The sequence below is a fragment of the Nostoc sp. CMAA1605 genome (assembly GCF_021596505.1).
Lineage (GTDB): Bacteria > Cyanobacteriota > Cyanobacteriia > Cyanobacteriales > Nostocaceae > Trichormus.
Genome location: NZ_PJIZ01000040.1, coordinates 1 through 44919 on the forward strand (window position 1 = coordinate 1; position 44919 = coordinate 44919).

Annotated in this window: 40 protein-coding genes and 2 pseudogenes; 16 read left to right on the forward strand and 26 right to left on the reverse strand. The window is 41.0% G+C overall.

Annotated features, from left to right (window positions below):
* Window positions 1–55 precede the first annotated feature (55 nt).
* On the reverse strand, window positions 56–1189 hold the full coding sequence (locus CV014_RS15190; protein ID WP_236142798.1) for an ABC transporter ATP-binding protein: 1134 nt from the start codon (window positions 1187–1189) through the stop codon (window positions 56–58).
* A 332-nt stretch (window positions 1190–1521) separates the two neighbouring features.
* Here CV014_RS15190 and mrdA point away from each other — a divergent pair, with 332 nt between their 5' ends.
* Window positions 1522–3339: a penicillin-binding protein 2 gene (gene mrdA / locus CV014_RS15195; RefSeq protein WP_236142799.1), complete on the forward strand. Its 1818-nt coding sequence runs from the start codon at window positions 1522–1524 to the stop codon at window positions 3337–3339.
* Window positions 3340–3409: 70 nt separating this feature from the next.
* Here the strand turns inward: mrdA and CV014_RS15200 are convergent, their stop codons facing one another.
* Window positions 3410–4216 (reverse strand): M15 family metallopeptidase, encoded by an 807-nt coding sequence (locus tag CV014_RS15200; protein WP_236142800.1) that lies wholly within the window; start codon window positions 4214–4216, stop codon window positions 3410–3412.
* 156 nt (window positions 4217–4372) lie between these two features.
* Window positions 4373–4944 (reverse strand): annotated as a pseudogene (locus CV014_RS15205) (DUF2808 domain-containing protein).
* Window positions 4945–5153: 209 nt separating this feature from the next.
* On the opposite strand from CV014_RS15205, the gene CV014_RS15210 reads away from it, so the two are divergent.
* Window positions 5154–5642 carry a hypothetical protein gene (locus tag CV014_RS15210; RefSeq protein ID WP_236142801.1) on the forward strand — a complete coding sequence of 163 codons (489 nt, stop codon included), beginning with the start codon at window positions 5154–5156 and terminating at the stop codon, window positions 5640–5642.
* A 61-nt stretch (window positions 5643–5703) separates the two neighbouring features.
* Window positions 5704–6330 carry a hypothetical protein gene (locus tag CV014_RS15215; RefSeq protein WP_236142802.1) on the forward strand — a complete coding sequence of 209 codons (627 nt, stop codon included), beginning with the start codon at window positions 5704–5706 and terminating at the stop codon, window positions 6328–6330.
* A gap of 330 nt (window positions 6331–6660) precedes the next feature.
* On the opposite strand, the gene CV014_RS15220 is transcribed toward CV014_RS15215, so the two are convergent.
* The 4 genes from CV014_RS15220 to CV014_RS15235 form a co-directional block, all read right to left on the reverse strand.
* Window positions 6661–7500, reverse strand: a complete 840-nt coding sequence (locus CV014_RS15220) for a tetratricopeptide repeat protein (RefSeq protein WP_236142803.1) — start codon at window positions 7498–7500, stop codon at window positions 6661–6663.
* 478 nt (window positions 7501–7978) lie between these two features.
* Window positions 7979–8896, reverse strand: a complete 918-nt coding sequence (locus tag CV014_RS15225; protein WP_236142804.1) for a ribonuclease D — start codon at window positions 8894–8896, stop codon at window positions 7979–7981.
* A gap of 217 nt (window positions 8897–9113) precedes the next feature.
* On the reverse strand, window positions 9114–9677 hold the full coding sequence (locus CV014_RS15230; protein ID WP_236142805.1) for a Uma2 family endonuclease: 564 nt from the start codon (window positions 9675–9677) through the stop codon (window positions 9114–9116).
* A gap of 45 nt (window positions 9678–9722) precedes the next feature.
* Window positions 9723–10424 (reverse strand): serine/threonine protein kinase, encoded by a 702-nt coding sequence (locus CV014_RS15235; protein ID WP_236142806.1) that lies wholly within the window; start codon window positions 10422–10424, stop codon window positions 9723–9725.
* A 122-nt stretch (window positions 10425–10546) separates the two neighbouring features.
* Here CV014_RS15235 and CV014_RS30415 point away from each other — a divergent pair, with 122 nt between their 5' ends.
* Window positions 10547–11053, forward strand: coding sequence for a methylated-DNA--[protein]-cysteine S-methyltransferase (locus CV014_RS30415; protein ID WP_236142807.1), 507 nt, complete (start codon window positions 10547–10549; stop codon window positions 11051–11053).
* Here the strand turns inward: CV014_RS30415 and CV014_RS15245 are convergent.
* Window positions 11044–11901: an acyl-CoA desaturase gene (locus CV014_RS15245; RefSeq protein ID WP_236142808.1), complete on the reverse strand. Its 858-nt coding sequence runs from the start codon at window positions 11899–11901 to the stop codon at window positions 11044–11046. The two genes, CV014_RS30415 and CV014_RS15245, sit on opposite strands and share 10 nt — an antisense overlap.
* 273 nt (window positions 11902–12174) lie before the next feature.
* Here CV014_RS15245 and CV014_RS15250 point away from each other — a divergent pair, with 273 nt between their 5' ends.
* Together CV014_RS15250 and CV014_RS15255 are read left to right on the forward strand one after the other, a co-directional pair.
* Window positions 12175–13392, forward strand: coding sequence for a TetR family transcriptional regulator (locus CV014_RS15250; RefSeq protein WP_236142809.1), 1218 nt, complete (start codon window positions 12175–12177; stop codon window positions 13390–13392).
* Window positions 13393–13936: 544 nt separating this feature from the next.
* Entirely contained in the window at window positions 13937–14368 is a 432-nt protein-coding gene (locus CV014_RS15255; RefSeq protein WP_236142810.1) for an NUDIX hydrolase, read from the forward strand.
* A gap of 21 nt (window positions 14369–14389) precedes the next feature.
* Here CV014_RS15255 and CV014_RS15260 read toward each other — a convergent pair whose 3' ends face one another.
* The 4 genes and pseudogenes from CV014_RS15260 to CV014_RS15275 all read right to left on the reverse strand — a co-directional run bounded on the left by CV014_RS15260 (window position 14390) and on the right by CV014_RS15275 (window position 22002).
* Window positions 14390–15859 carry a GAF domain-containing sensor histidine kinase gene (locus tag CV014_RS15260; RefSeq protein WP_329608393.1) on the reverse strand — a complete coding sequence of 490 codons (1470 nt, stop codon included), beginning with the start codon at window positions 15857–15859 and terminating at the stop codon, window positions 14390–14392.
* An 11-nt stretch (window positions 15860–15870) separates the two neighbouring features.
* Entirely contained in the window at window positions 15871–17499 is a 1629-nt protein-coding gene (locus CV014_RS30645; protein ID WP_442946916.1) for a hypothetical protein, read from the reverse strand.
* A gap of 81 nt (window positions 17500–17580) precedes the next feature.
* Window positions 17581–20246, reverse strand: a pseudogene (locus tag CV014_RS15270) (ATP-binding protein); the annotation flags it as partial.
* A 157-nt stretch (window positions 20247–20403) separates the two neighbouring features.
* On the reverse strand, window positions 20404–22002 hold the full coding sequence (locus CV014_RS15275) for an alkaline phosphatase D family protein (RefSeq protein ID WP_236142814.1): 1599 nt from the start codon (window positions 22000–22002) through the stop codon (window positions 20404–20406).
* A gap of 332 nt (window positions 22003–22334) precedes the next feature.
* Between CV014_RS15275 and CV014_RS15280 the strand changes: the two genes are divergently transcribed.
* The gene (locus CV014_RS15280) at window positions 22335–22874 is read left to right on the forward strand and encodes a PEP-CTERM sorting domain-containing protein (protein WP_236142815.1); all 540 of its coding nucleotides are present in this window, start codon (window positions 22335–22337) and stop codon (window positions 22872–22874) included.
* Between the two features lie 110 nt (window positions 22875–22984).
* On the opposite strand, the gene CV014_RS15285 is transcribed toward CV014_RS15280, so the two are convergent.
* The 4 genes from CV014_RS15285 to CV014_RS15300 all read right to left on the reverse strand — a co-directional run bounded on the left by CV014_RS15285 (window position 22985) and on the right by CV014_RS15300 (window position 26024).
* A complete protein-coding gene (locus tag CV014_RS15285; protein WP_236142816.1) occupies window positions 22985–23707 on the reverse strand; it encodes an FkbM family methyltransferase in 723 nt (240 codons plus the stop codon).
* Between the two features lie 66 nt (window positions 23708–23773).
* Window positions 23774–24874, reverse strand: a complete 1101-nt coding sequence (locus CV014_RS15290; protein WP_236142817.1) for an AI-2E family transporter — start codon at window positions 24872–24874, stop codon at window positions 23774–23776.
* A gap of 321 nt (window positions 24875–25195) precedes the next feature.
* Complete coding sequence (locus CV014_RS15295) at window positions 25196–25621, reverse strand: NUDIX hydrolase (RefSeq protein WP_236142818.1); 426 nt, start codon at window positions 25619–25621, stop codon at window positions 25196–25198.
* A 31-nt stretch (window positions 25622–25652) separates the two neighbouring features.
* Window positions 25653–26024, reverse strand: a complete 372-nt coding sequence (locus CV014_RS15300; protein WP_236142819.1) for a hypothetical protein — start codon at window positions 26022–26024, stop codon at window positions 25653–25655.
* 263 nt (window positions 26025–26287) lie between these two features.
* Here CV014_RS15300 and folD point away from each other — a divergent pair, with 263 nt between their 5' ends.
* The 3 genes from folD (at window position 26288) to CV014_RS15315 (ending at window position 28975) form a co-directional block, all read left to right on the forward strand.
* A complete protein-coding gene (gene folD / locus CV014_RS15305; RefSeq protein ID WP_236142833.1) occupies window positions 26288–27187 on the forward strand; it encodes a bifunctional methylenetetrahydrofolate dehydrogenase/methenyltetrahydrofolate cyclohydrolase FolD in 900 nt (299 codons plus the stop codon).
* A 148-nt stretch (window positions 27188–27335) separates the two neighbouring features.
* Window positions 27336–28265 carry a geranylgeranyl diphosphate synthase CrtE gene (gene crtE / locus CV014_RS15310; RefSeq protein ID WP_236142820.1) on the forward strand — a complete coding sequence of 310 codons (930 nt, stop codon included), beginning with the start codon at window positions 27336–27338 and terminating at the stop codon, window positions 28263–28265.
* A gap of 242 nt (window positions 28266–28507) precedes the next feature.
* Entirely contained in the window at window positions 28508–28975 is a 468-nt protein-coding gene (locus CV014_RS15315; protein WP_103137003.1) for a divergent PAP2 family protein, read from the forward strand.
* A 160-nt stretch (window positions 28976–29135) separates the two neighbouring features.
* Here CV014_RS15315 and CV014_RS15320 read toward each other — a convergent pair whose 3' ends face one another.
* The 5 genes from CV014_RS15320 to CV014_RS15340 form a co-directional block, all read right to left on the reverse strand.
* The gene (locus tag CV014_RS15320; protein WP_236142821.1) at window positions 29136–29792 is read right to left on the reverse strand and encodes a hypothetical protein; all 657 of its coding nucleotides are present in this window, start codon (window positions 29790–29792) and stop codon (window positions 29136–29138) included.
* Between the two features lie 157 nt (window positions 29793–29949).
* On the reverse strand, window positions 29950–30279 hold the full coding sequence (locus CV014_RS15325) for an MgPME-cyclase complex family protein (protein ID WP_103137005.1): 330 nt from the start codon (window positions 30277–30279) through the stop codon (window positions 29950–29952).
* A gap of 17 nt (window positions 30280–30296) precedes the next feature.
* A complete protein-coding gene (locus tag CV014_RS15330) occupies window positions 30297–30452 on the reverse strand; it encodes a hypothetical protein (protein ID WP_236142822.1) in 156 nt (51 codons plus the stop codon).
* Entirely contained in the window at window positions 30453–31169 is a 717-nt protein-coding gene (locus CV014_RS15335; RefSeq protein ID WP_103140659.1) for a SnoaL-like polyketide cyclase, read from the reverse strand. It lies immediately after the preceding gene.
* Between the two features lie 192 nt (window positions 31170–31361).
* Window positions 31362–32081 (reverse strand): pyridoxine 5'-phosphate synthase, encoded by a 720-nt coding sequence (locus tag CV014_RS15340; protein ID WP_236142823.1) that lies wholly within the window; start codon window positions 32079–32081, stop codon window positions 31362–31364.
* Between the two features lie 545 nt (window positions 32082–32626).
* Between CV014_RS15340 and CV014_RS15345 the strand changes: the two genes are divergently transcribed.
* Complete coding sequence (locus CV014_RS15345; protein WP_236142824.1) at window positions 32627–34750, forward strand: hybrid sensor histidine kinase/response regulator; 2124 nt, start codon at window positions 32627–32629, stop codon at window positions 34748–34750.
* A 169-nt stretch (window positions 34751–34919) separates the two neighbouring features.
* Here the strand turns inward: CV014_RS15345 and CV014_RS15350 are convergent, their stop codons facing one another.
* The 4 genes from CV014_RS15350 to CV014_RS15365 form a co-directional block, all read right to left on the reverse strand.
* Window positions 34920–36263, reverse strand: coding sequence for a UDP-N-acetylmuramoyl-tripeptide--D-alanyl-D-alanine ligase (locus CV014_RS15350; protein WP_236142834.1), 1344 nt, complete (start codon window positions 36261–36263; stop codon window positions 34920–34922).
* Window positions 36190–36438: a hypothetical protein gene (locus CV014_RS15355; protein WP_236142825.1), complete on the reverse strand. Its 249-nt coding sequence runs from the start codon at window positions 36436–36438 to the stop codon at window positions 36190–36192. The genes CV014_RS15350 and CV014_RS15355 overlap by 74 nt, the downstream gene beginning before the upstream one ends.
* A 128-nt stretch (window positions 36439–36566) precedes the next feature.
* Window positions 36567–37013 (reverse strand): tellurite resistance TerB family protein, encoded by a 447-nt coding sequence (locus CV014_RS15360; RefSeq protein ID WP_236142826.1) that lies wholly within the window; start codon window positions 37011–37013, stop codon window positions 36567–36569.
* 182 nt (window positions 37014–37195) lie between these two features.
* Window positions 37196–37333: a hypothetical protein gene (locus CV014_RS15365; RefSeq protein ID WP_192881704.1), complete on the reverse strand. Its 138-nt coding sequence runs from the start codon at window positions 37331–37333 to the stop codon at window positions 37196–37198.
* 740 nt (window positions 37334–38073) lie between these two features.
* Between CV014_RS15365 and CV014_RS15370 the strand changes: the two genes are divergently transcribed.
* The 5 genes from CV014_RS15370 to CV014_RS15390 all read left to right on the forward strand — a co-directional run bounded on the left by CV014_RS15370 (window position 38074) and on the right by CV014_RS15390 (window position 44054).
* Window positions 38074–38721, forward strand: a complete 648-nt coding sequence (locus CV014_RS15370; protein ID WP_236142827.1) for a bifunctional 4-hydroxy-2-oxoglutarate aldolase/2-dehydro-3-deoxy-phosphogluconate aldolase — start codon at window positions 38074–38076, stop codon at window positions 38719–38721.
* 304 nt (window positions 38722–39025) lie between these two features.
* Window positions 39026–39886, forward strand: a complete 861-nt coding sequence (locus CV014_RS15375; RefSeq protein ID WP_236142828.1) for a hypothetical protein — start codon at window positions 39026–39028, stop codon at window positions 39884–39886.
* Window positions 39887–40366: 480 nt separating this feature from the next.
* Window positions 40367–41608: an RNA-guided endonuclease InsQ/TnpB family protein gene (locus tag CV014_RS15380; RefSeq protein WP_236142829.1), complete on the forward strand. Its 1242-nt coding sequence runs from the start codon at window positions 40367–40369 to the stop codon at window positions 41606–41608.
* A gap of 62 nt (window positions 41609–41670) precedes the next feature.
* Complete coding sequence (locus CV014_RS15385) at window positions 41671–43410, forward strand: eCIS core domain-containing protein (RefSeq protein ID WP_236142830.1); 1740 nt, start codon at window positions 41671–41673, stop codon at window positions 43408–43410.
* Window positions 43411–43490: 80 nt separating this feature from the next.
* The gene (locus CV014_RS15390; RefSeq protein ID WP_236142831.1) at window positions 43491–44054 is read left to right on the forward strand and encodes a Uma2 family endonuclease; all 564 of its coding nucleotides are present in this window, start codon (window positions 43491–43493) and stop codon (window positions 44052–44054) included.
* A gap of 94 nt (window positions 44055–44148) precedes the next feature.
* Here CV014_RS15390 and CV014_RS15395 read toward each other — a convergent pair whose 3' ends face one another.
* Window positions 44149–44730: a hypothetical protein gene (locus CV014_RS15395; protein WP_236142832.1), complete on the reverse strand. Its 582-nt coding sequence runs from the start codon at window positions 44728–44730 to the stop codon at window positions 44149–44151.
* Between the last annotated feature and the right edge of the window lie 189 nt (window positions 44731–44919).

Here is a 44919-nt window from a genome sequence, read left to right on the forward strand (position 1 = left end):
GTTGCCATTTTCTCAATTCACTACTAGCTAATGACTAATGACTAATGACTAATGACTAATGACTAATTACCAAACAATCATCTTCTGCCCACCAAGCGTAAATGGGGGTGTCACGGTCTGGTAAACTACCAAAGGTATTGGGCTGTAAAACGTTGATTTTAATGCCGTTAATTAATTCCACAACATAATTAACGTGAGTCCCTAAATACATAATGTTGACTAGCCTACCTTCAAAACAGTTATGGGCTAGAGTTGGTTGATATAAGGAAAGTTGAATTTTTTCTGGACGCACGCTCACAACTACAGTGTTCAATAAATCTGTGGGTGTGTCTTCAGTGCGATTTACGACAACTGTCAGTCCAGTTTTGGTGACGACTGTGACAGTTGATGCTTCGACGGCGGTAATTTCACCACTAAATAAATTCGTGTCGCCAATAAAATCTGCTACGAAGGATGTTTTAGGACGTTCGTAAATTTCGCTGGGTGTACCGATTTGCTCGATTTTACCTTGATTCATCACCGCGATGCGATCGCTCAATGATAACGCCTCTTCCTGGTCGTGCGTCACCATAATAAATGTTAAACCCAGGTCTTTGTGTAAATTCGATAACTCAAACTGCATTTCTTTCCGCAGTTTTAAATCTAACGCCCCTAACGGTTCATCCAGTAGCACCACAGCCGGGCGATTGACTAGAGCCCTGGCTAATGCTACTCTCTGCTGTTGACCACCAGAAAGTTGATTGGGAAAGCGCGATCGCAAACTTTCCATTTTCACTAGTTTTAATGCTTCGTTGACGCGGCTCTCAATTTCGGCTTTACGCAGCTTCTCTTTTTTCAGGCGTAAACCAAAAGCAATGTTATTCCACACATTTAAATGATTAAACAACGCATAGCTTTGAAACACTGTATTCACGGGACGACGATAAGGCGGGACATCAGTCATTATTTGACCTTGAATCAATAACTTACCCGCATCCACCCGTTCAAACCCAGCAATCATACGTAGTGTAGTGGTTTTACCACAACCAGAAGGCCCTAAAATACTAAAAAACTCTCCCTGTCTAATGTCCAAATCGATTCCATGTACTGCCGGTTCTTGGTTGTAAAACTTGAACACACTACGTAGTTCAACGTCAAGGGGCTGAAAAGCCAAAATTCCTTTTGGGTGCTGGGTCACAGTTTGAGCCATAGTTTTGAGTAGAATGCCGCAATTCTCAGTAATTTTGCTAATTAATGTAGTCTATTAAGCCGAAAAAACATCACACTTTGGTTTATTGTATCCGCCGAAAACCACTGTGCCAAAAAGAATGTTCCCAATTGTTACACACTCAACATTAAGTAGCCGCTTTGGGGAACTCTAAATCAAGGATACCCATCCCTATTGCTGGAGTGAGTGTCATACAACAGTTATTTTCAGTTTTCAATCCCAACAATGAGCGTTAGCTTAACTCTTAGTTGGTAAACTGAGGAAATAACGATATTCCTCTTCCCAATCAATTAGTTCATCCATATACATTTCCTATGGCTATATTCCAACCAACTCCCCTGGGAGGTAAAAAAAATACGCGCACAGTTGGACGGAATTACCAATCTATAGTTTTGATTATCTTCACCTTATTAATGACGACCGGGATTGGTGTACGTTTAGCATACTTGCAAATTGTCGAAGGTGCATCCCACCGCAAACGAGCCGAATCTAATCGCATTCGGATGATCCCCAAGCAGCCAGAAAGAGGTAATATTTTTGACCGTAATGGCAAGCTACTAGCTAGTACACGCTATCCCCGTTCAATTTATTTGTGGCCAATGGCACACACGAAACCCTCATGGGCTGTAGTCGGGCCACGGCTGTCTAAAATTTTAGATATTCCCCAAGATGAAATTGAAAAGAAACTCCAAGATGCTGGGGCAAATTCATCTTCATTAATTCGGATTGCGCGGGATCTCAATGAAGCCCAAATCACAGCTATTAAAGAGTATGAAAACGAACTGCAAAATGTGGAAATTCACACAGAAGCAGTGCGCTATTATCCCCACGGTCGAGAATTAGCCCATGTCTTAGGTTATACACGGGAATTAACGGCTGAACAACTCCAAGAAAAGAAAAAAGACGGCTACCGTCTAGGAGATGTCATTGGCCAAATGGGCATCGAGAAAGCCTATGAATCCGTACTTAGGGGTGAATGGGGCGGTCAGCAGGTAGAAGTTGACGGAGCTGGGCGACCGTTACGGGTGTTAGGAGAAAAACAAGCTAAACCGGGTAATGATATTCGCCTGACAATAGATTTAGATATGCAATTGGCCGCTGAGAAAGCCTTGGGTACTCGTAATGGCTCAATTGTGGCACTTGATCCCAAAAATGGGGCAGTCTTAGCAATGGTGTCTCATCCCACCTTTGATCCCAATATTTTCTCTAAACAAAAACTGACCCAAAAAGACTGGGAATTTGTCCAAGGAGAAGAACATCCTCTATTGAATCGCGCCCTACGTGCCTTTCCTCCCGCCAGTACCTTTAAGATTGTGACTACAACCGCAGGGTTAGAGTCAGGGAAATTTTCTCCCAGTACAGTGCTGCAAACCTATGGTTCTTTAACTGTTGGTGGAACCACATTTGGTGAGTGGAATCATGCAGGTTTTGGCCCCTTGGGCTTCGTGGGAGCAATGCAGTGGAGTAGTGATACTTTCTTTTATCAAATTGGTAAGGGAGTCGGCGGCCCCACTTTAATTAAATGGACTCGTAAATACGGTTTTGGTCAAAAAACAGGCTTTGAATTTGTTTCAGAAGAATCAAGAGGTCTAGTCCCGGATGAGGAATGGAAGCAGAAAACATGGAAAATGCCTTGGACTGTCGGCGACAGCATTAATATGTCAATTGGTCAAGGTGCTTTATTAACTACACCTTTGCAAGTGGCTGTAATGTTTGCTGTTCCAGCTAATGGGGGTTATCGCGTCCAACCACATTTGCTGAAAGATAATGAAGAAGCCAAAAGTTGGCGAGAAGATGTCCACATGAAGCCCTCTACCATCAAAATTTTGCGTGATGGACTGCGTAAGGTAGTCTCCGATGGTACAGGAAAAGCTTTGAATAAAACCACCGTTCCCCCAGTCGCTGGAAAAAGTGGTACAGCCGAAGCATGGAAGCGGGGTGTCAAGCAAAATCATGCTTGGTTTGGTGCTTATGCTCCTGCTGATAAACCGGAAATCTTAATTGTCGCCTTTGCTGAACATTCTGGCGGTGGCGGTGGTAGCGTTGCTGCGCCGATGATCTTAGAAATCATGCAGGACTATTTCCACCGCAAGTATCCAAGTAAGTATCAAAAGCCTGTGATTAGTCAATAGTCAATAGTCATTAGTCATTAGTCATTAGTCTAAAAAATTATCTGCGTCCATCTGCGTTTAATTCTGACGTTTATGGAGATGTTTTTGCTGGTTTGATGTTTCTGGCTTTATAGAATGTCTCTAAGCTATCGCGATCGCCTACAAAACGCCAGTGCCAAGGTTCATAACTCACCCCTTGGGGGTTGTTTTGCGGAAATGACATCTCAAAGCCATAACGGGCAGCATTAGCTTGCAACCATTGAGAAGCTCTGGTATTTTCAAAGGTAGCTAGGAGATTTGTGGCTGGTGCTGCGCCATCTCCAATATCAACAGCATAACCAGTGTGGTGTTCACTGTGACCTGGAGGCGCACTGAGTGCAGCTCTTTGTGCTGGGGTTTGATTGCGTTGCGCGCCAACGGTAAAAAATAACTGTTCTTGTTCTTTAACTGAACGAAAACCGGAAATAGGTACTAAAATCACACCTGAACTGCGTGCTGCTTGTACCATCGCTTGATATCTAGCCGCCGCGTTGTTTCTCAGCCTAATTCTGCCATCGGCGGAGATGGGGACTAATTCTGATTCAGGTGCTTCTGGGTATGCTAAATGTCCCAATACGCTATCAACATTATTTGGGGAATTAGTCGCAGTGGGTGTAGGAAGGGAATTAGTTGGTGATGGTTGAGATTCTGAGGTTTTTTTCGGTGTGTTGAGTGCGAATAAAAAACCGCTAACAATAGCCAGTAGGAAAAATAGTGTTACTCCTCCTAGCAGTAGCACCCAGGGTTGCAACTTTGACTGAGGCGCGACATCAGGAGTATCGCGTAAAGCTGCTGGAATGTCGTCACTGGGTTCGCCTAATGAGTTTTTGGGTTTTCCAGAATATCCAGCTTTATTCAAAGGTCAACTCCTGTGGTGGTTTACGAAACATAATAGATTTTAAACTAGTTTGGCAGTTGGGATTGGGGACTGGGTGTGGTTTTTCTTCTCTTAATTTACTTTGGGACGTAAGTAACACAATACAGTTTCCCAGTTAAGTTTTAAACCATACTTCTGTTACCAGCCATAGGGAAACGGAAAATAATTGCTTCTATGGTTGTAAAAGTGTAATCTGCCAAACCCTAAAAATTGACTGTGGGTTTTCTCTCCTTGGGGGAAAGCTGTGACACCAAATAAATAAACACCAGCAGATGTGGGATTTTGCCAGGGTTTTAAGCCGATGGTAACGGTCTTTCCTGGGGACACTGGAGGATCAAAGGTTAGGGAGACTGTTCTGGTTTTGAGATCGCTAGTAACATCTTTTAAGCCAATTTTCTCACCTCTTTGTGAGCGTGTACCCTCAAAGGCAATGGTACTGTCTAAATCAAAACGAATATTATCCACTCCCTCACGCTGATTAATCGTAATTTTTTGTAAAGGTTCACTGGCATTTTCTGGTACGCTGACGGTGAAATAATAAGTCGCACCCCAAACATAAACTTCATTATAGGTAGTTGCGGCTTCTACTAGACGGGGCGGTTGCACAAAATAGACCGTCCGTCTTGCAACTGCACAGCTTGAGTTTGACTATACCCTCCGATAAATACTGTAGTGGCGATCGCTGTACCAAGTAAAACTGCCAGGCGCATGACTTTATCGATATAACCAACTAGATTCAGATTATACCCTCATCATTTGTTAAAAACTCCCGTCAAAAATTAATATTTGTTATTAATACATTGCAACTATAACTATATGTTAATGAAAGCTTTCAGAGTTTGTTAAAGTTAATTGATATGTGTTGTCAGAGTCAGCATAAAAGTTAGAAACTAAAGATACAACACAGGCAATTATTCTTATGAATACTATTTCTACCATTGAATTCAGACGGTCAAGTTGGCAAACTGCTGTCTTGTTTGCTCTTGGCTTTTGGCTAAGTGCTAGCCTAGTGTTAGATTGGGTAGTTATGCCTAGTCTTTACTTCTCTGGCATGATGAACCAAGATAGTTTTACGACAGTAGGCTACATGATTTTTTGGATGTTCAATCGCCTAGAATTATTATTTGCGGCTGTCGTTTTAACTGGTGTTTTAGCCTGGAGAAAAACTCACTATCAGTGGCATACTAACTGTTTGTTTTTAGCAGTAACACTGTTGGCGATCGCGTTTTTAAATACCTATCTCTTAACACCGCAAATGTGCGCCGTTGGGGTTCATCTCAACTTATTTGACACAGTGTCCACAATTCCCACCCAAATGAATCTACTCCACGGTAGTTATTTCTTCCTAGAGGTAATTAAATTAGTAGCCGGTGGTACACTGCTGGTGCGTTGCTGGCAGAACTCTTGAAAAGGCAAAAGGTAAAAGAAAACTTGTAACTTTTTCAAAGCGTTCTAGCTGGTAATTATTTATGAAAACTAATCGATTCGTGCAGATACTGGTAGTAGTGTGTGTAATATCGATTGGTTTTCTTGTTTTTTGGCAAATTAATTCATGGCAAGTTAAAGATGCCAAGCGTGTGAAGATTTGCGCTAATACTAAATCTCTGACAGCGATCGCCACTGATAAATATGAGGCGAATGGGGTAAAGTATCGTGGCGGGACATTGTTTAGAAAACTGGCTTTGCAATCAAATAGAACCATTCCTGTAGTTATCTTCCCGCAATCTCTCTCCCCTCAAGTTTGGTTAAAGTTTCCTCAATCATCGATTTATTACTTAGGTTGGGGTGGCGATAAAAGTTGGCAAGAATGGCTTTCTTCTGATCATTTCTATTTAGTAGAAGTTCCCCCACAGGCGAAGGGATTAGCTTTTAGTAGACTGTGTTATCGGAATGGTGATGTTGGTGTTCACACTATCCAAAAGTTAGAAAAACTATCTCCTCAAAAGATAGTCATCAATAATAATATTGAGATTTCTTTAAATCAGCCACTACCGGAAATTAATTCATCTCATATTATCGTGAATGCCGGCAGCGATCGCCGAGATTTTTTAGGTGGTAAAACTGAGGTATATTTCACCACCACAGAAATTAAGTAGGTCGGCGTAAATAATTATTGTTGGAATAGGGCAGGGGGCAGGGAGCAGGGGGAGAAAGAGTTTGAGCCTTATTTACTTTTCTTCACATAGTTTTGTTTTATTGTACCGACTTACTTAACATCCCCAATTAAGGGACTTCAAACTAAAAAAATATACAATCGCTTTGGTAAGCAGGGGAAGCAGGAGCAGTAGGAGTATCAAGAGTTTAAATTTTAAATTTTCGGATGAAAAGCTTTAATTAAAAGTCAATTTTATAGTTCAAAAATGAAGCTAATAATTACAAATAAGTCTTATATTTTTTCTTCCCAGTCCCCAATCCCCAATCCCCAATCACTTCAATTCATTAATATTGTTCATCACTTGCTGATATAAATCATTATTATTCTGTCTTTGAAAGATGGCGGCGGCTTTTTGCAAGTCTTCTAGGGCTGCTTGTTTTTCACCTTGGGCAGCACGAGCATTTCCTCGGTTGTTGTAGGCGGGGCCGAAGTTAGGATTGATGCGAATCGCTTGATTGTAATCGCTGATTGCCCCCTGGGTGTCACCTTGGGCAGCACGGGCATTACCTCGGTTATTGTAAGCAATGGCGTATCTGGGGTTGAGGCGAATGGCTTGGTTAAAGTCTTGTATTGAGCCGTTTTTGTCTCCCTGTACAGAAAGCGCGTTGCCCCGATTGTTGTAGGCTTCGGCATAATTGGGTGAGAGGCGAATAGCTTCGTTGTAGTCGGAGATTGCACCAGCTTGATCACCTAGAGAGGCGCGGGCGTTTCCTCGACTGTTGAAGGCTTCGGCATCGTTAGGAGAAAGGCGGATGGCTTCATTGTAATCTGCGATCGCTTTTTGTTTGTCGCCTAAGTCAAAATAGGTTAACCCTCTACCTCGATAGGCTGCACCATATTCCGAATCTAGGCTCAGAGCTTTATTATAGGCAGCGATCGCAGCTTGTAAATTACCTTGGGCGTGCTGCTTTTGTCCTTCCAGATAAGCTAATCCGGCTTGAGAGTTTTTTGCAGAGCGACGGCTAGGAGTATTCACACCTATTTCTGTCACCAAAACATCTTTGTTGTTACTACAAGAAACTATGGTAATTGCACTCAGTGCGGTCAATACACCGATAGTAAATATTTTAGTTAACTTCACCTGCCTTTGCTCCAATAACCGCAGTTTCATAAGTTGCTCTCAATCGTCATTACAACTGGATAAGTACAAAAAGGCAAAAGTAAAAAGGTAAAAGGCAAAAATGAAAATATTTTTTTAAGCTCTTCACCTGTTTTAAATAGTTGCTTTACTTAGGGACTTCCAAAAATTAAATTATTCAATGAGTAAGAGCAAAGATGTTGATTATAATCTTTCTTTCCCCTCTGCTACCCTTTGTGATTAGAGATTTTCTTAGTGGAAAGTCCCTTATACTGCCTTGTAGTAGGGTCAAATTCGATGTTGAAGATTCACCAAACATCAACCCTAATTATTTTGAGATGTACCTAGCCAATAGACGCGCTTACCTCCTTCCCTCTAGGTTTAATTAACAGTAGTCTGTTTGCACAATCGGGAATTTTATCAAATAAATTCCGTTGTTATTTATTATACTTTTATTTGCATATATTCAATTACCTAGCTGATGGATGCACCAAAAAACTAAAAATTATGCCTATGATTCTTCATTTTCACCATCTTTTTTAGGGGTTAAACGTGCAGATTGACTAACTTCGATATCCACAGATAACTGTTCCAGATTTTCCCCTAAATCTTTTTGCATCTTTTGAGTCAGAGTAACCGGAAAATCTAAACTAATATTTTGATTTTGTACTAGTCTAGATAGTTCTGTAAACTGCACCTTTACTACTTTGCGTTCATAACTAGTTAGTTTGTACAAGTCAGTTTCTGCTACATTTTGAGCCTGCATAGCTTTTTTCAATCGCTCTTGTAGATGCTCATATTCAGAGTTTAACAATTTCCACTGTTCAAAGATTTGAGTATATTTTCTAGTCAAAACTGTTAAATCTTCTGATGTTGGTTCTGGGTTGCTGATTAACTGCAATTTTAACAAACGTTGATGGATTTGAGCAAGATAAATACAGTCTAGGTAAGCATATTCTATTTGTTCATCACTGAGAGGTCTGATTCCCCAATCGCTACTTTGTGCCTGTTTATCAACATAGTTAAAATTACATAATTCCGTTGCTAAAGTTTGCAATTGATAATTAGGTAATGGTAAAAGATAGTAAGGAATTGTTTTAGCTAATTCTAAAGTACAGGTGATATTTTTAGCCTGCTTACTGCCTAAAAATTTCAGGTCATAACTAGCGTTATGAAACACCTTTTCAATAGCCGGATTTAACATCACTCTAGCTATAAAATCAGCGACTATATCAGGTTGATTTAAAACATCTAAAAGGTAAACGCGATCGCCACTCATATCGTCAGGATTATCTAACACTTGAATCAGCGATAATTTAGGATGACGACTTTTATATTCTGCTACTTCCGTATCTATCCACAGAGTCGGAGCTTGGGTATATTCAGTCACTAAAGAATGAATTGCACTGGCATCACTCAAGTATGGCATTAGTTAACATTTCCTTAAATTTGGGTCATAGTTTCCCAAATTAGCATTTGATTTGCATATTATTAACCCTAAAGTGGGGGTGTGAGGGTATAGGGGTGTAGGGGAAAATACTTGTTTTGAGCTTGGGCATCGCCTCCCTAGCTACTAGCTTTCACTCAAATATTTCTTTCTTTTACCTTTTGCCTTTTACCTTTTGCCTTTTTTCGCCTTCCTCAAACTAGCTTCCCATTTTTAACCAACCAAAGACTTGTGCTGCTGTTAATTGCAGTTCAATTCCAGGTAATACTATTAATTCGTCTGTGCCTCGTCTGATTTCTGGTTGTTGTTGTGGCTGAAAGATTAAAATGGAGCGATCGCTTGGATCAATTAGCCATCCTAGTTGACAACCATGTTTGAGACAATGCAGAATTTTATCTGTAACTCTGTTAGGACTTTGCTCTGGTGAAAGAATTTCAATTGTCCAATCAGGAGCAATCAACATATCATCTACAGGTTCTCCATCCTCATCAAAATTAATGTGTTCCCAACGCAAAATTACCACATCAGGAACAATGGAACGACCTGCAAAAGAACAACGCAATTCTGGGAAAGCATAGGCAATTTGCTTTGCTTCTGTAACCTCATTTACTCCCGTAATTAACTTAGCTTGTAGTCGTGAGTGCCGAGTTTTAGGCATTGGCTTTTGAATAATTTCACCGTCTATATACTCACTCGCCGGCTTTGTTTGTGGTAGTTGGAGAAACTCATCTAAAGTGAGGGATGAGGGTTTGGCGACAGTCATGATTTTTTGTCACTACAAACTTTGTGCTTCGAGTTTAACAAAGTTTTAACTGCGAGTAGTCATTGAAGTAGAAGAACTTTGAGGAACTGATTTTTGGTTTTTTTCTTTTAAGTTAGTAAAGCAGCGATAGGTTTTACGTACAAAATTCAATAAAAAGTAAGGAATCTTCAGCCGGAGTGGTGACAGAATAGGACGATATAGCCAGTAATAGGCTCGCTTGAGATTATCCCATTTAGAACATTTCTCTTCATGCAGAAAATCAGAAATATCGACTACTAAACCTTTACCTTCGTACATCATCACATTCCGTCCGTGGACATCGTGGGGATAAAGTCCACGCTGACGAGCATAATCTAGAGCCTGATCAATATCTTCAATTACCTGTTTAGGAATACGTAAACCGCGCTGGATACAGTCATATAAAGTCACACCATATAGGCGTTTGAGGACTAAACAGCCATCTTGAGCATATAGACATTCGGAAAAGGCTGAATGAGAACCAAGACGACGATACACTTCTACTTCTTCTGCAAATCCTGGCCTTCCTGGTGCATAAATTTTAACTACTACATCGTGATATTCTGGATGATTAACTACAGCCGCATAGTTACCTCTACCAATTAGTTGCCAAGGATGGGGGAGATAGCGAATTTCCACAGGATCGTGAGGATTCACACTTTCGACTTGAAACTCTGGTAGTAAATCTTGATGAATAATTTCAATCAGTCGATGTATATGCTCATTCATACTGGTTGCGGCTGTGACCAAGTAAATGAAGTTGTTGGCATTAACCAGTATATTTCATATCCTTACCAGAGGAGATTTACAGTTAATATCTATACTAGTATTCTTACAATCAAGCTAATACTGTGAAATTACTCATTGACAAAATAAGTTCAGAAATCGGGACAATTTTAATTGTCTCTGATGGTAAAAAACTTTGCGCTCTTGATTTTGCTGATTATGAGCCAAGAATGTTGAAACTGCTTCAGAAGCGTTATGGTCAATTTTCGTTCCAGAATGTGAAAAATCCCCAGGGATTTAGTGATCAAGTTGCGGCTTATTTTAAAGGCGATCGCACCAGCTGCAAAAATCTGCCTGTAGATACTGGTGGAACTCCATTTCAAAAGCAAGTGTGGCTTGCACTGCAAACTATTCCGTGGGGAACTACCATTTCTTACGGTGGACTAGCAGCCAAAATCAACAAGCCGACGGCTTATCGTGCTGTCGGCTTGGCTAATTCACTCAATCCAATTGCGATCGTCCTTCCCTGTCATCGCGTCATTGGTACAAACAATCAACTCACAGGATACGCAGGGGGATTAGAACGCAAGCGTTGGTTGCTGAATCATGAAAAGTTTATAAATTATCCTTGAGTCGTGGTTGGCGATGGGGGTAATATAACTTTCTTCGCTAAACCTAGAGTTTGTAAAAGCTTAATACTCCACCAAGTGACATCAATTTCCCACCACTGAAAACCAGCTTTGGCGACATGGGGATAGGTATGATGGTTGTTGTGCCAGCCTTCGCCATAGGTAACAATAGAAACCCACCAGAGATTACGAGCATTATCATCAGCATCAAAGGTACGATAACCCCACATATGGGTTGCAGAGTTGACAAACCAAGTACAATGCCACAATAATACGGCTCTGACAAACATTCCGTAGATCACAAAAGACCATCCACCCAAGGCGTAAAGCAACAACCCTAGAGGAATTTGCAACAGTAGAAAATAACGGTCTAACCAACGATAAAAAGGTTGTCTGGCTAAATCAGGCGCGCTTTTTTGATACTTTTCATCTGCAAAAAATTCTTCACGAGGGTAGAAAATCCACAACATATGACTCCACCAAAAGCCACGTTTGGCAGAGTAAGGATCTAATTGTATGTCTTCTGTGTGGGCGTGATGTTGGCGGTGTCCTCCCACCCAGAAAATCGGCCCCCCTTGTAAAGCTAATGCACCGATGAAAGCGATCGCATATTCTAACCACTTGGGTACTTGAAAACTCTTATGGCTAAGTAAGCGATGATATCCGAGACAGATCCCAATGCTGCCAAACAACCAGTGCAGAAATAACAGCACACCCAAAGCCGACCAAGAGAAAAACCAAGGTGCTAATAAAGCTAAGGCATGAATAATCCCAAAAAATGCCACATTTATCCACCTGAGACGTAATGGTGTTTCTCCCTCAGTGGCGATCGCAAGATGTTTTGCAGTCATAAAAATTCCTGTCGATGGTTCATGTGAAGATTTGCTCTGATATCTAGTGCATGACTTAGCCATTGAGAGGCAGGGGAAGGAGTACAGGTATCAGAGGGGAAATGGTGATACATTGGCTAATTTTGATCACAAAAGCTCATAAATGAGTGATTGACTTCCCTGATTCCTGCTTTGACCCCTGCTTTTTTTACAGTAGACTAGAGCAAGTATCACTTACATTTGCCATGCTAACAGTTATGTTTTGTTTGTGCAAGTGCCACTTACATTTTTTCTATGACATCTCAACCTGTTTCTACCCGACAACGTTTAATTCAAGCGGCCTTGGAGTTATTTACGGCTCAAGGAGTTAGTGCTACTACCACCCGCCAAATAGCAGAAAAGGCAGCAGTGAACGAAGTGACGCTATTTCGGAATTTTGGGCATAAACATGGATTATTGTTAGCTGTATTAGAGGAATCGGCATCTTTTAAGAATTTAGGCGAATCCCTAGTCAGACGGGCTACGCCTCCAGGTGATGTTTACCAAGCCTTAAAAGATTATGCAAGTGACACTTTACAAGCATTGGAAAGAATACCAGAGTTAGTGCGGTCTGTGGTTGGAGAAGCTGATCAATTTCCGGCGGAAAATCGCCGTGCTTTGGGACGAGGATTAACAGAGGCTAATCGTTATGTCGCCCAATACTTAGCTACTGTGATTCAACACGGAGATTTACACACCTATCTACAAGCAGAAAAATTAGCTAGTTTTCTCAATGGGATGATTTTGGGATACGCAGTGATAGAGTTCACCAGCGAATTTCATGAACTATGGGAAAGTCGGGATGATTTTCTGGAAAATTTAGTAGAGTTATTTTTGCATGGTGCGATGTCGTCAAATGCCAATAGCTTATTAACAACTGGGAAAACTGAAGAAATAGCCGATTTACCGGCGGTTTTAGTTCATACAATTTTACAACAGGCTAAAAAATCAGGCTTGCAAGATTACGCGATCGCTTACTTATTATTTGCTGCTGGCTTGTCATCCACAGAAATCGTCAATTTGCAGCGTAACCATCAAATTTATGATGCTAATGGTCATTTTTTGCAAATCACTACCCCTGGTTATGTCAGACAAGTACCTGTAAATCAATGGATTTTAGGTAAACGCTACGGTTCTTACACCGACAATCCTGTGACTAAATATTTGAAAACTCGTAAAGATAGCCAAACAGCAATGTTTCTGAATACAGCAGGTACAGCTATTACTGAATCTGATGTGTGGAAGCATTGGGAAACATGGACTCAAACTTTGTTAACACCCCAAGGAAAACCACCAACCATCACCCAAGCACAACACACTTGGCGCGTAGAAATGCTCATGCGGGGAATGAGTTTAGAAAATTTGAGTATTTTGACAGGTTGCGATCAAACTCAATTACAATCCTACGCTCATCGAGCCAGAGAAAAAGCTGCTTTAGAACAAGCCACTAAATTAGATCAGAAGCCTGGTTGAAAGGGAAAATTTAGTAGTGCTGAGTGCTGAGTAATGAGTGCTGAGTAAGAAGTAATGAGTGATGAGTATAACCTCCTAGTTCAAAATAGAAGATTGAAACAAGGACACATTTTTTTTCAAAGTCTCACGCGTCTCATAGCCGCAATGCTTCTCATAGAGTCAAAAATATAAATATTTTTATCTCTTGGACTTTTACTCATTACTTATTACTTATTACTCAGCACCGGCTAAACGCCGCGCTACCGCTAACAGCACTCATTACTCAGCTATTAAGTATTGTTTATTACTTCGCTATAGACGATCGCTCTTTTAAGGTCTGTCTTTATGTAGTAGTTTCATCAATGATTCAAGGAAGAAACTTACTTCAAATTGATGCTGGCTGAATTTTTTGCCTATTTTTAGTCAGAAAATTCACATCTGTTTATGGTATGGATCAGTTTTAATAAGATAAAACATATCTTCACTAAAATTCATCCGGTATTGCATCTCCGTATTTTGGAGTCAACAGCATCAACAAAAACAATCACACACAAAGAGCATTCCTATGAGCCGAAAAGTTAGCAAAATCTTCAAGCAGTCTGGTGTCATTCCCTATCGTATCAGAAATGGCAGAGTAGAAATACTCCTGATTTCAACAAGCGATCGCCAACGTTGGGGAATGCCAAAAGGAGGAATTGTCAACGGTATGACCCCACCAGCTTCAGCTGCTAAAGAAGCATGGGAAGAAGCAGGGGTAATTGGTCAAGTCGAGTCTAATAAATTAGGTACTTATAAATATCGCAAACGAGGCAAGGTCTACCGTGTCAAAATGTATTTATTGCCGGTTGAGATTGTCAGTAGTAATTATCCCGAAGCTAAAAAAAGATATCGACGCTGGCTAGATGTAAAACAAGCTATGAAACTTATGAAAAAAGCTGCTCTTAAACGTATATTAAAAGGAATCATCCAGACTAAAAAGCGAGCTTGTGTTTCCTAGCAATAATTGGCTGATTTATCTTTATTTTGGTAATGTAATGATAAATTCTGCTCCTTGGTTTGGTGCAGAATTCACTTCTATAGTTCCCTGATGTTTCTCTATAACGATTTGACGGGCGATCGCTAATCCCAAGCCTGTACCTTTACCAACGATTTTCGTAGTATAAAGATGGTCAAAAATCTTCTCTTGTAATTCTGGACTTATGCCTAAACCATTATCTTGAATACTCATGATTGCTTGCTTTTGATCATCACTCATTTTAGTAGTGATTGTAATCACATTGGGATGAGCTTTGATCTCAGCAAAACTCCGTCCCATATTTGACTCTTCTAGAGCATCGATAGCGTTGGCTAATAAATTCATAAATACCTGATTTAATTGTCCAGGGAAACAATCTATTTGAGGTAATTGACCATAATTTTTTACCACTGTAATTGCAGGGCGATTTTCGTTAGCTTTGAGTCGATGTTTAAGAATCAAAAGTGTACTATCTAAACCATCATGAATATTAAAAGGCACTTTATTATCAGAATCAGCGCGTGAGAAAATGCGTAAGCTATTACTAATTTCGCGGATGCGTTGCACACCTTCTTGCATCGAACAAATTAATTTTGGTAAGTCTTCGCGGAGATATTCTAAATCAATGTTCTCTCTTTCTAACTCAATTTCTTCACCAGGATCGGGAAATTTATCTTCGTAAAGTTTCAGCAGAGCAAATAAATCTCGTACCCCTTCATAAGCAGGTTGAATATTACCTTTAATAAATCCTACAGGATTATTAATTTCGTGAGCTACACCAGCTACCAGATTACCTAAAGCTGACATCTTTTCGCTTTGAATAATTTGTAATTGTGCTTGTTGGAGGTTTTGCAAAGCTTGTTCTAGTTCTTGGGATTTTTGCTGTAAAGCGGCTTCGGCTTGTTGACGATCAGTGATATCTACCCCCATCGAAACACCACCACACACCTCACCCTCAGAGTTAACCATCGGCGCATTAAACCACTCACAAATAATCCGTCGGCCATCCTTAGTCAAGTTTTCATTAATTGCGTGACTTCCCCCACGTTGAGCTAAAATTTTATCTTTCACATCATCAACATAGACATGATACTCTTCAGGAATAATGCACCTTAAACTCTTACCGAGAATTTCTGCTGCTTGATAACCAAATACTCTTTCTGCGGCGGGATTCCAAGCTTGAAATTCAAAATCAGTATTCCACTCAATAATAACGATAGATGTTTCTTGAATGATCAGTTGTAATCTTCTTTGAGATTGTTCTAGATGCTCAGATTTCTCCCGTTCGAGTGCGTGGAGTCGGGCATTTTCTAGAGAAATGGCAGCTTGGCTACAAAGGAAATTTAACACAACTAAGCGATCGCTGGTAAATACCCCTTGAGTTAGTTGATTTTCTAGGTACAAAATCCCCACTAAATTCCCTTGGTTGAGAATTGGCATACATAGTACACTCTTGGGATGGACAAAGTGCATATATTCACCTATCACCCAGGAATATCGGTGCGTAGATTGTCAATTACTACTGTTTCTTGGGTATTTTTGACATAATAAATCAGTTGTTTGGGGATATCTGCACAAGTATCTACTGGTTGTGTATCTAAAATAGTTTCTACATCACTCCCCGAATAAGTAATTGCTCTGACTTGCCAAGTATTTTCTTGAGGCAAAATTAACGCAGTTTTCTTAGCACCAGAGTTTTCTAAAATAATTCGAGTCAAACTAATGAGGAGTTGATCCAATTCGATGGAACTGGAGATGGCTTGAGCCGCCTTGAGAATAGAAGTAAAGTCGAGAGCATGAGCCAGATTGTTGTTGCTACTATTGGAATTACGGGTAGATGAAGAAGTGCGACTCAAACTGAAATCAGCAATGGTTTCTAGTGGGTTGAGGTTGAGTTGTCGTTGCTGCAAAATTGGTTGTAACAGTTGGGGATAGCGTTTCTCTAGATCATTTACCTTGCTTAAAGCTCCCCAACGAGCATAGCAGTAGTAAGCTTCCTGCATATAGCCTGCGGCTACTTTCTCCTTGCCCCATTCTAAGTAAAACTTGGCAGCCAGTTCATTAGCGATCGCCTCTTCTTGAATGTATGCGTTAGTTTTCGCTTCATTAATGGCGCGATCGTATAAATCTATAGCCTCAATTCCTCTACCAGAAATTTTGAGCATTTCCGCAGACAGCAACAAATATCGATGTTGAAAGTTTTCTGGGCAGTTATCCGCCCATTTTTTGATAATTTGCTGCTGTTGCTGTAAAATTACCCAATATTCCTGTTGTTCTTCTGGTGTTGCTGTTTCACATAGTCCTGCTAAACAGAGGGGATAGTAGAAATGGTATTGAATAATTGGGAAAAACCCCGCGTTAGCAGGTAGGGTTTTCTGCGCTTCTAATGCAGCTGCAACGCCATCCGCATAATGTCCATAAAGGTATGCAAGTTGGAGTTTCAGAAAACAGTACCAGTTAATTCCGTGTTCAAAATTCTGTTTTTGTCGCCAAATATCTATGTATGGTACTTCCTGTTCGTGGCGATCGCTTAATAAGTCAGTCTTTTGAGTAGAATCTTGCAGATTTAAGAGAAACTGTCGCTGTAATGTAAAAGCATACAGCATATTTACATCGTTTACTTGCTGCACATAACTCAGATACTTCTCAGTTTCAGCGTAAACATCCGCGAGGCGATCGCCTTTAATTAACATCGCCCAAATTAAAAACGAAACCGCCCAGACACCAAACACCACATCCCCTGCTTCTCGGCTGTTTTGATATGCTTGCTCAGATACCACTAAATTTGTTCGCAAGTGCCGATTATAGGGGTTAATTGTATGTGCAAAGATATTATTGGTTTTGTGTATAAACTTAGTGCTATTAAAATGACGATCTAGTTTTAAACCTAGTTCTCCAAATTCATAAGCAGTTGCATAATCTCCTTGATTGGCTAAACTCATACCATAAAGACAGTAAGCAAAACCAGAGGCAGGAGCATTGCCATATTTTAATGATAAATTAATCATTAATAGAGAACTAAGAACAGCTAGATTTTGATGCCCCGCCATATAAGTAGCCGCCCAAAGATCAGCTAAAAGACTGATACAAACCTTATTAACTGGGTCTGTCATCTCAGGTAAATTAAATAAATTGGCTGGATGAATCTGGGCTAGTTGAGTATTTAATTTTTCTAGTTCAATTTTAATCGCAGATTCTTGTTCTCCAATGGTGGCAGGTAATTGCATCCCCATCACCATCAAACCTTGCAATCCCGCTTCACAAGCCGCTTGGATATTTTCCCCCTGAGTCATTTTCAGATACATTTGCACCGCATAAATATCTGCTTGATCAAACTTATCTTGAGTATGATTTAGGGCTAAATCAAATAACTTTTCTGCCTGGTTTAAATTACCAGTTAAATATTCACACTCAGCTAATTCTCGATGTAAACCAAAGGTAAGTTGATAGTGAGTATCCCAACTATTTGCGGCTAATAATTCCACACCATAACTTAAGTATTTGACAGCAGAAGTGTAAGCAGTCGCAGCTTTAGCTTTCCTCCCTGCTATTAAATTTAACTGGGCTAACTTATATTTTTCTGCTTGTCGGTTAATGATCTTAATACCCTGATTTAGCTGACCGACGATCTCAAAAATGCTGGCTTCTAGTGCTTCTGGAGATGTATTTTCTAAGAGTAACTGTCCAATTTTCAAATGAGTCAACTGCTTTTGCGATTCCGGGATTAAAGCATAGGCTGCTTGCTGCACTCTATCATGGAGAAATTTATATGTAACAATCTCAGAAGTTTCGTGAGTAACTAGTTGATTAACATCCCCAACATAAAATTTATAAATATCATTTCGGGGTAAAATTAAGCCTTCTTGCAAGGCATTCCATAGACAAGCAGCAGTTTCTATGACTGACTGTTCCGAAACAATAGCAAGGACTTGCAAATCAAAATGATTACCAATGCAAGCCGCTAATTTGAGGACTTGTTGAGTTGATGGTGGTAGCTTTCGCAATTGTATGCCCATAAACTCTACCACATCATCTGTCAATGCTTGCTGATTTATTTGGCTAATATCACATTGCCAACATCCTCAAATGAGTTAAATTCAATCAATCCATCTTGGTGTAGTGCTTTGAGGAATTGGGTGGTAAAAAAAGGATTACCTTGAGTTTTTTGATAGACTAATTGTGACAAAGACCAGGAAGAATCTTCAGCACAACCTAATGTATCAGCTACTAGTTGATTGAGTTTTAAATAGCTGAGATTATTCAAGGTAATTGTGTGAATTCTGGGAGTTACTTCCTGAATTTTAGCTAAAGTTAACATCAACGGATGAGCTGGTGTGACTTCATTATCTCTATAGGCACCAATTAATAACAAATAACCATTATTGATATTACTGATTAATAAATTTATCAGTTGTAGGGATGCAGAATCAGCCCATTGTAAGTCATCTAAAAATATCACTAGGGGATGTTCTGGCCTAGTGAAAACTTGAATAAATTTTTGCAATAATAAATTAAATCTATTTTGAGCCGCACTACCTGACAACTCTGGTACTGCTTTTTGCTCACCAATAATCAATTCTAATTCAGGAATCACCTCAATGATTAACTGACCACTTTCTCCTAATGCTGCTAGGATTTTATCTTGCCATTTTTGAATTATGGCATCTGGTTCTGTTAATAATTGCCCCATCAAATTACGAAATGCTTGCACAAATGCAGAAAAAGGAATATTGCGATTAAACTGATCAAACTTGCCTTTGATAAAGTAACCACGCTGTTTGACTATTGGTTTATGAACTTCATTGACAACTGCGGTTTTACCGATACCAGAAAATCCGGCAACTAACATCAATTCTGATTTACCGTGAGCAACTCTCGCAAAAGCGTCAAGTAATATTTGTACCTCCCTGTCTCTTCCATAGAGCTTTTCGGGAATAATAAAGCGGTGACAAATATCTCTTTTACCTATGGGAAATTCCGGGATTTCTCCTATAGTTGTAAATTGCTGCCAACAAATTTCTAAATCATATTTTAAACCCAGCGCGCTTTGATATCGTTCCTCGGCATTTTTCGCCATGAGTTTGGTAATAATTTGGGAAATTACTACTGGGATATGAGGGTTGATTTGATGCGGCGGGGTGGCTAATTTTGCTAGATGGGCGTGAACTAATTCAATGGGATCATCAGAATGGAAAGGTAATTTTCCAGTTAACATTTCATAGAAAGTTACCCCCAAGGAATAAAAGTCAGTGCGATAATCAATACCTCGATTCATGCGTCCAGTTTGTTCTGGCGATAAATAGGCGATAGTTCCTTCTAAAACATGAATACTTTGAATCTCTTGTATTTCTCTCGGTAGTAGAGAAGCAATACTAAAATCTATGAGTTTTACTTGTTTAGTTTGTGGATTAATTAAAATATTGGCGGGCTTAATATCTTTATGAATCACACACAGGTTTGACCCGTCGTCAATACTATTATGTAGTTTATGGATGATATCTGCAATCTGAATTGCCACTGGTAAAAAATTGGCGATTAATTGGGTATTGCTTTGTTCTATTCCCCATTCTTTGAGGGATATCCCGCCAAAATCTTCCATGACCAGAGCATAGCCGTTATGGTAAGTTTCTAAGCAATAGGGTTGAATGATACCAGTTAAAGCGAGATTCTTCGCAATCACATACTGGTTGCGAAATTGTAAGAGTTCGTGAAAACTAGGGTATTCTACACGCATTAACTTAATCACCACAGGTTTTTGGTCTTGCTCCCGCATTCCTCGGTAAACTACTGTGCGTGTACCTGAGTAAATTTCGTCTTTGATAATATAACCAGGGAGCTGAGTCTCAAATATCCTGACCATAATGACTATCTCTTACTAATCTGGAGTTAGTTTTCCCCGTCTACATTCCAAATTAGCAGGCGATCGCTACATTGCATCTATACAAAACTTTACAAAGCAGTTTTTTTGACTGTTGACTGTTAACGCTTAACAGTCAACGCGGCGCATTGTGAAGAATCTAAGCTTCTGGAGGTAAATCTACACTGTATAGAACTTGTCCAGCTAAATCACGTATTGATACGGTCATCACCTTGGTGGCACCATTGATTTTAACAGCACCAAAGAATTGTAAACCTGCACTTGGGGGACGATTTGCTCTTGTACCCAGGGGAAGGCTTTGGAAAATCAACTGTGGCCCAAAAGTATTTTCTAATTGGTTCGGCCCGAATGTCCCAGCGTGGAGAGGCCCGGCGACAAATTCCCAAAAAGGTTTGAAGTCTGGAAACTGGGCTTTATTGGGGTCGTAATAGTGGGCTGCGGCATAATGAACATCAGCAGTTATCCACACTACGTTTTTAATATTATTGTGTTTGATAAACCGCAGTAAATCAGCAATTTCTAACTCTCTTCCTAAAGGTACACCGTTGTCAGCGTTAGCCCAAGCCTCAAAGTCTGTGCTACCATCTCGCACTATTAATCCTAGCGGCATATCACTGGAAATAACTTTCCAGGTAGCTTTAGATGTGAGCAGTTGACGTTTAATCCATTGTATTTGTTTGCTACCCAGCATATCAGTATCTGGGCTGGGTACTGGTTGATTATTGGGAGTATTTCGCCCTCTATAGGTGCGTTCATCGAGCATGAAAATATCTAACAAGGGGCCATAATTAAAGGCACGATAAATTCTCGCTTGTTCGGTGTTATTGGTCGTATAGCCAATGGGCATATATTCTAAGAAGGCTTGTCTTGCTCTTTGTACAAGCAAGTTCACATTCTTAACTGCATAACGGGCATCAGTGAGGATTTCCCCAGGATACCAGTTATTAGTCACTTCGTGGTCATCCCATTGTGCCAACATGGGAACTTCGGCGTTAAACCGCTTCACATTTTCATCTAGTAAGTTGTATTGATAGTTCCCACGAAATTCTTTGAGTGTTTCTGCGACTTTCGATTTTTCCTCTGTGGTGATGTTCTTCCAGATGGTGCCATCATCTAGTGTTACTTGGGCGGAGATGGGGTTATCAGCGTAAATCGTATCACCACAATGGACAAAAAAGTCGGGTTGGAGTTGGCGCATAGTTTCGTAAATTCTCATCCCGCCAAATTCAGGATTTATACCCCATCCTTGACCGGCGGTGTCTCCACCCCAAACAAACACTATGTCTCTATTGGTGATAGCGGGAGTGCGGAAACTACCGTTTACAGATTCACTGTAGGTATCTTGATTTAAATCTTGGAACAGCACCCGATAAAAAATTTGTTGATTGGGTGGTAGATTTCCTAAGTTTAATCTGGCTGTAAAGTCTGTGTTTGCTAACGCTTGAGGCCCGAAAACACGCTGCCAACTACTAAAAGAGGGGTTTGTGGAATATTCTACGATCATTCTAGAGGCGCGATCGCTCTTACTCCAAATCACCACATTATTACTAGTAATATCCCCGGTCGCTACACCATAGGGTATTGCAGGACGCATTTTATCGGAGGTAATAATTGCTGGTGCTTGTCCAAAAACTGGAGATTTTGATAAAACATTTGTGGTAATAATTCCACCTGCTGTTACTGCTGAATTGAGCAAAAATCGACGACGATTTAGCTTTAATGGATGATGAGATTCCATACTAATTAATAGAATATCCAGCGAAGTCTTACAGAATCAGTGTTTACCACAGGCGATGATGGCAACAAGTAAAGATAGAGTTATCTAGTGGTTAATAAAAATTACTTAAAAAGACTTTATAAAATTTAATATATCTGCCAAAAATATCATTTTACCTGCTATTAAATTTTGCTTAAACTAGCTACCCAAAAATAGGCTAAATCTAAACATCTGTGCTAATACCACCAGTAAAAAACATTATTTTCGTAAATTTATTTAGGAAAACAACCATTTTTTACCTCTGCACCTGATGTTGACAAATTTAGCCAAAATTTAATTTGAGGGTAACTGAGATGAAATTGTGGAAAAATTTAGTTTTAGCTACTGCTAGTCTGGCTGTAGGGTGTTCTGCTGTTAATATGAAAACCGCATCCGCAGCGATTGTAAATTATGCTTTCACTGTTGAAAGTCCTACCAGAAATGGTCAAGGATTTTTTAGTTTTGATGATGAAACTTTTAGCGATAGTATTTTTCCAGAAACAGTAGTGAAGTCCTTATCTTTCCAATTTGACGGTGACAGTAATGTTTACACAGAACAAGATGATATTGCCTATCCTAATTTTCCTATTGTATCGTTAGTGTCTTCTGTCAATGGTCAGCCATCTATAGAATTAAGTTATTTTTTCTTGGATAAAACTAATCCGGCTGAATTTTATTATGAAATTGTGGGAGAAGATTTGACAATTTTAGATGCTAATTTTCAAAATACTGAAATTGGGTTTGGTAAGGTAACTTATGCAAAAGTACCAGAACCCACTACTGTATTTGGTGCTGTCATTGTTCTAGGTACTAGTTTGATTATCAATCAGAAATCAAGATTACTCAAACAATAAACGTTTAATTTTGTGGTCAACTCTATAACAAACAATATCCCCGAATTCTCAAAGAATTTGGGGATATGAAAAAAGATATACTGTCAGGGTTGATGATAGCTAATTAAATATTAGCGAATAAATAATAATTCATTAGCATAGAGTTTTTTAGGGTCAAGATAAAAACCTTGTTCAGCTAATTTACTCTCCACAAATTTAGTTTTCTCTGAACCTAGAATACGGGAATGCAGTTCAATACATATTTTGCGTACATTGTGTAAATTGGCATATTTAAATAACTCATATTCACCACCTTCAATATCGAGAATCAGAAAAGTTGGGTCAATTCTTTGAACCTCTTGATTGAAGCTAATTACAGGAACTTGAATCTTTTGGTCATCTGGTTTGCGTTGAAGAGTTGAAGAAGACCAAAAGCTTTTAGCAACATAAAAATCTTGTGTTCCTGGAGTTTCGCCTAACAAGCAATTATGGAAATGGGGATTGACATTATTTACCGCAAAAGTCTGGCGGATAAAAGGTTCTAAGGCTGGATTTGCTTCATAGGTAAATACATTATCTGAACCTAATTTTCGCGCGCAGTAACTGGCCAGTAAACCTAAACCAGTTCCCAATTCCATAACTCGGTCATGTTTTTCTAAATTGGCTTGAATGATTTTTAACTCAGACGCTTCATAATAACCAGCATACAGGGCTTCTAGTGGCCCTCGACTGATGTTGGGTGGAATAGGCAACTTAATACCAGCAATTTCCACAATCTGTGGTTTGGTAAATTCTCTAACTTTGAGCCTTAACTGACCAGCTAACCTGTTGATTTGATACTCTACTTTTTGCATGGATGAATACATAAGATTTGTATCTAGTAAAAGGGTAAAATGTCTGTCTTCAGTCCGTCGTCGCTCTTATTTATAAGTGATAACTACTTCACCTGTCATTTCCGTTGTATCTGATGATACATCATCTGTTGGCTCAAATTCTCCACTCCGCCAAGTATCAGTTATATCTTTAATAAAGCTAGCTGTGGGGATAGCCACTAATAAACCTAAAACACCGCCTAATTTCGCGCCTAATAGTAAAGAAACTACGACCCAAACCGGATTTAAACCAGTCAAATTACCGAGAATTCGAGGTGCAACAAAGTTAGAGTTGATTTGGTCAATAGCTACAGCTACTCCCAAAACTTCCACTCCTAGCCAAAAGTTTTCTAAAGCAACTAATAAACTAACAATAGTAATCCCGATACCTGTACCAAAGGGAAATAGGGAGAAAAAACCGATACCAATACCGAATAATAACGCTAAGGGAATTCGCAAAGCCACAAACGCCAAAGTGACTGTTACCGCTAATATTGCTCCTAACGTTGCCTGACCAATAAAGTAATTATGGAAATCCTCCCGCAGTAGTTGGCGGACTTTCACACCGATGTTTGTCGGAAACCACTGGTAGAGACCATCCCACAAGCGATCGCCATTCAATACCATATAAATAGTTAGCACTACCGTCAGCAGCACATTTACCACCACGCCAATAGTATCGAACGCCAAACCCAAAATTTTGCCAGTGACAGCCTGTAATTGATTAGACAATCTTTCTATCAGTTGTGTGAATAAACTACTCAAATTTACTGGTAAAGTTTGGGTAGCAATCCAATTTTGGAACACATCAAGCTGTTGCGAGCCAGAATCAATCCAATTAGGCAAAATATTTACTAGTTCATTGAGCTGTTCAATAATCAGTGGAACTAAAGTCAGACCTAAAGCCACTAAAATCACCACAGCCAACAATAACACCCCACCAATCGCCAAGTTACGTTTCACCCCACGGCTTTGAAAAAATTGGATGGGATAATCTAAAACAAAAGCCAGCAGTACAGCAGATGCAAAAACACTCACCAAGGGTTGAAAATACTGCACAACCTGAAGTAACAACCAACCGTTAAGAATCACAACAGGAAACGCCAACCCCACAGTTAACCATCGTGGCAATTTATTTAATGATTGCATTGAATGGTGACTCCACATGAACATAACTTTATTTTGCCTGCTCGATGGTAATTGGGCATGGAGCATTGGGAAGACGAGGGAAAGCAGGGTAAGGAAGAGTAGTGAGTGCTGTTAGCGGAAGCGGGGCGTTTAGCCCGTGCTGAGTGCTGAGTAATGAGTGCTGTTAGCGGTAGCGCGGCGTTTAGCCGGTGCTGAGTGCTGAGTAATGAGTAATGAGTAATGAGTAATGAGTAATGAGTAATGAGTAATGAGTGCTGAGTAATCAGTAATGAGATGTGACTAATGACTAATGACTATTGACTAATGACTATTGACTATTGACTATTTCCCCATAAAGTCTAATAAAATTTTCTGGACTACAGACCCTAGAGGTTTTACTTCACCTAGTTTTTGAGAATAAGCTTTACCTGCGTGAATATCTTCTGGTGTTACTAAAGCCATATCCGCCCCTTCATTTAACTCTAGCTGATGCAATTCCACCAGCAAAGGTGCATGAAAAACATGACGGACAACTGTCTCACTAGGATAACAACCAAATTCAGAGAATGAGGGGAGTTTGTAAGCGATTTCTTCTAAAATTTCTCTTTGTACCGCTTCTGCTGGTGTTTCTCCTGGTTCGATGTGACCACCAAACAACGCCCAATGACCAGGGTAGGGAATATTCGGAATATCATCCCGCAGCTGCATTAAAAATTTATTGTCTCGATAAAGAATAGCGATCGCTACATGGACTTGTTCGTTATTCATAAAAATTTATAGAAAATCTATGTCATCAATATTACTCCTCTTCTAAATAAACTTCCCCGAATTCCTGATTAGCTATAGGAATACTTTGGTATAGTATTTTGCCCCTCATCACAAATGATTCCCCCTCTTTGACGTTATGTTGATTAGTCACAATCCAGATTTTGCCCGTGGAATCATTAATTAAATATGCTTGACGTTGTAATAAGGGGACTTTTCTTTCCACCTTCCCTTGCACATAAACAGTACCAAGTTTTTCTCGCTTTGCTTGAATTGTCTTGATTTCCGTAACATTACTCCCAAAACCAAATTTATTACCTTGTAAGTTAGACGAGTTTAAAGCACCACACCCACAAAGCAGCAGCATCAAAAGTAAGCTAATACCAATTTTTAGTTTGTAATTCATAATTCCAACTCAACAATCAGTCAATAGTCAATAGTCAACAGTCAACAGTCAACAGTCAGCAGTCAATAGTCAATAGTCAACCACCACTCAGTTTTTCTTCTCCCAACTCCAAAATCCCTAATTCTCCATCCTTGATATGAGAAGATAGACAATCGGACAGCAACGCCATAATAATCTACAAACAAGAGTTCTTGACTAATGACTAATGACTAATGACTAATGACTATTGACTAATGACTATTGACCAAACTTTAGGAATTCTTATGGAAACCAAAATTGCCAAAACTTTAGACGGAAAAGCTTTAGCGGAAAAAATTCAAGCAGAATTAGCTGACCAAATTAAGGAATTACAAACTAAAATCGGTCGTCCTCCAGGGTTAGCAGTGCTGATGGTGGGAGATAACCCAGCTTCTGCGGCTTATGTACGAAATAAGGAAAAATCTTGCGCTAAGGTGGGTATTGCTTCTTTTGGTAAACATTTCCCCAAAGAAACCACCCAAGAAGAGTTAGAAGCGGTGATTGCTGCACTCAATGAAGATGAACAAGTTGATGGTATTCTTGTGCAGTTGCCTTTACCAGAACATTTAGATTCTGTCAAGTTATTGCATCAAATTGCCCCAGATAAAGATGCTGACGGACTGCATCCAGTGAATTTAGGGCGACTAGTGAGAGAGGAAGCAGGGTTACGCAGTTGCACCCCCGCAGGAGTAATGCGGTTATTGGCAGAATATCACATCCCCTTGGCTGGAAAAAACGCCGTAGTCATAGGACGTAGCATTTTAGTAGGTAAACCTATGGCCTTGATGCTCTTGGCAGCTGATGCTACGGTGACTGTAGCCCACTCGCGATCGCAAGACCTCCCCAGTATCACCAAAAACGCTGACATTCTCGTTGTAGCCGCAGGTATCCCCGGATTAATTACTGCTGACATGGTGAAACCAGGTGCTGTTGTGGTAGATGTGGGGATAAATCGCATTACTGATCATAGTGGCAAAAGTCGCTTAATTGGAGATGTGGAATTTGCCGCGATCGCTAATGTCGCGTCCTATCTCACTCCAGTTCCTGGCGGTGTCGGCCCCATGACCGTAGCTCTGCTGTTAGAAAATACATTCGTCAGCTATTTGAAAGCAGCAAAGGAGAAAGGAATCTTAATTGATAAATGAAAAATTATGAAAATTAACATAACTCATCATTTATCATTTAACTTCCATAATTACTCAAGTATTAGTTAATCTTTTCGCTCCAGAGCATCTTAAAATTGTGACGTGTACGACAAACAGCCAAAAGCCAAAAATTTAAGGAATTATAAGGATGGTAGCAGCTGATAACCTTCAGAAGATGCCAGAAACAGCCTCATTTAACCTAGCCGCTTATCTACAAGAACGCAAAAAACTTTGTGAAGCTGCTCTCGATGAGTCTCTTCCTGTGATTTATCCAGAAAAAATTTATGAATCAATGCGCTACTCGCTATTAGCTGGAGGTAAGCGTCTGCGTCCCATTCTCTGCCTAGCTACCTGCGAAATGATGGGTGGGACAATTGAAATGGCTATGCCTACAGCTTGTGCGGTCGAAATGATTCATACCATGTCATTGATTCATGATGACCTGCCAGCAATGGATAATGACGATTACCGTCGTGGCAGACTCACCAATCACAAAGTTTATGGCGAAGATATTGCCATTCTATCTGGCGACGGCTTACTGGCTTATGCTTTTGAATTGGTTGCCCTTCGCACACCTGAAAGCGTAGCCAGAGAACGGGTATTACAGGTAATTGTTCATCTAGGGCGGGCATCAGGGGCTGCTGGCTTAGTTGGTGGTCAAGTAGTAGATTTAGAATCTGAAGGTAAATCTGATATTCCCTTAGAAACCCTCAACTTCATCCATAACCACAAAACAGCAGCCCTGCTAGAAGCCTGCGTTGTCTGTGGTGGAATTCTCGCTGGTGCATCACCAGAAGATGTGCAAAGACTCTCACGCTATGCCCAAAATATCGGTCTAGCATTCCAAATCATTGATGATATTCTCGATATCACCGCCACCCAAGAGCAATTAGGTAAAACCGCAGGTAAAGACCTTGTAGCCCAAAAAGTTACCTATCCTAGTCTGTGGGGTATCGAAAAATCACGCGCCAAAGCCCAAGAATTGATTGAATCAGCCTGTGCAGAACTAGAACCATTTGGGGAATCAGCACAGCCACTCAAAGCTCTGGCTCAGTTTATCACCAGCCGCAATCATTAAGATTTGTATCTGGAAAAATTCAAAATCAATAGTGGAGTGCTGGGTGCTGAGTGCTGGGTGCTGAGTAATCAATTTTTGAATTTTGAATTTTGTAGCTTGCTTCTCTTACGATGGCGTAAGCCTACCCGTAAGGGTATGCGTGAATTTTGAATTGAAGAGTAGCGACAGTGGATTTTGGGTTGCATCTCAATCTCAAACCAACACTAACTACTGCTAACTTTGACCAACCGAACCAAAAGACCATGCAGGACATAGGCGAAATTTTAGACAACCGGGTGCTACTGGTTGCCCTAGTAGCTTGTTTTTTAGCTCAAGCATTGAAGTTAGTAATTGAGCTAGTTCAACACCGCAAACTGAATGTCCGCGTTTTAGTAACGACTGGAGGGATGCCCAGCGCGCATTCAGCCTTGGTGACAGCTTTGGCAACCGGTGTAGGACAAACCCTGGGTTGGGCATCGCCTGACTTTGCCTTAGCCACAGTTTTTGCCATTATTGTCATGTATGATGCCGCAGGGGTGCGTCAAGCCGCCGGTAAACAAGCCCGCATCCTCAATCAAATGATTGATGAACTCTTCCATGAAAAACCAGACTTCAGCCAAGACCGCCTCAAAGAATTGCTAGGACACACACCTGTACAAGTCATAGCAGGTTCAGCTCTAGGCATCACAATTTCTTTATTGGCTAGGTCTTTATTAGTGATTAATCGGTAGTTAATGGTTGAAAGACAGGGGGCAGGGGAGGCAGGGGAGGCAGGGGGCAGGGGGGCAGGGGAAGCAGGGGAGGCAGGGGAAGCAGGGGGCAGGGGGCAGGGGGAGAAAAAACAATGCCCAATTCCCAATTCCCAATTCCCAATTCCCTATGCCCAATAACTTACTGTGCTGCTACAGTCGATCGCAATAGCGTTACTCTCCGGCTATCTACTAGCACAGCCGAAAAACCGCGATCGTTGAGTTTCCTTAATGCGTTGTAAGCTTCTTGTTGGTTAGTCGTGTAGACTGCTAGCAAATAGTGTCTTTGTCCATAGGATGCCAAACCAACTTTACTACCCATCGCTTGCTGTACACTATTGGCGAGTTCTGGACGATTGTAATAATCCACCAAAACAGCAAAACCTTCTCCTAGTGTTTGCGGATTATAGGTAATTTGGGGCGGTTGCTGCTGGGGCGACTGGGGTGCTTCCCCTGGTCTGGTGCTGATAATAGCCGACAACCCGACAATAGTTTGAATATACCTAGCCCAACGGTTAGCATCATCAATCTTGCGAAAACCCCCTATCCTTGTCACCGTATCCTTTAAATATTGACAGGTAGTGGTTTTAATTTCATTGGGTAAGGCGTTACGTAACTGCTTCTGATTTTCTGCTGTGGGTGAGACTACCAGTAACAGATACTCCCCAGCAGTGGGAGGCTGGCAAACAGGTAAAGGGTTTTGGGCTGTGGCGGAATTTATGCTCCCCATCAACCCCGCGATCGCTAGTCCACATACACTGGATAAAGTGGCAAATTTCTGCACAGAACTGGGACGCATAAGTAAGTTTTATTAAAATTTTTTAGCAATTAGTCAATAGTTCCTAGTCAATAGTAAACGACCTAATGACTAGTAACTAATGTACGGGCGGGTTTAACTAGAATATCCGTTTTTTAGGGTGAATATCTCACAGAACCCGCCCCTACTAACTAATTACTCAAGATACAGGAGCTAAAGATGCTAATGGATTGGGTATTGTTGCAGAAGGAGCTTGGAATTCTCCGGTAATCACGTATTCTAAGCGGAGTTTAAGCCAAGTAATAAATTGGGAATTGGTAGAAATAATCGCAGCTGCGGGTTGAGGACATTTAGCTTTGATATCAGCCATCTCCGGTGCTTCTAAAAAAGCAGGTTGTGCTACCAACCAAAAATCAATTTCTTTTTCTTGTTCGTGGTAGTGGCGAGTGCGTTCTTTCAGCACTTCCTCCATCGGCTCTTCTTGTAACAAAAAGCGTCGGCTAGCTAAAACGTAATAGTATGTTTGCATTGTCATCTTAATGATTACTAACTAATAATTTTAAAGCTAACCCTTACCGAATGCTGACTAAATAAGTGGGGCATGGGGCATTGGGCATAGGGAATTGGGCATGGGGCATTGAATAAATAACTGGGTATTAATTTTTCTCCCCCTGCACCCTGCACCCTGCCCCCCTGCCTCATCTAACTCTTGGGGGATTTCTTGAACCAAGAACTAAACGGACAACTTTTTGCTGCGGCTTCTGTAGAGACTTTACCGCCTGCTGTTAATTTTTCTAAAAACAGCGTGTTGTCAAAGTAATGTTCCAAAGAGATGATTCTCAAATCATCGGTGACATGAGCCACACTCAAGCCGATAATTTCTACTGTTTCGCCAGTTGGTGCATAATCTTTATACGCACCTTTGAAATGTCCCCAGTGTCGCCACTTGAAGGTTACTGTTGGGGGGCCAGAGTAAACTTCTAGCACTTCCCAGGGGAAACCTTGGGGAAATGTCGTGTGAAAGAGTTTAGCAGATGTTTCAAAGCTTTCTTCAGAAGCCTTGTAATGGTCAGAATCACCCATAAAGATGTTGTAAGTACCTTGGGCGGATACATCTGCGGCAGTGAACTCCTGACCCCCATTAGTAGTGATGCGAAACTGATCATTTACAACTGACAACCACTGCTGCGGGTTGGTTTTGAAAGATACCTCCATCTCAAAGGTTCTCACCAAATTCTGCACGATCGCTTCTAGCGAACCTTCAAGATGGTTACGTGTACTCTCTTTCGCTAGATTCTCCTTAGAACGAGTATAGTCTGGCGCAGTACCGTAACGCCACTCAACATTCGTACTTTCAGCAATAACGCTATCTCTGTCTTGTACCCAAAGCGGCAGTTCGTTAGATTGTGTTGCGCTCATAACCATTTAAAATTCGTAATTCACAATTGGGAAAATCATCAGCATGAGGTGTCCTGAATGTTCCAAACCACTTCTGAAACATTCCACCACACCAACAATTTTCGAGATTACGCAGTCACAACCCCTCTAAGGTAAAAGGCAAAATTCAAAAGTCAAAAACTCTTTAATTTTGAATTTTGAATTTTGAATTGATTACTCTCCTCGTATCGCTTGTTTCATTTCTCGGACGGCTCTTTCCATACCGACTAAGGCAGCGCGGCTAATAATGGTATGACCTATGTTTAGCTCTTCCATACCAGGCAATGCAGCCACAGGATATACATTCCAATAAGTCAAGCCGTGACCAGCATTGACGCGCAAACCCGCCTGAATAGCTTGTGAACATCCTTGAGCTAACAAGGTTAGTTCTTGACGACGACTGGTTTCGTCGCTGGCTTCTGCATATCTACCAGTGTGCAGTTCAATAAACTTTGCTTGCACCTTGACAGAAGCCTCTATTTGTGCAGGTTCGGCATCAATAAACAAGCTAACAGGAATGCCAGCACCCTGCAATTTATCGACGATATCACCTATTCTAGCAATTTGCCCGACTATATCTAAACCTCCTTCTGTAGTTACTTCTTCCCGCTTTTCCGGTACCAAAGTCACATAATCGGGTTTAATGTCAAGGGCAATTCCCAACATTTCTTCTGTAGCAGCCATTTCCAAGTTCAAGTGCGTCCGTACTGTCTGACGCAGTAAGCGTACATCCCTGTCTTGAATGTGCCGTCTATCTTCCCGCAGATGCACTGTAATTCCATCTGCACCAGCTAATTCGGCTAATACCGCCGCCGCCACCGGATCTGGTTCTACCGTCCGCCGCGCTTGGCGAATAGTGGCTATATGGTCTATGTTTACACCCAGTGTAGGCAACCCTAGTATCTCCCTATCCACAACAGAAATTTATCTTACCTGAAATTGTTAACAAAATTATTGCTCAAGAATGTTCAAATCACCATTCATAAGTAATGATTGAAGAGACAAGATAAACACAACAAAAATTTTTAACCTCATCATTAACTATATGTAAGCTATGTTAATGATGATTTTGGGTGAGTATAATGATGGGCTAAGTCCCAGTATGGGTAGTAGCAGGCAATCAAGGAAAAAATCACACCTTAGCCTTATGTGCTTACAATCAAACGTTTGTGTAAGCTTTAATCATAAAATAAATAATTTTTGTGGCTGAATCCTTTCTCGACAAGTTATTTAAATAGTTTTACTAAGTTAAGTGGAACGACTTGAAAAAATCAAACTATGTAAAGTAATGTAAAAAATGGAATCTAGTTCGTAGTAAGGACTTCAGTCCTCTAATAAGGACTAAAGTCCTCTCTACGAGACGCTTGCGCGAACACTACAAACGTTGAATTATCTAAACCGTTCTACTTACTAAAATTAGGGTATTTATTTTAAAGACTATGGCAGAATTGTGGACTTATTTGTTTAATGGTGGGCCATTCATACCACATGGACACTGTTATTTATGGAACACAGAATTAGTTTGGTTACATTTAATTTCTGACACAATCATTGCCATAGCTTATTATTCTATTCCTACGACACTTTTTTATTTTGTTCGTAAGCGGCAAGATTTGCCTTTTCATTGGATATTCTTATTATTTAGTGGGTTTATTGTCGCTTGCGGTACAACTCACATTTTAGAAGTTTGGACACTTTGGCATCCTACTTATTGGTTATCAGGATTTGTCAAGGCTTTGACAGCAGCTATTTCTTTACTCACAGCTGTAGAACTCATACCTCTAGTACCAAAGGCTTTAGCACTTCCTAGTCCGGCTCAGTTAGAACAAGCCAATCAACAATTACAAACAGAAATTAGTGAGCGTTTACTAGTAGAAGCAGAACTCAGAAGATATCAAAATCAGTTAGAAGAATTGGTGGCACAACGTACCAATGAAATTACTAAAACCAACGAGCAATTACATCAAGAAATTGCCGAACGTCAGCGTCTTTTAGAAGTTGTCAGAAACAGTGAAGAACGTTATCGTTATTTAGCTGATGCGATTCCTCAACTGGTATGGACTGCTAACGCTCAGGGAGAGTGTGATTATTTTAATCAAAATTGGTGTAATTACACTGGCTTAACATTGGAGGAGTCATTAGGTACAGGCTGGGTAGCAGCTTTACATCAAGATGATGTACAAAAGGCCTATGATGTCTGGATTAATGCTGTCAGTAGCAGCACTATTTACGAGAATGAATATCGGTTTAAACGTGCTGAGGATGGTTCTTATCGTTGGCAATTAGCGCGAGGCTTACCGCTAAAGGATCAACAGGGTTGTGTGGTTAAGTGGTTTGGTACTTGTACAGATATCCACGAGCAAAAACAAATACTAGAACAGCGAGCGCATTTACTAGAATTAGAGCAAGCAGCACGAGCCAAAGCCGAAACAGCCAATCGCATTAAAGATGAATTTCTCGCAGTTCTTTCCCATGAGTTACGCACACCCTTAAATTCAATTTTGGGTTGGTCTAAATTGTTGCAAAGTCAAAAGCTCAATCAAGCCAGAACATCCCAAGCACTAGCCACTATTGAACGCAATGCGATTTTGCAGGTGCAACTTATAGAAGATTTGTTAGATGTCTCTAGAATTTTGCAAGGTAAACTAGTGCTGAATATTACAAGAGTTAACTTGCAGGCTGTAGTTTCGGCTGCACTAGAAACTATGCGTTTAGCAGCAGAAACAAAGATGATTCAGATAATAACAGTCTTTGATGCAGATATTCAGTCAATTAGGGGTGATGCGGCTCGTTTGCAACAAGTAGTCTGGAATTTACTCTCCAACGCTGTAAAATTCTCCCCCCAAGGAGGACAAGTAGCTGTAAGACTAGAACAAATCAATGGAGTAGCTCAGATTACTGTTAGTGATCAAGGTAAGGGAATCAGTCCTGATTTTTTACCCTATGTTTTTGATTATTTTCGACAAGCAGATAGCAGTTCTACCAGAAAATTTGGTGGCTTAGGGCTAGGACTAGCAATTGTTCGCAAAATTGTAGAGATTCATGGGGGTACAGTCACAGCCGCTAGTCCTGGTGAGGAACGAGGGGCAACATTTACAGTGAGATTACCACTCTTTGCGGAAGATGAACCGAACACTACAGATGATAAAAATCACCTCTTGTTATCAAAATCTCTATCTTCACGGCTGGTTGGTGTCAAAGTTTTAGTGGTTGATGATGACCTTGATTCCAGAGATTTCTTAGCCTACATCCTAGAACAAGAAGGGGCTGAGGTGGGAGTTGCGGCTTCTGCATGGGAAGCTTTACAAATCTTAGCCCAGTCCCCATTAGATGTGTTAGTCAGTGATATCAGTATGCCTGACATGGATGGTTATATGATGATTCGAGAAATCAGGACTTGGGCGGAACAGGAGAACGGAACAATTCCGGCGATCGCTCTGACTGCCTTTGCCAGACAATACGATCAAGAACAAGCCCTAGCAGCTGGCTTTCAGATTCACTTACCTAAACCTATTCACGCTGAAGAATTAATTACCGCCGTGACTAGGTTGGCTGTGAAATGAAAAAGCAGGGGAGCAGGGGAGCAGGGAGAAAAATCACGCCACTTGCGGGTGTTAGCATACCCCTGTACCCCTCCAGCAAGCTACGCGCAGCGTCTCGTAGAGAAGCAGAACATAGTTCTGTACCTTTAGTTCCCCCTGCCCCCTGCCCCCTGCCCCCTGCCTCTTATGACTATTGCCGTAACTGATTTACTACCCGATCTAAGCCGACAGAATGAGCCGCTTTGAATAATAAGCGATCGCCTGCTTGCATAAATGTTTTTAATCTCTCCACTAATTCGCTATGGCTAGTAAAGCATTCGGAGGGGATACCTGCCGCACTTTTGGCGATAGTTGCGGCATCTTGTCCGTCAACTAACACTAGCAAAGCATCTAGTTTTAAATCTCGTACTGTTTCACCAACGCGTTGGTGTAATTGCAGCGATCGCTCCCCTAATTCTTTCATCGCCCCTAACACCGCAATTTTGCGCTTTCCTGGTGTGTCTGCTAATAACTGTAATGCTGCTAGCATGGCTTCTGGTGCAGCATTATAAGTCTCATCTAAAATTAATACATCATTGGGTAAGCTAAAACGCTGGGATCTACCAGTGGGCATATTGACATTTACGCCATCTTGTAATCTTGTCCAATCGATACCCAAAACTTGAGCCACGGCTAAGGCGGCTAGAAAATTTGTCGCATTGTGTCGCCCAGGTAAAGGTAGAGGTAGCTTGATCCCTCCCACTTCAATAGTTTCACTATCAATGATTTTTCCTTGAATGTCGCCACCATCCAAGCCATAGGTTAATACTTTCCCCTGCCAAACTTTGGCGGCTGTGGCTAATAACAGGGGATTATCATGATTGAGGATAGCAATACTATCTGGAGGCATTTCGGCTAATAACTCACATTTAGCCTCAGCGATCGCAGTTTCTGAACCTAACAACTCAATATGCGCTGTTCCTACATTAGTAATTACACCAATGGTGGGATGTGCAATGTGTGTGAGTTCGGCAATTTGCCCCCTTCCCCGCATCGCCATCTCAATGACAGCATAGTTGTGTTCGGGACTTAATTCTAAGAGGGTTTTAGGGACACCGATTTCGTTATTAAAATTGCCAAAGGTTTTGTGAACTTTCCCCTGTGTACTCAAAACGGCGGCGATCAGTTCCTTGGTGGTGGTTTTACCGACAGAACCCGTCACCCCAATCACCGGAATTTGAAAGCGATCGCGCCACCATCGCCCAATTTTTTGATAAGCCTCTAGAGTATTGTTAACCTGTAATACAGGCAATCCAGAGTTTTCATAGTCAAAATCGACGATAGCTGCGATCGCACCTTGAGCGATCGCACCAGAGACAAACTCATGTCCATCAAACTTTTCCCCTCGTAAAGCCACAAACACTTCACCAGGTTTAATGATGCGACTATCTGTTTGAATACCAATACTGACTTGAGCTAAATCAACCGTACTTAAATTTACAGGCTGGGCTAAAAGAACTTCTACTAGTTGAGTGAGAGTAATAGACATAATAATTCAAAATACTATCTTGAGAGTGCTGAGTGCTGAGTGCTGAGTGCTGAGTAGTGAGTGCTGAGTAGTGAGTTAAAAAATAAAATCTACCTTGTCTACCTTGTCTACCTTGTCTACCTTGTCCCCAATCCCCAATCCCTAGTCCCCAGTCCCCAGTCCCCCTATAAAAGTGTGCCAAAGCAGTTTAACTACTTTGGCACACTTAAGTATATATGCTATTTGAAATCGGTTAATGGTTAAAATTGCTATTCAGGGGTGAACCGAAAATTAAAGCAATCTCCAATCCCTAGTCAAGAATCCCCCAACTTATGCCTGATATTTGATTGCAGTTGCTTGTAAAATCTGTATTGCTAAATCACGAGAAATATCTAAAGCTTGATAAAAATCGTTCAAGAAATTTTTTTCTTCATCGGTTACTGAAGCTTCACCCAGAACTAGATCAGCAGATAACGCGAAGGCTGCTGTTCGTAATTCAGGGGATAAAGACTCTTTGGCTAAGTTAAATAAAGCGTTAAAGCCATCTTGCCAAAGAATATCTAAAATCCTGTGCAGTAACTTATGGATCGTATCTGGAGAATAACCTCTCAATGGCTTGGAACGCGAGAGTATATAGGAAATATGACGCTCTTGCTCATTAGTTAAATAACTATCTGACACTGTGGCCAGTAAAACAATTGCTGCAAAAGCTTCTGATTCGCCGAGTAATTCTGGTGTGGGAATTTCCGCGTCCAGAACTGTGTCTAGTAAATTCATGATAGTTGCTCCTGGATGGGGTGTCTCAATAGCGTACAGTCACCTTGACAGTTTTTAACCTAATCTGGCAACTTGCAACGCTGTGAGACTTCATATTTTAGTGTTCCCAGGATTTTTGGACAGTGAACACCTTGGCTGTATATGGTTTTAGCTAGATGTACAGCATCCGATGATGAATTTATCTATCGTTGCCCGGTTTTTTCAATAGTTTCAATAACTGCTAGCCCAATCCCTGATGCTGCAATTAGAAGTATAGCTGACAGCAAGTAGGCGTTGGTTAACATCCGAAGAGCTTCATCAAAGAAAATATAGGTGGTCATAGCTTCACCTTTTGAACTATGTGCTGCTAGTGTTGTTTATTTCTCCACCTGCGGAGTAGGAAATTCCGTTGATAAACTGCTAGCACTTGCATCTTAACAAAACTTTAGCTCGTCTACGAAAAGAATAAGATTTTTTCTTTCTGAAGATTCGATGAAAATAAGCTGAATTCGGTTGCAAAGAATACTGAAAAATTTTTTGTGGAGGATTTTTGAGGTTTAAACTACCCTTTGCATAACCTTGATCATGTTATTTCTAGCACGAAAGGTGTTTTCTTACCTGAGATAGATTAAATCTATAAAAACCTGATTTTAAAGAAAAATCCTGGTTTATCTTTCATTAGTTTCAGTAATTTTCCTGAAGCTTTTTTAATGAGAGAATATTAATATCACACAATTTTAATCAGTAAATAAAATTTAGGAATTTTTTTATATTATCCAGCTACAAACAGGAAGGGTAGATTGATGTTATTTAACCACTCACTATTCGATTAAGGAAAGTAAAGAGTATTTATGTATACTTAATAAGCTAAATTTTTTACTGTTTTAGATACTAGCAAAATCAAATTATTGCTTGTCAACCAAAAATAAAATAACGTGCATAAGACTTTTTACCACAGTAAATTTATCGCAACATATTTTTACATAAACACGATTAACAAGTATTTATATTGATATATTGTCTTTGATTCTCATAAAAAATTATCTCAAATTCTTTACATTACTTAATATATTGATTTGTCATGGATTGGTTATCAAAATTGCAACAACAGCGATCGCTGGCGGTGATTCGCGCACCCAAACTGGAACTAGGATTAGAAATGGCGATGGCTGTAGCAGCTGGGGGAATGAAGTTAATTGAAATTACCTGGAATAGCGATCGCGCTGGAGAATTAATCACCCAACTCCGTAGTCAATTACCCGAATGTACGATTGGGACAGGGACATTATTTAATGTGCAGCAATTGCAAGCGGCGATCGCAGCTGGGGCGCAATTTTTGTTCACCCCCCACGTTGATCCGGCAATGATTCAAGCAGCAGTAGCCGCACAAACACCTATCATCCCCGGTGCGCTAACCCCGACAGAAATTATTACAGCTTGGTCTTGTGGTGCTAGCTGCGTCAAAGTCTTCCCTGTGCAAGCAGTGGGGGGTGCTAGTTATATCAAGAGTTTGCAAGGGCCACTTGGTCATATTCCCTTAATTCCCACAGGGGGAGTCACCCTAGAAAACGCGTCAGCTATGATTCAAGCAGGTGCGATCGCAGTTGGGTTAAGTGGCGAGTTATTTCCTAAACAGTTAGTAGCACAAAGAGACTGGGATGCGATCGCCCAACTAGCCAGTAATTTACTCCGCAACTTAGCTGAATTTAACATAGACAATAGGAGCTAGGAACCTCATGTTCCCTGTTGCCTGTAAGGGACTTCCAACTTAAAAAATATACAATCGCTTGGGTAAGCAGGGGAGGCAGGGGAGGCAGGGGGAGCAGGGGGAGCAGGGGAGGAAGAATACAATGATCATATTTGCTCTGACCCATTGAATAATTGATTTTCAGGAAGTCCCTAGTACCAACTCATCCACATTCAGCCACCAGTTCAAAATTTATTTGGAATTTTGAATTGCTCTAACTTGTGGTGTTGTCCGTATACAGCCCACAATGATAACTTGTTAAGCTCAAAGATAAGACGACAATGCCATGATCATGTCCATACTACGCAAATTTACTGTTTTTCTTTTAGCTGTAAGTTTGTGCTTGACAACTGTCGCTTGTGGAGGCGGAAACCAAACCACCCCAACCAATCGCAACGTCAGCCAAACTGCTACACCCACTAAATTAAGTGACGGTCAATATCAAGTCCAACAAGCCACCTATGACGATGGTTCAGGGGAGTACACTTTATTTTTACTCAACAGTACACCTCCGACCTTTGCCACCGAAAACTTGCAAATGGCTAGGCTAACTGATGATGAAATCAAAGAAGGTAAGAAAACTTATCTCAAAGTAGACAAAGGACAACCAGTTTTATATTTGACAGAAGACTTTAAAATTGAGTACGTCCACAACGTCACCGAAAACAGAACTAACCCCAGCACCGGACAACAAGAAACCGTCGTAGTTCGTCGAGAAAGTGGTTTTTGGGCCCCCTTTACTGGTGCGTTAGCTGGTCAAGCAATAGGTAGCTTATTGTTTAGACCCCAATATTATGTACCTCCTGTATATCAACCAGGCGCAGGATTAATTACTGGCTACGGCGGTTATGGTACAACCTACGACCAAGCCGTTAATAGTTACCGCACCCGCTATAATTCAGCACCAGCAGCCGTGAGAAATCGCACTGCTTTTAGAACCACAGGGACAATCAGAAGATCATCTGGTAATTCTACTGTCCGTTCTACAACACGCACCAACCGACCCTCTGGTTCAGGTTTTGGTACCAGCACCTTAAGATCCTCTGGTAGATCAACTACCACCAGACGCAGCCCCAGCAGCAGCAGTTTTGGTAGTGGTCGTTCTCCAGCCCGTCGTAGCACAGGTTTTGGTAGTAGAAGACGCTAATTAATTGCGAATGTAATACTGAGTTGCAATTAAATTTTGGAGTAGGGATTTGGAATATTGATTCTGAAAAACTTCTCTGTTGATGTTGTTGAAATCAACTGAATAAAATTGAAAACTATAGGGGCATCTAGCCCCTTTTTTATATTTGACTCTATGACAAATAGTAGCGATCGCTAACACCCCTCTGATGTTTCGTGTAATGATGATCACCTATTCCCGCAAGGAGGCTCACACTGAACCTGTACTCAGGTCAGTGTCGAGACGGCAGTTGCTACAAGTCGGGAAACCCGCCCAACGCACTGCCTCATGAATTGCGGGTTAAAAACGTAGGCGCAAGCCTTCCCGAAGGGTAACGTTCCCACTTCCTCAACAACCGCAGGTTGTTGAGGAAGTGGGAACAGTTGAGTTTTTAACAAATAAATCTTTGATGCAACACGACTGTTTTGATGTATTATGTTCACGCGTGATTAGGTCGAAGTCATGGAACAAGTGTTGACGCTAGTTTGCAAACTCAACCCCTCTCAAAAACAAGCAGAAGAAATCGAATTGGTGCTGAAAGCTTTTGAGTCGGCGTGTAACTATGCCAATCAAAAAGTTAAACCTCAGATAACCAGCAAGACCACTATTCAAAACATGGTCTATAACGAGATTCGTGCTTTGTTTGGGTTAAGTGCAAGTTTAGCTGTTCGTGCTTGCGCCAGGGTTGGGGCTAATCGCAAAACTGCCAAACTAAAAGACAAGCCAGTTAAAGTATTTAAGCCAACATCGGCTGATTATGATGCCAGAATTTTCTCGTTTAGAGAGAAAGACTGGACTGTTAGCTTGACTTTAATGAACGGCAGGGAACACATCAAAATTGATGCTGGTAATTATCAAAGAGGTAAATTAAAAGGTAGAAAACCAACATCAGCACAACTATGTAAACATCGTGACGGTAACTACTACATCCACATTCAAATTAAAGACAAAACACCAGAACCAATCAAATCTACGCCACTTGCTACAACCGGGGAAACCCCGGCAACGCAGTGGCTCAATAATGTAATTGGTGTTGATTTTGGTCGTCGTGACATTGCTGTAACTAGCAATGGTGATAAGTGGGATGGAAAGCAAATCAACGATGTTAGAGATAAATTTTCTAGAGTAAGAAGTTCTCTCCAGAAGAAAGCCACGAAAGGCACAAGGTCTACTCGCCGCAGGGCAAGACAGATTTTGCAACGGTTGTCGGGCAAGGAGAGAAGATTTCAACAGTGGCTAAACCACAACATTAGCAGGTCTATTATTCAGGACGCATTAAAAAATAATGCAGCAGTGGCAATTGAAGACTTAACAGGCATTCGTAAAAGAACTAATCAAAAACCAAGGAGTAAAACAGAACGTAGACGTTCTAATTCTTGGTCTTTTTATCAGTTAAGGTCTTTTTTGGAATACAAAGGTGTTCAGTTTGGAGTAGAAATAATTGCTGTTCCTCCAGCTTGGACAAGTCAAGCTTGCCATCAATGCCTACAAATTGGACTGCGTTCTGAAAAGCGTTTCAAATGTACTAATGAGGCTTGTTCTTGGAGTGGTGACGCTGATTTAAACGGAGCAAAGAATATTGCTGCTATTGGGGTGAATTTTGTAAACTCGCCCAGAGGCTCGAAGTGTTTATGCTGTGAACTCAGCGTGGATAGTTCAGGGCTACTAAAAGCCTACACCGCACCTGTAATCAGGTCGGTGTAGGTAGTTTACTAGCTATATCTGGACGACGAAGCACGCCGGAAATTACTGGGAGGATGAAATAAATGTGTAGTAGACAATACAAGGCACGTAAAACATTTAGCAAGTCCTCCGATACACCAGCGTCAAATCCGTTGGAATTACGCCCCTTTGTCGTCCAGCCCCGACCACAAACACCAGAGTTACAGGCTCAGGAAGAGAAATTAGCACATTCTGATAGTTTGTTGAGGAATATATCAACTTTTCGTCCAGGCTATGAACCACCGCCACCACCACGTATTCAGACTCAGTTAACAATTGGTGAGCCAGGGGATAAATATGAGCAAGAAGCAGATCGGGTAGCAGCAGACGTAGTGCAAAGAATTAATGCACCTCAAATGTCTCCGGTTCAGCGATCGCAAGTTATAGAAGATGAAAATGAGCTGCAAGCGAAACCACTGGTACAGCGTATGTCGAATGTAGGTAGTATGGCTGCACCGCCCGATTTAGAAGCATCAATCCAAGGGTTAAGGGGTAGTGGACAGCCACTAACAGACAGTATCCGAGAACCAATGGAACAGGCATTTGGGGCTAATTTCAGTGGGGTGAAAGTCCACACAGATTCTCAATCTGACCAATTGAATCAATTAATTCAGGCAAAAGCTTTTACCACAGGGCAGGATATCTTTTTCCGGCAAGGCGCGTACAACCCCAGTAGCAATGGAGGACAAGAGTTAATTGCCCATGAGTTAACTCACGTTGTGCAACAGAATGGAGGTGCAGTACAGAGATCACCGCAACCCTCAGAGCAAAACGCCTCAATGTCGTTTACAGCTAACCCTGAACACTCCATTCAACGTCACCCCGTACACTGGGAAAGGTCTCAAGACGTGCAGAACTTCCTCGGTGTCAACCCTGGTTGGGCATTTTTCGGTAAGACAAAACTAGGAAGATGTCAAAAAGCGATCCGTGAGTATCAAAGTCTCCCAGAAGATGGATTTGCTGCCAGAAAACAAAAATTGACTGCGATCGAAAAAGAACTGGTGGCATGGCAGGCGAAGTATGGAGTTACCAAAAAAGATAGTGAAGCAGCACGGCTAATTCCGGTCATACAGAAGATGGTCAACTATGAGAGAGAAGAAATCGATTTATCAGAACAAAGAGCATCCGGAAAAATAGACCCAGATAAACCATCTTCATGGCGGCAGGCGCGAGACTTTCCCACTAATGCTGAATACGAGATTACATTTAGAGCTTTAATGAAGTTAAATCTCGGAAAAACAGGGATAGATGTTCCTAGATTGGGAGAGATGGATGCACAGGATAAAAAGAGTTTTCAACAGGCAACACCAGACGCTGTATGTAATTACGCAAATACCGGTGCAAATATATCTGCTAGCCGCAGTTTTCAATTTACAAATCAGATAGCAGCTAAGTCTTCATCAAAAGGCAAATCTAATTTGATAGTGGTGCAAGTTATACGTCCCGGATATGGAATCGATGTAGAGCAGAATGCTTACAATGAGGAGGAGCGACTAGGTATTGATAGTGGCATCACAGAAAAAGATAAGCGGAAAGCCAGAGAGGCTAAAGAGATAGCAACGCTGAAAAATCCGCCAGAACTGATTCTTGGCTGGGTAGAATTTCCGACAAATGTCATAAATGAGGCAGGTAGTGTAGAAGAGGCGGTGCGAAATAACTTGATCAAATTCGTATTTAACCCTGCCTATGGCAAGGGGGAACTGGGGAAAGACTTACCAGAACTCAGTGAGATGAAAAACTTTGTTGAATTGGTACTGATGTGGGCAACATACTTACGAACCTGAGTCGCTAAATGCACCTTTATGAGCGATCGCCCTTCCCGTCAGCTTGCTAAATTAAAATCATATCGCAGCCTTCAGGAGCTATGAACGCTACAACTACCCAAACACTAAGCTTAGAAGAGTTTCTCAAGCTCCCAGAAACAAAACCAGCTAGTGAATATATCAATGGTGAAATTTGGCAAAAACCTATGCCAAAAGGCAAGCATAGCCGCTTACAAATCAAGTTCTGCACTAGTATTAATGATGTAGCAGAAAACCAAAAGATTGCTTATGCGTTTCTAAAATTGCGATGTAGCTTTGGTATTCGCTCAATAGTTCCTGATGTAGCAGTATTTCTGTGGTCACGTATTCCATTTGAGCCTAACGGAGAACCACCCAACGATTTTTTACTATTTCCCGACTGGACAATTGAAATACTTTCTCCAGAACAGAGTTCTAACCGAGTCATTGGTAATATTCTTTACTGTTTACAGCATGGTAGCCAACTAGGTTGGTTAGTAGATCCAGAGGATCGCTCAATTGTGGTTTTCCGTCCTGAGCAACAACCTGAACTTCTGCAAGCAGAAGACTTCTTACCTGTTTTACCTGAAATTCCACTGACGCTAACTGTCAATCAAGTTTTTGCATGGCTAAAAATGGGTACTTAAGGCTAACCACTGAAATTATGCAGCCATGACAGCGATCGCTTCTTTTATAAAAAATCATATCAATGGAGGCGATCGCTATTTGTGCATCTGCATTTTATTTCTTAGGGCGATCGCCTGGGGGACGAGATGGAACACCCAACGCCTCAATTAATTGTTGTTCACTCACACCCAATTTAGCTGCTGCACCTTTGAAATCAGGACGGGGAGGGGGGCCTGATGGTCGTTCAGAGGGTGGATTTTCGGGGACTCCTAAAGCTTGTTTTAATTGAGTTTCGCTGACTCCTAATTTTTGGGCTGCTGCGGCAAAATTGGGAGGCTGGCGATCGCCTGGAGGTTGGGGTGGAACACCCAAGGCCTCAATTAATTGTTGTTCACTCACACCCAATTTAGCGGCTGCACCTTTGAAATCAGGACGGGGAGGTGGGCCTGATGGTCGTTCAGAAGGCGGATTTTCGGGGACTCCCAAAGCTTGTTTTAATTCGGCTTCACTCACCCCCAGCTTTTGCGCCGCCGCCGCAAAATCAGGTCTAGGTGGTCTTTGTTGTTGATTTGGTGTTGGCGAATTTTGGGCTACTGTCGTAGATTGATTAGCGATCGCTGTATTAATAGCGATTAAACCAAAAGTCCCAATAGCTAACGGTAAACTAGCAGTGATGAAAAGCCGCTTAATACGCATAAAACCCTTCCCTGAAGATAAATTTCGTGTGGTCTATGCTTCGATTAAGCCAACTCAAAATTACAGTTTTATATTCTCTTAAATTACAGTTTTGTCATCATCCAAGAGTGCCAATTAATTCACCATAGAAGAGAATAGAAATATTTATACTAATCCGACTTGATTAGTGAAATTACTTACTTAGGGAGG

Coding starts and splice junctions, on each gene's coding strand:
- CV014_RS15335 (WP_103140659.1), bottom strand. CDS start 31,169: ATGAGCGCAACACAATCTAACGAACTGCCGCTTTGGGTACAAGACAGA.
- CV014_RS15330 (WP_236142822.1), bottom strand. CDS start 30,452: ATGAGGCAGGGGGGCAGGGTGCAGGGTGCAGGGGGAGAAAAATTAATA.
- CV014_RS15315 (WP_103137003.1), top strand. CDS start 28,508: ATGCAGGACATAGGCGAAATTTTAGACAACCGGGTGCTACTGGTTGCC.
- CV014_RS15370 (WP_236142827.1), top strand. CDS start 38,074: ATGGATTGGTTATCAAAATTGCAACAACAGCGATCGCTGGCGGTGATT.
- CV014_RS15235 (WP_236142806.1), bottom strand. CDS start 10,424: ATGAATGAGCATATACATCGACTGATTGAAATTATTCATCAAGATTTA.
- CV014_RS15275 (WP_236142814.1), bottom strand. CDS start 22,002: ATGGAATCTCATCATCCATTAAAGCTAAATCGTCGTCGATTTTTGCTC.
- CV014_RS15255 (WP_236142810.1), top strand. CDS start 13,937: ATGAGCCGAAAAGTTAGCAAAATCTTCAAGCAGTCTGGTGTCATTCCC.
- CV014_RS15250 (WP_236142809.1), top strand. CDS start 12,175: ATGACATCTCAACCTGTTTCTACCCGACAACGTTTAATTCAAGCGGCC.
- CV014_RS15215 (WP_236142802.1), top strand. CDS start 5,704: ATGAAAACTAATCGATTCGTGCAGATACTGGTAGTAGTGTGTGTAATA.
- CV014_RS15320 (WP_236142821.1), bottom strand. CDS start 29,792: ATGCGTCCCAGTTCTGTGCAGAAATTTGCCACTTTATCCAGTGTATGT.
- CV014_RS15280 (WP_236142815.1), top strand. CDS start 22,335: ATGAAATTGTGGAAAAATTTAGTTTTAGCTACTGCTAGTCTGGCTGTA.
- CV014_RS15325 (WP_103137005.1), bottom strand. CDS start 30,279: ATGCAAACATACTATTACGTTTTAGCTAGCCGACGCTTTTTGTTACAA.
- CV014_RS30645 (WP_442946916.1), bottom strand. CDS start 17,499: ATGACAGACCCAGTTAATAAGGTTTGTATCAGTCTTTTAGCTGATCTT.
- CV014_RS15285 (WP_236142816.1), bottom strand. CDS start 23,707: ATGCAAAAAGTAGAGTATCAAATCAACAGGTTAGCTGGTCAGTTAAGG.
- CV014_RS15385 (WP_236142830.1), top strand. CDS start 41,671: ATGTGTAGTAGACAATACAAGGCACGTAAAACATTTAGCAAGTCCTCC.
- CV014_RS15210 (WP_236142801.1), top strand. CDS start 5,154: ATGAATACTATTTCTACCATTGAATTCAGACGGTCAAGTTGGCAAACT.
- CV014_RS15395 (WP_236142832.1), bottom strand. CDS start 44,730: ATGCGTATTAAGCGGCTTTTCATCACTGCTAGTTTACCGTTAGCTATT.
- CV014_RS15230 (WP_236142805.1), bottom strand. CDS start 9,677: ATGACTGTCGCCAAACCCTCATCCCTCACTTTAGATGAGTTTCTCCAA.
- CV014_RS15375 (WP_236142828.1), top strand. CDS start 39,026: ATGATCATGTCCATACTACGCAAATTTACTGTTTTTCTTTTAGCTGTA.
- CV014_RS15300 (WP_236142819.1), bottom strand. CDS start 26,024: ATGAATTACAAACTAAAAATTGGTATTAGCTTACTTTTGATGCTGCTG.
- CV014_RS15380 (WP_236142829.1), top strand. CDS start 40,367: ATGGAACAAGTGTTGACGCTAGTTTGCAAACTCAACCCCTCTCAAAAA.
- CV014_RS15365 (WP_192881704.1), bottom strand. CDS start 37,333: ATGACCACCTATATTTTCTTTGATGAAGCTCTTCGGATGTTAACCAAC.
- CV014_RS15295 (WP_236142818.1), bottom strand. CDS start 25,621: ATGAATAACGAACAAGTCCATGTAGCGATCGCTATTCTTTATCGAGAC.
- folD (WP_236142833.1), top strand. CDS start 26,288: ATGGAAACCAAAATTGCCAAAACTTTAGACGGAAAAGCTTTAGCGGAA.
- CV014_RS15190 (WP_236142798.1), bottom strand. CDS start 1,189: ATGGCTCAAACTGTGACCCAGCACCCAAAAGGAATTTTGGCTTTTCAG.
- CV014_RS15260 (WP_329608393.1), bottom strand. CDS start 15,859: ATGCACTTTGTCCATCCCAAGAGTGTACTATGTATGCCAATTCTCAAC.
- CV014_RS15245 (WP_236142808.1), bottom strand. CDS start 11,901: ATGACTGCAAAACATCTTGCGATCGCCACTGAGGGAGAAACACCATTA.
- CV014_RS15225 (WP_236142804.1), bottom strand. CDS start 8,896: ATGCCATACTTGAGTGATGCCAGTGCAATTCATTCTTTAGTGACTGAA.
- crtE (WP_236142820.1), top strand. CDS start 27,336: ATGGTAGCAGCTGATAACCTTCAGAAGATGCCAGAAACAGCCTCATTT.
- CV014_RS15390 (WP_236142831.1), top strand. CDS start 43,491: ATGAACGCTACAACTACCCAAACACTAAGCTTAGAAGAGTTTCTCAAG.
- CV014_RS15360 (WP_236142826.1), bottom strand. CDS start 37,013: ATGAATTTACTAGACACAGTTCTGGACGCGGAAATTCCCACACCAGAA.
- mrdA (WP_236142799.1), top strand. CDS start 1,522: ATGGCTATATTCCAACCAACTCCCCTGGGAGGTAAAAAAAATACGCGC.
- CV014_RS15290 (WP_236142817.1), bottom strand. CDS start 24,874: ATGCAATCATTAAATAAATTGCCACGATGGTTAACTGTGGGGTTGGCG.
- CV014_RS15220 (WP_236142803.1), bottom strand. CDS start 7,500: ATGAAACTGCGGTTATTGGAGCAAAGGCAGGTGAAGTTAACTAAAATA.
- CV014_RS15345 (WP_236142824.1), top strand. CDS start 32,627: ATGGCAGAATTGTGGACTTATTTGTTTAATGGTGGGCCATTCATACCA.